This is a genomic window from Millisia brevis NBRC 105863, assembly GCF_001552615.1.
GTDB lineage: Bacteria > Actinomycetota > Actinomycetes > Mycobacteriales > Mycobacteriaceae > Millisia > Millisia brevis.
Window position 1 is genome coordinate 115343 of the sequence record NZ_BCRN01000004.1, and the last position, 57671, is coordinate 173013.

Below are 57671 nucleotides of genomic sequence, written 5' to 3' on the forward strand. Positions count from 1 at the left end.
TCGCCGGCATCGTCAAGGGCGCGTCCGACGGAGCCGGTCTGGGCAACAAGTTCCTGGCCAATATCCGGGAGGCCGATGCGATCTGCCAGGTGGTGCGCGTCTTCGCCGACGAGGACGTCGTACACGTCGACGGCCGGATCGATCCGACCTCGGATATCGAGGTGATCGAGACCGAGCTGATCATCGCCGACCTGCAGACCCTGGACAAGGCGCTGCCGCGTCTCGAGAAGGAAGCCCGCAACAACAAGGAGCGGGTACCGATCCTCGAGGCGGTGCGCGCCGCGCACGACATCCTCGACGCCGGCACGACGCTCTACGCCGCTCGCGATCGCATCGACATCTCGGTGCTGCGCGAGCTGACGCTGTTGACCACCAAGCCATTTCTGTACGTCTTCAACGCCGATGAGTCGATTCTCACCGATAACGATCGCGTATCGGAGTTGCGGGCCGCGGTCGCGCCGGCGGACGCGGTCTTCCTCGACGCGAAAATCGAGTCCGAGTTGCTGGAACTCGACGAGGAATCGGCGTCCGAATTGCTCGAATCGATCGGTCAGGCCGAGCCCGGCCTGCACGCTCTCGCGCGGGCCGGCTTCCACACCCTCGGCCTCCAGAGCTTCCTGACCGCGGGCCCGAAAGAGGCTCGGGCCTGGACGATTCGCCACGGCGACACCGCGCCGAAGGCGGCGGGCGTCATCCATTCCGATTTCGAGCGCGGCTTCATCAAGGCGGAGGTCGTCTCCTTTGCCGATTTGGTCGAAGCGGGGTCGATGACCAAGGCGCGCGCCGCCGGAAAAGTCCGGATGGAAGGCAAGGAGTACGTGATGGTCGACGGTGACGTTGTGGAGTTCCGGAGCGCTCCGGTATAGACAACGTCACGGTGAACAACCGATGTCGAAAGGCGACTGTCTGTCGATCTCGACATAATGGTGCCGCCGGCCACGAGCGGGTCCGTCGACTCGCGATCGGATCACGGTGGCCGTGGTGCGACCCCTCAGCGGGGTCGAGAGAGCGTCGAGCCCGGAGGCATCGGCGGCTGGTTCGAGTCGGGGAACAGGTTGTAGGTGCACGGACAGGACGAACCGACGCGGCCGGGCGTCGCAGGTCGCTCCGGATCGCCGGATTCCGGAACGGAGACGGTCGCGCGGGATGGTCGGTTGCGTGCCTTCCTGCCACCGGCATGGCGTTCGGAACGGGTGCGGACAGGAGGGTCGGTGAGCACGTCGTCGGGACGACTCCGCGCCTGGTCGACCGGTCATCACGCCGATGACGGGGCCGATCGGACCGCTGCGGTGACCCTCGACAAGCGGACCGCCGAAGCCTCCTCCGAGGCGGCCTCGACCGATGGTCCGTCCTCCCCGGACGCTCCCGACGCAACGCCGCGCACCGACTCGACCGGAACCAAGCGGCGGGACGATCTCGACGGACTGCGCGGTGTCGCGATCGCGATGGTGGTGATCGGCCACGTCTGGTTCGGCAAGGTCACCGGCGGCGTCGACGCCTTCCTGGTGCTGTCCGGTTTCTTCTTCACCGGCATGGTCGTCCGGCGGATCGGTCGTGGAGGCTCGCCCGTCACGATCATGACCAATACGATGCGCCGGCTGCTGCCCGCGCTGCTGACGGTGCTGGCGGCGATCGCGGTGACCGTCGCCCTGATCCGGCCGCCCACGCAGTGGTCCTCCACCTCGGACCAGATCCTCGCCTCCGCGCTGTACTTCCAGAACTGGTACCTGGCGGAGACCGACGCGAACTATCTGGCGGCCGACGTCTCGGTCAGCCCGATGCAGCACCTGTGGTCGATGTCGATCCAGGGCCAGTTCTTCCTCGCCGCCGCGATCCTGATCTCGGCGGCGATCTGGGTCACCCGACGGTTCGCCGGCGCGCACCGGATCCGGCCGGTCCTGACCGTCGTCTTCGTCGCCGTCATCGTCTGGTCCTTCGTCTACGCCGCGATCGGGGTCGAGGCCGGCGGTACCCGGGCCTACTACGACACCGGCGCGCGTGTCTGGGAGCTGCTGCTCGGCGGCCTGCTCGCGTTGTGGCTGCCCTCGATCAGGCTGCCGATGCTGTTGCGCCGTCTCCTCGCGGTGGTCGGCATCGGCTTCCTGCTGACCTGCGGCTACTTCCTCGACGGCGCCTCGCTCTTCCCCGGCCCGTGGGCACTGTGGCCGGTGCTGGCGACGTGCGCGATGATCCTGGCCGGCGCGGGCGGGGACTACCCGGGGATCTCACGGATGCTCGCGACCCGGCCGATGGTCGAACTCGGCGCGCTGGCCTACTCGCTCTACCTGTGGCACTGGCCGATCCTGATCTTCTGGATGGTGCACTTCGACCTGTCCCGCGTCGGGGTGCAGGTCGGACTGGGCATCATCGGGGCGTCCCTCGTGCTGGCCTATGCGACCAATCGGTGGATCGAGGAGCCGCTGCGGGCCGGGCGGGCGCCCGCACCGATCGGCGAGCCCGGCGCGATGCGCGCGCGGATCGGCCGCGGCGTGGCCGTCGGCCTGACCGTCGTCATGACGATCACCGCCGTCGGATCGGCGACCCTGTGGCAGCTGGTCATGGTGGCCAATCCCACCGAACCGGCCGGCACCCTCGACGCGCGGCAGTATCCGGGGGCGGCGGCTCTCCTGCGCGGAGTCGACGTCCCGGATGTCCCGATGCGACCGACCGTCTACGAGGCGCCGGCCGAGCTGCCGGCCAGCACGAAGGACGGCTGTATCGCCGATTGGGAGACGACCGAGGCGATCACCTGCAGCTACGGCGACCTGTCGTCCGATCGGGTGTTGGCGCTCGCCGGCAGCTCCCACGCCGAGCACTGGTTGACGGCCTTCGATGCGTTGGGCAAGACGCACAATTTCCGCGTCGACGTGTACCTCAAGATGGGCTGCCCGTTGACGGTGGCGACCTCCGAGACCGACGACGTGTTCACCGGCGAATGCCGGGCCTGGTCGGCGGAGGCGATCGAGATGATGGCCGCCGCCCAGCCGGACTGGGTGTTCACCACCGCCACCCGGCCGCGGATTCCGGAGGGCGGCGACGATGTTCCGCCGGACTATATGGACGTCTGGCATCGCCTCGGCGAGCTCGGTCTCAACGTGATCGCGATCCGGGACACCCCGTGGCTGCGCAGCGAGGACGGCATCTGGTACCGCGCCAACGACTGCCTCGCCCAGGGTGGCAGCGCCGAATCGTGCGGGATCCCGCGCGATCGAGCGCTGAGCCCGGTCAACCCGGCGATCGATGCGATCGCCCAGTTCCCGAACGTTCACGGGGTCGATCTGACCGACGGCGTCTGCGGCCCGCTCTACTGTCGGGCGGTCGAGGGCAATGTGCTGGTCTACCACGACGAGCACCACCTGTCGGCCAGCTACGTGCGCACCCTCGCGCCGGAGCTGTGGCGCCAGGTCGGGCCGATCACCGGCTGGGGATAGCCGGGCGAGCCGCAGGACGTCGGGCAGGACCGGGTGAAGCAAAGCTCCAGGTAAGGGAAAGATCGGGGTGCTCACCGATGCGCCGGCAGGCCCGCGAACGGCACAGTGGAGTCATGGCTACCGACAACACCGGCACCGACTACGCCGCCTTCGACCCCTCCACCTCGTCCACCTACTCCGCCCCCGGGATCGACCCCGCCGGCACCCCCGAGTCGCCGCGGCTGACCCGCGCGACCGACGGCCGCATGATCGCCGGCGTCTGCGCCGGACTCGCCCGCCGCTACGGGTGGGACGTCAACCTGGTGCGCGTGCTGTTCGTGCTGTCCTGCCTGCTGCCGGGACCGCAGTTCCTCGCCTACCTGGCGCTCTGGGTGATCATCCCCGCCGACCGCTGACCCGGTCGGATCAGGTGGTCGCCGCGTCCGAGTCCGCAGCCGCCGCGGTGGGCGGCTGCGTTCCGGATGCCGCCTCCGGCAGCTGTGTTCCGGATGCCGCCTCCGGCAGCTGTGTTCCGGATGCCGCCTCCGGCAGCTGTGTTCCGGATGCCGCCTCCGGCAGCTGTGTTCCGGATGCCGCCTCCGGCAGTTGTGCTCCGGATGCCGGCACCGTCCGCAGGTCCTGCAGCCAGACCCGGGCCGTCGAATCCGAGGGAGCGCGCCAGTCGCCGCGCGGCGACAGCGACCCACCGGAGGAGACCTTCGGGCCATTCGGCAGCGCGGAGCGCTTGAACTGGCTGAACCCGAAGAAGCGGGATAGGAAGACCTCCATCCACCGCACGATCGTCGGCAGGTCGTACGCCGGTCGACGATCGTCCGGTATGCCGACCGGCCACTGACCGGCGGTGGCATCCGCCCAGGCGTGCAGGGCGAGGAATGCGATCTTGCTCGGCCGGAAGCCGTGCCGCAGCACGTAGAAGAGCGTGAAATCCTGCAGGTTGTAGGGCCCGATCGTACCCTCGGTCGACTGCGGCGCCTTGCCCTCGATCGTCGGGACCAGCTCCGGGGTGATCTCGGTACCCAGGATCGACTCGAGGATCCGGTCGACCTCCGGCGTGAACTGACCGCTGCTGATCACCCAGCGAATCAGATGTTGAATCAGCGTCTTCGGGACGCCGGTATTCACCGCGTAGTGGGACATGTGATCGCCCACCCCGTAGGTACACCAGCCGAGCGCCAACTCCGACAGATCGCCGGTACCCAGGACGATTCCGTTGTGATGGCCGGCCAATCGGAACAGATAGTCCGTCCGCAGTCCCGCCTGCACGTTCTCGAAGGTCACGTCGTAGACCGGTTCACCGGCGGCATAGGGGTGGCCGATATCGGCGAGCATGCGCTCCGCGGCCGGTCGGATGTCGATCTCCTCGAAGGCAACCCCGAGCGCGTGCGCCAACGCTGTCGCATTCGACTTGGTGTGATCGGTCGTGGCGAAACCCGGCAGGGTGTAGGCGAGGATGTCCGAGCGGGGCCGGCCCAGCCGGTCCATCGCCCGCGCCGCGACGATCAGCGCGTGGGTGGAATCGAGACCGCCGGAGACCCCGATGACCAGCTTGGGATGTCCGATCGACCGCAGCCGCTGTTCGAGCCCGCTGACCTGGATGTTGTACGCCTCGTAGCAGTCCTGCTCCAGGCGCGCGGGGTCGTCCGGGACGAAGGGGAACCGGTCGACCGTGCGGCGCAGTCCGATATCGCCGCCCACCGGATGCAGTTGCAGATCGATCGTGCGGACGTCGGCGTCGGTGATACCGAGGGTGCGGCGGTTGTCGTCGAAGCTGCCCTGGCGCATCCGCTCCTGACGCAAGAGGTCGAGGTCGACGTCGGCGACCGCGCGCGTCGGCTCCTCGGGGAAGCGGTCGCCCTCGGCCAGCAGGGTGCCGCACTCGTAGATCAGCGTCTGCCCGTCCCAGGACAGGTCGGTGGTCGACTCGCCCCGCCCGGCCGCCGCATAGATATAGGCCGCCAGAGAGCGCATCGACGCCGACCGGCACAGCAGCGACCGGTCGGCGGCGCGCCCGACGGTGATCGGGCTGCCGGAGAGGTTCGCCAGGACGGTCGCCCCCGCCAGCGCGGCGGTCGCGCTCGGGGGGACCGGAACCCACATGTCCTCGCAGATCTCGACGTGCAGGACCAGGCCCGGTACGTCGGTCGCGCGGAAGAGCAGGTTCGGGCCCAACGGGACCGTACGGCCGGCGACGTCGATCGTGTCGGCGTCGAGCGCGGCGTCCGCGGCGGCGAAGTACCGCTTGTCGTAGAACTCCCGATAGTTCGGCAGGTACGACTTGGGGGCGACGCCCAGGATGCGGCCGCGATGCAGGACCACCGCGCAGTTGAGCAGGCGGTTGCCGCTGCGCAGGGGAGCGCCGATCACCACGATCGGCTGCAGATCCGCGGTGGCGGCGGCCAGGGTGTCGATCGCGACGTGGACCGCGTCGAGGACCGGATCCTGCAGGACCAGGTCGTCGATGGCGTATCCGGTCAGGGCGAGCTCCGGGAAGACCGCGATCGCGACGCCGTCGGTGTCGCATTCCCGGACCGCGGCGATCGCCGCGTCCGCGTTGGCGGCGGGATCGGCGATCGCGATCGGGAACGTGCAGGCCGCCACGCGGGCGAAGCCGTGCGCATAGGCGGAGAAGAAGTCGCTCACGTCACCTCCCGAGCCGACCATCGGCCCACGCGAGAACAATAGTTCCCGCGATACCGCGCGGGCCGGGGTACTCGGGTCGATCGTCCGGTCGCGTACGGGCGGTCGGCACGCCCGCAGCGGTTCCGGTCGACCACCGGGTGGCCGGTTCGATAACGGAACGTGACCGACACGACCCCGCGCGGGACGATGCTCCGAGTCCGTTCCGCGCGAGTCGCGTCCACCGTCGGGTTCGACCTGCCGGACGAAAACGCCGCAAAGAATGGCGATCTTTCGCCATAAAACGACCGTTTACCCGTTCTTGACGAACCATATGGTCTATCGTTCGATACGTATCGGCTCCCGAGGTGGTGTCGTCGTTGCGGATTTGTTATCTTTCCAAGGCGTCGACCGTCCGGTTTGGTCGATAGCGGTCATTTCGCCGGAAGGCGATGGTTTCGGTTGAGGGAGTCAGCTTCGTATGGGACGTCACAGCGCGCCGGTCGTCATGAGCACCAGTCGCAAGATCACCACGGCGGCCGCTGCTGCCGGAGCGGTCTTCGGTGCCGGTCAGCTCTTCGCGACGGCCACCGCCGCCGCGGACACGACCGGTGGCTTCGGTGCCGTTCCGCCCGAGCTCGAGGCGATGCTCCCCGCCGGCTTCGAACTGCCGCAGATCGCCCTGCCGGAGGTGCAGCTGCCGCAGGTGCAGTTGCCCGAGGGGCCCGCCGCGCCGGTGATCTCCTGGCCCGCCGCGCCGCAGGATGTGATCGGTGGCGCGATCGCGTCGACCTACCAGCCGGTCAAGGGCACGCTGACCTCCGGCTACGGCCCGCGCTGGGGTAGCCATCACGGTGGCGTCGACATCGCCGCGCCGATCGGCACCGAGATTCGCTCCGCCGCCTCCGGCACCGTGATCAACGCCGGCGCGGCGAACGGATACGGCCTCTGGGTGCAGATCCTGCACGACGACGGCACGGTGGCGACCTACGGCCACATCGACTCCTACACCGTCGTGAAGGGGCAGACCGTCGCCGCGGGCGACCGGATCGCCACCGTCGGCAACCGCGGTCAGTCGACCGGTCCGCATCTGCACTTCGAGGTCTGGGACCCGTCCGCCTCCAAGATCGACCCGATCTCCTGGCTGCAGGCCCGCGGCGTCAATCCCGACTGGGCCGTCTCCGCCTGAGTCGTTCCGGATCTCTTCCCGGCGAGCGCTTTTCGCCGTCCTCCCGCCGGCTCGTCAACGCCGGCGATGCATGTGGCTGAAGTTGCCAATGTGACGTATGGTGCGTTGGTTGCCGGCGGAGGAGGATGCATGGTGCGGGAACGACGAATGCTGTCGCGACGGGATTTCTCCCGACTGACCGTGATCGGTGCGTTGGCCGTGCCGTGGGTCGGGCTGAGCGCCGGCCGGGCGGCAGCCGCCGATCGTGGCACCCTGATCGACTACTCCGCCGGGATTCCCCGCCCCGCGGACATCCGCGCCGCCGGTCATCGCGGCGCGATTCGCTACGTCTCAGACCCCCGCCCGAACGCCGCCTGGATGATCGGCAAGCCGATGCGCGCGGTCGAGGCGCAGGCCCTGGTCGACGACGGCCTCGACGTCGTGTCCTGCTACCAGTTCGGCAAGGCCGAGACCGCCGATTGGCGCGGCGGCTACTCCGCCGGGATCGGCCACGCCGCCCGGGGGCTGCAACTTCACCAGGAGGCCGGCGGGCCGCCCGATCGGCCGATCTACGCGGCGATCGACGACGACCCCACCCGCGAAGACTTCGACATGCTGATCGACCCGTACCTGCGCGGCTGGGCCGACGTGATCGGGCCGCGGAACGTCGGGCTGTACGCGAACTCCGGGACGATCGACTGGGCGATCGAGGCCGGTATCGGTCAGTGGTTCTGGCAGCACAACTGGGGGACACCCGCGGGATACGTCCACCCGGCCGCCCACCTGCATCAGGTGCGCATCGACGACAACACCGTCGGCGGGGTGGGTGTCGACATCAACAACGTTCTGGCCGACGACTTCGGCCAGTGGTACCCGTAGGCCGGCGCAAGAGCCGAAACGGCCGCGTCCGTCCGGACGCGGCCGAAAGGGCGACGATCAGGCGACGGTGAAGGCGCCCAGGGTCGGCGGGAAGCTGCAGGTGATTCCGGCCTGCGTGCTGATCGAACCGCGGATGACCGCGACGACATTGCCGGACCCGGTATCCGCGATGGCGGACAGGGTGGTCGGACCGCCGGGGTTGATATTCGCGGAGTTGTCGAGAGTCGCGGTCCCACCGGCGAGCGTGGTCAGGTTGAACCAGCTGACCTGCAGGGGAGCCTGCTGGACCTCGGCGGGGCCCTCGGTGCCCAGCGCGGTGAACACGAAGCCCGCCTGACCGCTGCCGGGGCCGGGAGGCGGCAGCAGCGCCGGACCGGGTACCGCCAGCGCGGAGGCGACCGAGTTCTGGCCGGGGCCGATGCAGCCGTTGCCGACCACCGGGTAGAAGAACTGGCTGATCGCCGGGCCGTCCTGCGGAATGCCGGGCCCGCCGCCGGCGCTGCCGTCGAGGAAGGTGATCACGCGATCGACCGCGGATCGAACCGGCTCCGGCGTCAGCGGATCGCTCAGCAGCGGCCGCAGAGTGTTGTCGACGAACTGTGCCTGGGGCGTGCCCGGCGCAAGGATCGGCTGTGCGGAGGACACCGCGGGAGCGCTCACTCCGAAGACGAGCGCCATACCCGTGACGAGGGCCGCCAGGGACTTGCGCGGTACGAACGGCACAGTCAGCTCTCTTCTTTCTTCCGTACGACTCGGTGTCGGTGAGCCGGGCCCGGGGTGGAAGGACGGGCCCCGCGAGCGGTGCGCATCCACGCACCCGAGGATGCGCACGGACAGTTAACCATGTTCGTGGCGATCCGGCCCCCACCACACGCCCCGAATCCGGGCGGTACCCGACCTTCCATTACGCCCGAACTGCCCGCTCCCGTTCAACCGCCCCGCCGATGCCGTGCCGAGGGCGGCGGAGGCGGGGTCCGCCGGCCGCTACCCTCGACCGGGTGAGCGGATTCGGGCGGATCAGCGGACGGCTGGTCCGGTATGCGGGTCCGATATGTGCCCTCGCGCTGATCGCCCGGCTGGTCATGACCCTCCTGGGACCCAACGCCCGCAACTGGGTCGACCTGCACGTCTACGTCGACGGGGCCGCGCGGCTGCTGTCCGGCGACCTCTATCTCTATACGTACGCCGATCACACCCCGGACTTTCCGCTCCCGTTCACCTATCCGCCGTTCGCCGCGGTGGTCTTCCTGCCGTTGCACCTGCTGCCGTTCGGAGTGGTCGCGGTGGCGTGGCAGGTGGCGACGATCGCGGCGCTGTTCCTGGTCGTCCGGATCACGCTGGACGAATTGCGGGTGACCGACGACCGCGGCCTGTCGACCCGGTTGGCTCTGCTGTGGACCGCGGTCGGGATGTGGACCGAGCCGGTCCGCACCTCCCTCGACTACGGGCAGGTCAATGTCTTTCTGGTCCTCGGGGCGCTCGTCGCGATCCGCAGCGGCCGCTGGTGGGTGACCGGTGGCCTGATCGGGGTGATGGCCGGGATCAAGCTCGTCCCGGCGATCACCGGGATCTACCTGCTGGTGGTCCGTCGGCCGGGTGCGGCGATCGCCTCCGGTGTGGCCTTCCTCGGCACGATCGCGGTGTCCTGGCTGATCGCCCGCGACGAGACGACGCAGTACTTCACCTCGATCTTCGGTGACGCCGATCGGATCGGCCCGGTCGGTTCGGTGGTCAACCAGTCGCTGCGTGGCACCCTGAGTCGATTCGTCGGCAGCGACGTCGGGATGGGCCCGCTCTGGTTGGGCGCGGCCCTGGTGGTCGTGGTCCTGGCGGTCGCGGCCTTCGCCGTTCTCCTGCGATCCGGTATCCCCACCCCGGCGCACGGCGGGAGCGCGCCCGGTCGGGGGGACGCGATCGGCCTGCTGGTGGTCACCCAGCTGGTCGGGCTGCTCCTGTCGCCGATCTCCTGGTCACATCACTGGGTGTGGGTGATCGTGCTCGCACTCTGGCTGGTCCACGGTCCGCAGCGCCATCGTCCGGGCGCGCGGCTGCTGCTCGGCTACTGGGCGGTGGTCGCCGGTATCGGTGTGCCCTGGCTGTTGACCTATCTGCAGCCGTCGATCTGGCAGATCGAGCGACCGCTGTGGCAGGCGATCCTCGGCGCCTGCTTCGCGGTCGGGGCGCTCGCCACCCTGCTGTGGATCGCCCTCGCGGGCCGCCGGAACCGGTCCGCGACCGCCGCGCGGGAGGATGCCGGTCCCGCACCCGGTAAGCTCTCATCGGCCCGTCGGGCGCCGACGTCGAGTCGGCCGCCGGCCGCCACCTGACACGGGCTCACCTGGCCCGGCCGTCCCGCCCATCGGTTCGATGTTCGTCATCGTGCGAGGCGCGGTGGACCGGCAGTCGATCAACCGAACGAACCAGGAGACCGACCCGTGAGTACGCCGACGACCAGCGAGGTCGGGGCCACGTCCTTCCGTAACGTGGCGATCGTCGCGCACGTCGACCACGGCAAGACCACCCTTGTCGACGCGATGCTGCGCCAGTCCGGTGCCTTCGGCGAGCGCGAGGAACTGGTCGAGCGCGTCATGGACTCCGGCGACCTCGAGCGCGAGAAGGGCATCACCATTCTCGCCAAGAACACCGCCGTCCGCCGCCGCAATGCGGACGGCACCACCACCGTGATCAACGTGATCGACACCCCCGGCCACGCCGACTTCGGTGGCGAGGTCGAGCGCGGCCTGTCGATGGTCGACGGTGTCGTGCTGTTGGTCGACGCGTCCGAGGGCCCGCTGCCGCAGACCCGCTTCGTGCTGCGCAAGGCGCTCGCCGCGTCGCTGCCGGTGATCCTGGTGGTCAACAAGACCGACCGGCCCGACGCGCGCATCGCCGAGGTCGTCGAGGAGAGCCAGGACCTGCTGCTCGACCTGGCCTCCGATCTGCCCGACAGCGCCGCCGAGGCCGCCGAGGCCATGCTGGATCTGCCGGTGCTCTACGCCTCCGGTCGGGCCGGCAAGGTCTCGCTCGAACAGCCCGAGAACGGCCAGGAACCGCCCTCCGAGAACCTGGACGCCTTCTTCGACGTCCTGCTCGAGCACGTGCCCGCTCCCAGCGGGGACGTCAACAAGCCGCTGCAGGCCCACGTCACCAACCTCGACGCCTCCGCCTTCCTCGGCCGCCTGGCGCTCGTCCGCATCCACAACGGCGTGCTGACCAAGGGCGCCAACGTCGCCTGGATGCACGGTGACGGCACCAAGCAGGTCAAGATCACCGAACTGCTGCGGACCGTCGGCGTCGACCGCGTCCCGGCCACCGAGGCGGTCGCCGGCGATATCGTCGCCGTCGCGGGCATCCCGGACATCATGATCGGCGACACCCTCGCCGACCCCGACAACCCGGTGGCCCTGCCGCGGATCGTCGTCGACGAGCCCGCGATCTCGGTGACGATCGGCACCAACACCTCGCCGCTCGTCGGCCGGGTACAGGGGCACAAGCTGACCGCGCGCATGGTCAAGTCCCGCCTCGACCAGGAACTGATCGGCAACGTCTCGCTGCGGGTGCTCGACATCGGCCGCCCCGACGCCTGGGAGGTCCAGGGCCGCGGTGAACTCGCGCTGGCGATCCTGGTCGAGCAGATGCGCCGCGAGGGCTTCGAGCTGACCGTCGGCAAGCCGCAGGTGGTCACCCGACAGGTCGACGGCAAGGTCCACGAGCCCTTCGAGGAACTGACCGTCGACTCGCCGGACGAGTACCTCGGTGCGATCACCCAGCTGCTGGCCGCCCGCAAGGGCCGGATGGTGCAGATGGCCAACCACGCCGCCGGCTGGGTGCGGATGGAGTTCATCGTCCCGTCGCGCGGTCTGATCGGCTTCCGCACCGACTTCCTGACCGAGACCCGCGGTACCGGCATCGCCAACGCGGTCTTCCACGGCTACGCGCCGTGGGCCGGCGAGATCCGGGCCCGCCACACCGGATCGCTGGTCTCCGACCGCACCGGTACGGTCACCCCGTTCGCGATGATCCAGCTCGCCGACCGCGGCCAGTTCTTCGTCGAGCCGGGAACCGATACCTACGAGGGCATGGTCGTCGGCATCAACCCGCGGGCCGAGGACCTCGACATCAACGTCACCCGCGAGAAGAAGCTGACCAATATGCGGTCCTCGACCGCCGATGTCATGGAGACGCTGGCCAAGCCGTTGACCCTCGACCTCGAAGGCGCGATGGAGTTCTGCGCCGGCGACGAATGCGTCGAGGTCACCCCGGAGGCGATCCGGGTGCGCAAGGTGCACCTGTCGGCCACCGATCGAGCGCGCGAGCGTTCGCGCAGCAAGCAGCGGGACCAAGCCGTCAAGTGAGACGTGCGGGGGTGCGCATCCGATCGTTCGCCGGTGGAGGGGATCGGCCGCGCCGGACCGCCCGGCTGCTGCCCCTGGCCGCGCTCTGCGCGACCGTACTGCTCGCCGGGTGCACATCGAACCCGCCACCGCCGATCGAGGTCACCCCGACCGACGAGCCGACGACGACCACCACGGTCGATCAGCCCGCCCTGCGCGGCAATACCGTGGTGGTCGCGATCGACGAGGTCGACCAGGGGTTCAACCCGCATCTGCTGTCCGACTGGTCGCCGGTGGCCGGCGCCGTCGCCTCGCTGGTGCTGCCGAGCCCCTTCCGGCCGGTTCTCGACCCGCAGGGGGAGACGATCTGGGAGCCGGACCCGGCGATCGTCGTGTCCGCCGACGTGACCGCGCTCGAACCGTTCACCATCACCTACCAACTGCGCAACGAGGCGCAGTGGTCGGACAGCGCGCCGATCGCCGCCGAGGACTTCCACTATCTCTGGCGCCAGATGATCTCGACCCCCGGCACGGTCGACCCGGCCGGCTACGGATTGATCGACGACGTCGTCGCGTCCGGCGGCGGCAAGACGGTGACCGTCGTCATGCGGCAGCCCTATCCGGCGTGGCGCGAACTGTTCGCCAATCTCCTGCCGTCCCACCTGATCAAGGATTCGCCGGGCGGATTCGTCAGCGGTCTCGCCAACGGCATTCCGGTCTCGGGTGCCCGGTTCAGCGTCGACTCGGTCGACATGGGCCGCGACGAGGTCGTCCTCGAGCGCAATGACCGCTTCTGGGACGAGCCGGCCGTACCCGATCAGATCGTGTTGCGTCGGGCCGGTGACTCCGCCTCGCTGGCGGAGTCGATGCGCAGCGCCGACGCACAGGTCGCGCAGGTGGGGACCAATGCGGTGATCCGAGGGCAGCTCGCGGCGATCCCCGGCGTGATCACCGAGGTGCGGCCGCGCCCGCGCGTCCTCGGTGCCACCATGAACGTGCGGTCCTCGCACGTATCCGATCCCGCCGTGCGCCGCGCCCTGTGGGCGCTGCTGGATCGCGGGCTGCTCGAATCGATCGCCGCCGGCGGCACGCAGGTCGACTACCCGGCGCGAGCCCAGGTGCTGCCGCCGGGCAGTCCCGACTATGCGCCGACCGAGCCGCCGCCGATGCCGGTCGAGCAGGCCCGCGAGATCCTGACCGCGGCGGGTCTGCTCGCGCCCCCGCGACCGCCCGAGCCCAGCCCGGAGCCGGTCCCGGTGACCCCGACGACGCCCGCCGACAGCGCTGCCACCGACACCGCCAACACCGCCACCACCGACGGCGCCACCACCGGCGCCGCGCCCGCGCCCGGACCGGAGGTTCTGACGATCGCCGCGGCCACCAACGACGCCACCGCGACGGCCGTCGCGCGCACGATCGGCGATCAGTGGCGGGCCAACGGGCTGACCGTCGAGGTCGACCAGCTGGACCCGGCCGATATGTACGACGAACGGCTGCGGACCGGCGATCTCGACGTGCTGGTCGGACGCAGTGACGGCACCGACGCCCCCGCGACGATCCTCGCCTCCCGATTCGGCTGCCTGCCGTTGGATTCGGCACCCGAGGACGGCGAGGACAGCGGCCCACCGGAGGTCCTCGAGCCGATCTCGGGGTTGTGTGAGGCGGATGTGACCGCCGTGGTCGCCCGCGCGTTGTCGGCGACCACCGATGTGAACGAGGTGATCGCCGAGGTGGAACCGCGACTGTGGGATCTCGGGGTCTACTACCCGATCGCCCGGGACGCGGCCGTGGTCGCGACGGGCCCGGATGTCACCGGCATCGTGCCGGTCGGCCCGGTCCAGACCGGTGTCTTCGCGTCGGCGGACCGGTGGCTGCGGGTGACCCAGTGAGCGCCGGCCGGATGATCCTGGTGCACGCGCACCCGGACGACGAGTCGATCACCACCGGCGGCACGATCGCCCGCTACGCCGCCGCCGGCGAGGAGGTCACCATCGTGACCGCCACCCTCGGCGAGGAGGGCGAGGTGATCGGCGAACGCTGGGCCGGGCTGGTCGCCGACCGGGCCGATCAGCTGGGCGGCTACCGCATCCACGAACTCGATCTCGCCGTCGCGGCGCTCGGTGCCGATGCGGCGTCGGGCCCCCGCCACGAATTCCTGGGCGGCGCGGGTCGCTGGCGCGACTCGGGGATGGCCGGCTCGGCCGCCGCGGCGCATCCGCGGGCCTTCGCGGCCGCCCCGCTCGCCGACGTCGTCGACAGCCTGGTCGAGGTGATTCGTCGACTGCGTCCGCACGTGCTGGTCACCTACGACCCCTACGGCGGCTACGGCCATCCCGACCACCAGCGGGTGCACCGCGCATCCACCGACGCGGTCGTCGCGGCCGCGGACGCGCGCCACCGTCCGGATCTCGGTCGGACCTGGTCGGTCCCCAAGGTCTACTGGACGGTGACCGGAGCCGGGCAACTCGAACGGGGGATCGCCGCCCTCACCGACGGATCGATCCCGCTCTGCGACGGATGGCGACTCCCGGAGCCGGGCGAATTGCCCAGTGTCCCCGACCGATCGGTCACCACGGCGATCGACGTCGGCCCCTGGTGCGGCGCCAAGGCCGCTGCCATGGCCGCGCACGCCACCCAGATCACCGTCGCCCCGCACGGCCGGGGATATGTGCTGTCCAACCTGATCGCCCAGCCGCTGTTCGACACCGAGATGTTCCTTCGGGTCGACAGTGCGACCGGATTGCCCATCGATCCGCGTAGTGTGACTTCCGACACCGATGGTCGGCTCGAGACGGATCTCTTCGCGGGGATCGTCGCGGCCGCCGGGGGCATCGAGTGAAGGGGCACGACCGTGAACTGGGATCTGCAGAACCTGATCGTGGCATTCGTGGACACGCAGAAGCCGCTGTTCGACATCCAGCGGCAGATGTATCTGGACGGGCTGCACGGGTTCGCGGCGGGGGCGTCCAACCTGTTGACGATGCTGGGTTATCCTCCGGTCCCATGACGTCCCCCGGCTCCTCCGAACCGGCCGCCGAGGCCCCGCCCGTCGAGTACGAGCCGGACGAGCCGCTGACCCGCGGCGCCCTGCTGCTGCGCGCCGGCATCCTGGGCTTCGACGGATTCCTCGTCGCCCTGTTCGCGGTTTTCTTTCTGCCCCAATGGATCGGGTCGGTTCCGTTCCCGATCAGCGGGCTGGTCGCGGGGGCCGCGAATGCCGGTCTGGTCGTCCTCGGCCTGCGGTTGCTGGGCCGGCCCCATGCGACCGCGCCGGTGATCGGATTCGGCATCGGACTGCTGCTGTGCATGCTCGGCGGACCCGGCGGCGACGTCCTGGTGCCCAACGACTGGCGGATGCTGGTGCTGGTCTTCGGCGGCCTGCTGCCGCCGGTTGCGGTCCTGTTGTGGTCCCGGATGCGGGCCGCGTCGGTGACCCTGTCCACCGACGGGCGTCCGACGCCTCGTTGAGTTCGCTGCGGCAAAGGGTTGTCAGCCCCGCCGAGCGCTGCTGTGATGGTTGCCGCCGAGCTAGGTAACCCTTTGTTGGAGGAGCGGGGCGGCAGTCGCGATACTGGGGTGACCGCCGGGTAGCCTCACCGGGCCCGCGGATAACCGAAGGAGAGCGCAGAAGTGCCTTACATCATCGCCGAACCATGCGTCGATGTGATGGACCGAGCGTGTATCGAAGAATGTCCGGTCGACTGCATCTACGAGGGCGGTCGCATGCTGTACATCCAGCCGGACGAATGTGTCGACTGCGGTGCGTGCGAACCGGTCTGCCCGGTTGAGGCGATCTACTACGAGGACGACGTTCCCGACCAGTGGGTGGGCTACGTCGCGGCCAATGTCGACTTCTTCGACGACCTCGGCTCGCCGGGTGGCGCGGCGAAGGTCGGCAAGGTCGACTACGACCCGCCGTTCATCAAGCAGCTCCCCCCGATGGGCGAGGATTGAGCCCCCGGGTTCCACCCCACACCCTGCTGCCGAGTTTCCCCTGGGACAGTTTGGCCGCAGCTCGTGAGCGCGCGCGTTCGCATGCCGGTGGGGTGGTCGACCTGTCGGTCGGCACACCGGTCGACCCGGTCGATCCGGTCATCCGGGAAGCGCTGACCGCCGCGTCCGAGGTGCCCGGCTATCCGACGACGGTCGGCACCGCCGATCTGCGGACGGCGATCCTCGACTCGGTGGCCCGTCGCTACGCGATGACCGATATCGACCCCGACGGGGTCCTGCCGGTGATCGGGACCAAGGAGCTGATCGCCGGCCTGCCCGCGCAGCTCGGCCTGGTACCCGGCAGCATCGTGCAGATCCCGGAGCTGGCGTACCCGACCTACGAGGTCGGGGCGCTGCTCGCCGGCAGCCGGGTGCTGCGTTCGGACACGCTCACCGACGAGACCCCGACGATGCTGTACCTCAACTCGCCGGCCAACCCGAGCGGGCGGATCCTCGACGTGGCGACCCTGCGCGATCTCGTCGCGCGGGCCCGTGACGCCGGGGCGATCGTCGTCTCCGACGAGTGCTACCTCGGGCTGGTCTGGGACGGGGAGGCGCCGTCGATCCTCGACCCGCGCGTCAGCGCCGGCGACCACACCAATCTGCTTGCGGTGCATTCGCTGTCGAAGACGTCCAACCTGGCGTCCTACCGCGCGGGATTCGTCGTGGGCGACCCGGCTCTCGTGCGCGACCTGCTCGAGGTGCGCCGGCACAGCGGCCTGATGGTGCCGTATCCGATTCAGGCGGCCATGGTCGCCGCGCTGTCCGACGACACCCACGAGAAGCAGCAGCGGGCGCGGTACGCCCACCGCCGCGAGGTGCTGGCGGCGGCGGTCCGCGCCGCCGGGCTGCGCATCGACCACTCCGACGGCGGCCTCTACCTGTGGGCGACCCGCGGCGAGAACGGTCGGGTGACCGTCGACCGGCTCGCCGATCTCGGCATCCTGGTCGCGCCCGGCGACTTCTACGGGCCGGCGGGTGTCGACCATGTGCGGATCGCGTTGACCGCGACCGACGAGCGCATCGCCGCCGCGGCGCAGCGGCTCACCGCGGCCTGACCGTAGGGTCCGGATCGACCGGACGCCGCCGCCGGCGCACCCCGGTGATCGGCGGCCGGTTCGTCAGCCCCAGAAGCCGAGCAGGGAACCGCTGATCCGGATGATGAACGCTCCGACGACGACGATGAACACGATGCGTACGAAGCCGCTGCCGAGCCGGACGGCGGTGCGCGCGCCGAGATAGCTGCCGGTCAGGTTGGCGACGGCGAGGACCGCGCCGACCGACCACATCACATGCCCGCCCGGGGCGAAGATCAGCAGGGCGCCGAGGTTGGTGGCCGCATTGGCGATCTTGGCCTGCGCGGACGCCTCCAGGAAGGCGTAGCCGAGCAGCCCGACCAGCGCGAACACCAGGAACGAGCCGGTCCCGGGCCCGAGGGCGCCGTCGTAGAAGCCGATCACCAGCCCGATCGCCATGCCGACCGCGATATGCCGCATCCCGCGGAAACGCAGCCGGGTCGCGTCCCCCAGGCTCGGCTTGAACAGGGTGTACGCGCCGACGACGATCAGCATCACCAGGATGATCGGGTTGAACGCCGACTTCGGGATCACCAGCCCGACCAGCGCCCCACCCGCGGAACCGGCCAGCGCGGCGGCCGCCATCGGAGCCGCGGTCCGCAGATCCGGCTTCACCCGCCGGTAGTAGGTGATCGAACTGGTGATAGTGCCGGCGATGCTGCCGAGCTTGTTGGTGGCCAACAGCTGCGCCGGGGTCGCGGCGGGAAATCCGATCAGCAGCGCCGGCAGCTGGATCAGGCCGCCACCGCCGACCACCGCGTCGACCCAGCCCGCCAGGAATCCGGCGGCGATGACCCAGGCGAGGGTCTGGGGGTCGAACACGTCCATCGGTTGTCCTGATTCTCGGTCGGGGCCCACCGGGAGCGCGGTCCGGGTCGGAGCGCGGCCGCGGGTGGGCGGCCCGACCGAAGGGCCGGTGGGCCAATGGGCACCCTAGCCCTCTTCCGTGCGCCCGCTTCGCCCGATCGCACCGGGCGACCGGGCGGACGGGATGAACCGGGCACGGTGTAGTACCTTGCCGCCAGGGGGTACTGGTCGGTCGCGTTAAAGCGCTGTACGGGAGGCCCACGGGTGACACCACATCTGGTTTCGGTGATCGTGCCGATGTACAACGCCGCCGACACCATCGGCGAGCAGATCGAGGCGCTGGTCGCCCAGGACTATCCGGGGGCCTGGGAGCTGATCCTCGCCGACAACGGTTCGACCGACGGCACGCTCGAGACGATCGCCCGCGATCACCCGGGTCTCGACGCGCAGATCGTGATCGAGGATGCCCGCCGCGGAGCCGCCCACGTTCGCAATGCCGCCGTTCGGCACAGTCGGGGCGACTTCCTGGCCTTCGTCGACGCGGACGATCGCGTCCATCCCGGCTGGCTGACGGAACTGGTCGCGGCCTCCGCCGGGGTCGATCTCGTCGCCGGCGATATCGAAACCGAGTCGCTCAACACCCCGGAGGCCCGCGCCGCCCGGCCGCTGGGTTCGCTGGCCTTCGTCTTCGACGAGCCGGACTTCCTGCCGTCGGCGTCGGGCTGCAATCTCGGCGTCCGGCGGGCCACCTTCGAGGCGATCGACGGGTTCGATCCCACCTTCGTCGTCGGCCAGGACGTCGACTTCTCCTGGCGCGCCCAGTTGGCGGGGTTCACCATTCGGTTCGCCCCGCGATCGGTGGTCGCCTATCGGCTGCGATCGGATCGGGACGGGATCTTCCGGCAGATGCGCGGATACGGTCGCGGGGAGACGAAGGCGTACTACCGCTACCGCAGGTTCGGCGCGCCGCGCATGCCGGCGCGGGCGAAGGTCGCCCTGGCATCCTTCCTGGTCCTGCGCAATCCGTTGGTACCGGCCGCGATCCGCGGTGTCAGCGTCGAACGGTGGTTCGCCGCACTCGGATACGTGGTCGGCCGCGTCGAGGAGGTGCCCCGTGCGCGGTTCAACGCGTCGGTGACCGATCGTGTACCCGGACGTGCAGGTCCATCAGCAGACGATCGCGCGGATCGGTTGTCGAGTGTCCGGTGAGTTCCTCGATCCGTCGCAGCCGATAGCGCAGCGTATTGGGGTGGATATGCAATTCGGCAGCCGCGGACCGGATATCGCCCGGATGGGCGAGGTAGGCGCGTAGCGCTTCGAGCAGCCGCAGACCCGCGGCGTCCCCGGCGAAGACATCCGCCATCCGCGGATCGCGCAATTCCGGACGCTCGGCGAGCAGGTCGACGATCTCGGTGACCAGCACCGCGGTGCGGGCGGCGGCAAAGGTGGACACCCGGGCGACGTCCGGGCCGCCGACGTCGAGCACACGGTCGAGTTCCCGGCGAGCCGGGGCCGCCTGCTCGTAGCCGGCGACCGCGGTGGCGATCGCCGCCCGCGACCGTGCCGCCGCCTCGCCGCGCTGGTGGTCGAGCACCCCGTTCGCCCAGGTCTCGAGCAGTCGGGGCGCGAGCGCCGCCGGGACGAGCACGTAGGCGCGGCCGCCGTAGCCGGTCGTGGTCGCCCGCGGATGCAATGCGCCGGCGCGCAGGGCGAGGGTGTCGATCGTCGGAGCCGGGGTGAAGGCGGCGACCGCGCACGTCCCGGCGGCGGGCAGGTCGAGCGCGGTGGTGAGTTCGGCGACGTCCGGGTCGTCGACGGTCAGGCCGAGCAGGGCCCGCACCTGATCGTCGTAGACGCCGGGGGAGCGCAGCCGCCGATCGATCAACCGGCCGGCGACCGCCGCCGCCCCGACCAGCACGTCGGCGGTATCCGGATCGATCGGACCGCGGCCCTCCTGTACCCAGATCGATCCGAGGAAGCCCGGCCGATGGATCCCGATCGCCCAGCGCGCCGCGATACCGAGGTCCGGACGCGCCTCGACCCGCACCACCGTCGGGCCGGCCCGCAAGCGGTCGAACACCCCCCAGGCCCGCAGTTGGGCCAGATACGCCGCGGGGCCCTCGCGCCCGAGGATCGACAGCCGTCGCAGTTCGTCGGCCTCGTCCGCCCCGGAGGCCGAGTAGGCCAGCACGTGCGAGCGCTCGTCCTCGATCGAGACCAGCCCTCCCGTCGCGGCGGCGGTCGTGCGGGCCAGCGAGAACAGGTCGCGATCGGTCGCATCGGCCCCGGCGCCGCCGTCCGCGGCGCTCGGCGCCTCCAGCAGTCGGCCGATCAGTCGATAGACCCGTTCCCATCGGGCCGATCGGTCGATGCGCACCACGGTGATACCGCGCCGGATCGCGGTCTGCACCACGTCCTCGTCCACCGAGACGTCCTTGACGAACAGGGCGGCCGGGCCATTGGGTGACCGGTCCGCCCGGCGCCGCGCCCCCGAGGTCAGCCAATCGGCGACCACCCCGTGCGGGACGCCGACCAGGACGTACAGGTCGGCGTCGCGGGCGCCGACCGACAGCCCCATCGTCAGATCGTCGGCGTCGACCAGGGCGGTGGTCGACACCCGGACGTCGAGATTCCCCGCGTCGGTCACCTCGGCGACCAGTGGACCGCCGAGCGCGGCCACCAGATCGCGCAGTGATACCGCCATACCGGCATACTAGTCCGATCGGCCAAATAGATCGGCATAGATTCTTCCGATCGGACAAGGTGTCGTGATCCTCGTCGCGGTTTCATGATCGTATGGATGCCGTCACCGTCACTCCCAGCCCCGTCAACGAGCCGGTCCTGAACTATGCGCCGGGCAGCGATGAGCGGGCCCGCACACTGGCCGAGGTCGCTCGCCTCGGCGCCGCCCCGTTGGACATCCCGCACGTGATCGGCGGGCAGCACGTCCACGGCGCGACCGGCGAGAAGTTCGAAGTCGTCGCCCCGCACCGGCACTCGCACGTGCTGGCGACCGCGATCGAGGCCGACCACGCCGACGCGACCGCCGCCGTCGAGGCCGCGATCGCCGCCGCCCCCGCCTGGCGGGCGACCAGCTTCGACGAGCGTGCCGCGATCCTGCTGCGCGCCGCCGACCTGCTGTCCGGCCCGTGGCGCGCCATCCTGGTCGCCGCCACGATGCTCGGCCAGTCCAAGACCCTCTACCAGGCCGAGATCGACGCCGCCGCCGAGCTTGCCGACTTCTGGCGCTTCAACGTCGCCTTCGCCCGCGAGATCCTCACCGAGCAGCCGATCTCCTCGCCCGGCGTATGGAACCGCATGGACCACCGCCCGCTCGACGGATTCGTCTACGCCGTCACCCCCTTCAACTTCACCGCGATCGCCGGCAACCTGCCGACCGCCCCCGCCCTGATGGGCAATACGGTCGTCTGGAAGCCGTCCCCGACCCAGACCCTGACCGCCTACCTGACGATGCAGCTGCTCGAGGAGGCCGGACTGCCGGCCGGCGTGATCAACATGGTCACCGGCTCCGGCACGGCCGTCTCCGATGTCGTGCTCGCCGACCCGCGCCTGGCCGGGCTGCACTTCACCGGATCGACCGCGACCTTCAAGCACTTCTGGCAGCAGATCGGCACCACTATCGACCGCTACCAGAGCTATCCGCGGCTGGTCGGCGAGACCGGCGGCAAGGACTTCGTGCTCGCCCATCCGTCGGCCGACCCGGAGATCCTCTCGGCCGCGCTGATCCGCGGCGCCTTCGAGTACCAGGGCCAGAAGTGCTCGGCCGCCTCGCGCGCCTATCTGCCGGAGTCGCTGTGGGCGACGATTCGCGACGATTTCCTGAAGACGGTCTCCGAACTGTCCTACGGCGACGTGGCCGATCCGACCAACTTCGGTGGCGCGGTGATCGATCGGCGCTCCTACGACAAGAACGTCGCGGCGATCGAGCGCGCGAAGGCCGCCGAGGGCGTCGCCGTGCACGGCGGCGCCTACGACGACTCCGAGGGATTCTTCGTGCACCCGACGGTGCTCGAGGTGCCCGCGGGTGACGAGGCGCTGCGCACCGAGTACTTCGGCCCGATCCTGGCGATCACCACCTTCCCCGACGAGGACTTCGACCGGATGTTCGCCGTGATCGACGGCGAAAGCCCCTATGCGCTCACCGGTTCGATCATCTCGCGCGAACGCGCGGCGATCGACCGTGCGATGACGGGTCTGCGTTCGGCGGCCGGCAACTTCTACATCAACGACAAGCCCACCGGCGCCGTCGTCGGCCAGCAGCCCTTCGGCGGCGGTCGCGCGTCGGGCACCAACGACAAGGCCGGCTCGCCGATGAACCTGCTGCGCTGGGTCTCCCCGCGCACGATCAAGGAAACCTTCGTGCCGGCGCGCACCCACACCTACCCCCACATGGAGGCCTGAGATGACCACCGTCACCGAATCGTTGGCCCGGCCCCTGCGCCCGGCGCTGCTGGCCGCCGCCCGCTCGCCGCGCCTCGAGCAGCTGGTCTCCCGCGCGAAGCCGACCGCCGCCCTGGCCCGCCGCTTCGTCGGGGGTAACGACCGCGTCGCGGTGCTGCCGGTCCTGCGCGAGATCCTCGCCTCCGGCCGCTACGTCACCGTCGACTACCTCGGCGAGGACACCACCGACCCGGCCGCCGCCCGTGCCACGGTCGACGAGTACCTGCTGATGATCGCCGACCTCGCGACGCTCGCGTCCGCGGACACCACCCCCGGCTCGGCTCGGCCGGTCGAGGTATCGGTCAAGCTGACCGCCCTGGGCCTGACGGTCGATCCGGACCTGGCCCGCCGGGGGCTGCGGGAGATCTGCGAGGCGGCGGCGCTCGCCGACGTCTGGGTGACCGTCGACGCGGAGGACGCGACCACTGCGGAGATCACCCGCACGATCGTCTCGGAGTTCTACCCCGAGTTCCCGACGCTGGGCCTCGTCGTCCAGGCCTACCTGCGCGATTCGGGTGCGGTCTGCCGCGAGCGCAGCGGCCGGCGAATCCGGCTGTGCAAGGGTGCCTACCGGGAGGCGGCCGATGTCGCCTACCAGGACGTCGAGGCGGTGAACGCGTCGTACCTGGGCAGCCTGCGGGAGTTGATGGCCGGGACCGGCTACCCGATGGTCGCCTCGCACGACCCGCTGATCATCGAGGCGGCCGACGGCTACGACCGCCCGGCCGATCGCTGGGAGCACCAGATGCTCTTCGGGATCCGCGACGACGAGCAGCGTCGGCTGATCGATTCCGGTTCGGCCGTGCGGGTCTACGTGCCCTACGGCACCGAGTGGTACGGCTACTTCATGCGTCGGCTCGCCGAGCGCCCCGCCAACCTGATGTTCTTCCTGCGGGCCCTCACCGAGCGTCGCTCCCGCTGACCCGCCGGGTGCACAACTGAACGACCCTCACACCTGCACGACCCCCAACGCCCCGGCGGACCCTCCGCCGGGGCGTTGAGGTGTCCGGGGGCGGGCGACGGCGACGCGGCGGTCGGGTGTCGGCGACGCGGCGGAGGGCGACCGGGTATCACCTCGGGCCGGGCTACGGTATCGAAAGAGGTACGCCGCCGGCATCCGATTGATTATTGAGTGATATCCAAGCTGTAGTGTGCTACGGCCGAATGCTCTTCTCGACCGTCCGGTGGAGGGTCGGCGCTCGCGGTGCCAATCATGCTGATGAACAGCCCTTTCGGTACTTCCGTGGGGGTTGGAGTCGGTGCGGGGATCGGTCGCCGACTCCCGCGGTGAGACCCGAGTAGGCCGTCGCGGACGCCCGGAACGGGCCGGTTTCGCGTCGCCGCGCACGGATGTCCGGGCGTTCGGGCGGGGTCGGCGTACCACTTTTGTCCGACGCGTCCGTCTTGCACGGTCCTCCGGCCGCGGATACCTTCATTTCCGTACCGAATGTCGGTTTTCCGGGCTCGGAAGCAGGCGCATGTTCCGCGATATCGCGGAAGCCTCGGGGTCGATATTCGGGGGAGATGATCCGGCAAGATCATCGACACACCAACGGGATTGCAGACCGCATGCGGGGGCTCCATCGTCGGGGTTTCCACCTCGCATGTGCTTACGGTCGGGGGTCGAGCGGCATCCGAGGGCCGCGGCGATACCCCGTCAAGGGGGATGTCATGAATAGCGCCACACTGGATACCGTTCGGGAAGCGGTCGCCGATGCCCTGGGCCTCGACCTCGAGGAGGTCGAGGCGGATTCGACTCTGCTCGACGAGCTGGGAGCGGAATCGATTGACCTGCTGGATATTCTGTACCGCATCGCCCAGTCGACCGGCACGAAGATCACCGTGAAGGACCTCGCTGCCTACATTCAGGGCGACGTTCCGGAGGGCGAATTCGGCGACGAGTCGACCGAGACGATCCTGCCGCGCGGCGTCGCGCAGCTCACCGCGGTGATGCCGCAGCTCACCGACGCCGACCTCGAGCGCATACGCCCCGCAAATGTGATGGCGTTCTTCACCGTTCGCAATCTCGGCGATCTGGTCTCCGCATACGCAGCCGCGGCCTGAGCGGCCGCCGCGCGTCCGAGGTCCATCGGCTTCCGGCCCTTCGGGAGGGTGAGATGCGGTTTCATTTGATCGATCGACTATTCGATATTCGGGTGGGGGAGTCCGCCCGCGGGCGGAAACTGATCACCAACGACCCGAGCGCTGTCGACCTGTCGGTCGTCGGCGGTCGCTATCCGGCCCCGCTGCTGCTCGAATCGCTCTGCCAGCTCGGCACGTGGTTCATCATGGCCTCGACCGAATGCCGCATGCGAGCGGCGCTCCTGCAGGTCGGCTCCGTGGAGTTTCACGGGCACGCGGTACCGGGCGATGTCGTCGAACTCGAGGCCGTCGTCCGGTCGATGACCGACGAGATGGCCGTTCTGTCCGGCACCGCCACGGTGGATTCCGCCGTGATCATGCGGGCCGACGACATCATGTGTGCGCTGCTGCCCGCCGATCGCCTCGATGATCCGGTGGCCTCCGCCCGCATCCTGACCACGTTGACCGCGTCATGAGCGCGGCGAGCGCGAGGGGCCGCCGTGTGGTGGTCACCGGCGTCGGCGCGGTCACCCCGGTGGGGGCCACGGCCGCCGCGACCACCCGGGCGCTGCTCGACGGCACCAGCGGGGTGGGTCCGATCGACCTGTTCGACGCCAAGCACTTTCCGGTGCGTATCGCCGGACAGGTGCGCGGCGAGGTCGGCCGCTCGGAATCATCGGGACTTCCGCTCTCGCGGGCGGGTGGTTTCGGCCTGTCCGCCGCCCGCGAAGCCGCCGAGCAGGCCCATCTCGAGGGCGCCGGTCCGCCGGCCCGGCGAGGTGTCTGTGTCGGTGCCACCGCCGGGCGGCCGTCCCTGGACGAGTTGGCCGAGATTTTCCACCGCCGGGCCACCGACGGACCGGTGCTGCGGCCCGCGCACGACGATGTGCTCACCCGTGATCAGAACACGGCCGCGGTCGCGATCGCGCGGGACCTCGGCTGCGCCGGGCCGGTGCTCGGACTGTCGACCGCATGCACCGCGTCGGGGCACGCGATCGGTGAGGCTTACCACGCGATCGTCGACGACGACGCCGACGTGATGCTCGCCGGTGGGTACGACAGCCTGATCACCTGGCTCGACGTCCTCGGCTTCTCCCTGCTGGGGGCACTGACCACCGAGCATCAGGACGAACCGGAACGCGCCTCGCGGCCCTTCGCCGCCGATCGCTCCGGCTTCGTGCTCGGCGAGGGCGCGGTGATGTTCGTCCTCGAGGAGCGCGATCACGCGATCGATCGGGGCGCACCGATCCTCGCCGAGATCGTCGGCTACGCCTCGACGATGAATGCCTACCGGATGACCGACCCACCCGAGGACGGCGGCGGGGTGACCCTGGCGATGGGCCGGGCGGTCGAACGCGCCGGCGTCAACGGTGTCGAGCGTTCCGCGATCGGCTACATCGCCGCGCACGGCACCTCGACCCCCGGCAACGACATCTGCGAAACCCGGGCGATCAAGGACGTTTTCGGCGACGACGCCGCCGGCCTGGCGATCAGTTCGGTCAAATCGATGACCGGGCACCTCACGGCGGCCGCGGCCGCCCTGGGCATGCTCGGCGCGCTCGCCGTGCTGACCGAGGGGATGGCGCCACCGACGATCAATCTCGACCGACCGGGGCCGGACCTCGACCTGAACTACGTGCCGAACGTCGCACAACCGGTGATCACCGACGCGGTGATGGTCAACGCGTTCGCCTTCGGCGGCACCAATGCCTGCCTGGTGCTTCGGCGGCACGACGGTCCGACCGGCCGGCGAGGGGAGGCGGCATGACGACCACCGACGATCTCGATCGTCCGCCGGTGACGCTCGGCGGACCGACCGGCGACGTCCACGGCGATACCGGCGCCCTCTTTGTCGTCGACCGGATCGTCGATCTGGTGCCGGGCGAACGGGCCGCCGGCGTGCGCCTGGTGCCGATGTCGCTGGACGTCTTCGACAGCCACTTCCCGCGCTTCCCGGTGTTGCCCGGGGTGCTGATCCTCGGCAGTGTCGCCGCGCTGGCGGCCCGCGTGCTCGCGGCCGCCGAGTCGGGGCGGTGGACCCTCGTCGGCGTGGGGCGGGCGCGGTACCGGCACTACGTGCGACCGGGGGACATCGTCGAGATGCAGGTGACGGTGCGATCGCTGCGCGACGGGCGAGCGACCTGCAGCGGGACGGTCGCGGTCGACGGATCGTCGGTCGCCACCTTCGGTTCGCTGACCCTTACGAACGAGGAATCGGCGAACGAGGAATCGGTGGACGGGGGCGCGTCGTGACCGCCCCGGCGATCACCGGGCTCGGCATCGTCAGCGCGCTCGGCGCCACCGCCGAACAGACCCTGGCCGCGTTGATCGACGGCAAGAGCGGGATCGGACCGATCACCGCCCACAACACCGCATCGCTGCGTACCCGCATCGGCGCGCCCGCGGTGGAATTCTCCGCTCGCGAGCACGTCGCCCATCGGCGCCTGCTGCGCAATATGACCTACTCCGACCTGCTCGCGGTGGTCGGCATCAGCAGCGCCACAATCGATTCCGGTCTGACGGCCGCGGATGGATTCGACGGCGACCGGGTCGGGCTGTACATCGGCGGCAACAAGGAGATCTCCGATCCGGCGAAGGTGATCGACGCGGTGCTGCTCGCCCGTCGACCCGACGGCAGCACCGACATGGCGGTGATGGGCGGCGCCGGCGCCGAGGCGTTCTATCCGCTGTTCTACGTCGAGGGTCTGCAGGCGGCGTCGCTCTTCCACGGCTCGGTCGGGCGCGGATTCCGCGGGGAGAACACCTACCTCGCCGGCGGGCCCGAGGCCGGGATCGGTGCGATCGGACGCGCGGCCCGCGCGGTGCGTCGCGGCGACGCGGACGCCGCGGTGGCCGGCGGCTTCGACGACCCCACCTCGTGGTGGGCGATGTCGAAGATCGATGCGACCGAGGTGATGTCGGGGTCCAACGACCTCGGACGGGAGGCGTACCGGCCCTTCGATTCCCACCGCGACGGCTGGGTGCCCGGCGACGGGTGCGCCTTCGTCGCGATCGAGGACCAGGGCCGCGCCCGGGCCCGGGGCGCGCGGGTACACGGCTATCTGACCGGGTACGGGACCGGCTTCACCCTCGATCCCACCGCGCGTGAATCGGCGGTGCAGGGGCTCGCCGCCGCCCTGCGGGGCGCGGCGGGCGACCGGATCGGCGAGGTCGACGCGATCGTCGTCGACGCACGGGCGGACGACGGTGACGTCGTCATCGCCGAGGCCATTCGGGAGGTTTTCGGTGATCGGGCCGCATCGATCATCGGCACCACCCCCGGGCCGGCGGTGGGGCACCTCGGCGCCGCCGCCGGAGCGTTTGCGGTGACCATCGCCGCGAAGGCCGTCGCCGATTCGGTCGTTCCCCCGATCCTGAATCTCGACCGGCCGGACGAACGCTGCGCCGGAATCGACTGGGCCGTCGGTACCGCCCGATCCACCCCGATCCGTACCGCTCTCGCACTCGGACGCGGCGACCTCGGACATCACGTCGCCGTCGCCGTATCGGCGACGGCGGACCGGTCGACCTGACCACTCGACCCGACGACCCACCTCCGACGACCCACCCCGACGATCCCCGCCGACACCGCAACGCCGGCCCGGGTCGACCCCTTCACCACCCTGCGATCACGGCACGAGCCGGCCGGCGGCCGGCACCTCGGGAGGAACAGTGCGTACCAACGGAACCGAAGACCAGCGCGCAGACGGCGCCCGGGCCCGCACCGACCGCAGCAGCGGCTACGCAGCGGCCGGCTGCGAGCGGGTCTCGGTGGTCAGCGTCGGCGCGATCACCTCGCAGGGTCCGACCGCAAAGGACCTGTGGGACGGCGTCGTTCACGGTCGGGTCGCGATCCGCGAGGTCGAACATCTCGACATGTCCGGCTTCCGTACCGCGATCGCCGGTGAGGTGCAGGCGGTACCGCGCCTGTCCGACACGATCGGATACCCCGCCGCCGCATCGGACCGCGCCTACGATTTTGTGCTCTCCGCCGCGGAGGAGGCGATGGGTGCGGTCACCGCCTCCGGGGTGGTCGACGTCCGCGAATCGATCGATCCCACCCGCTGGGGCGTGGTGATCGGGACCTGCAACGCCGGGCTGCTCAGCGCCCGCTCCTGGTACGTCGGACGGCGGGAGGGGCGCGCGGTCGACCCGCGGGTGCTCACCTACGTGACCCCGCAGGCGATCGCCGAGGCCGTCGCCGGGGTCTACGGCCTGCAGGGGCCGGTGCTGTCGCTCAACACCGCCTGCGCCGCCGGCGCCAATGCGCTCGGGCACGCCGCCGACCTCATCCGCTGGGGGCAGGCCGACGCGATCCTCGCCGGCGGCACCGACGCGCTCTCCGATGTGCTCGTCGCCGGCTTCAACGCCCTCGAATCGCTCTCCCCGCGACCGGCCGCGCCCTACTCCCGCAACCGGGAGGGCCTGAGCCTCGGCGAGGGCAGCGGCATGGTGGTGCTGATGCGGTCCGACCTGGCGGCCCGCTTCGCGCTGCCGCATATCGCCGAGATCGCCGCGCTGGGCCTGTCCGCCGACGGCTACCACCCGACCGCGCCGCGGCCGGACGGCTCCGGTGCCTCCCGGGCGATCGGCGCCGCCGTCGATGCCGCCGCGATCGGCACCGCCGAGGTCGGCTACGTCAACGGCCACGGCACCGGGACCCCCAAGAACGACGCCGCCGAAACCCTGGCGATGCGAAGGGCATTCGGCGCCGACGCCGACGACATCGCGGTCAGCAGCACCAAATCGATGATCGGACATCTGCTCGGGGCCGCCGGGGCGGTCGAGGCGATCGTCACCGCCCGGGCGCTGGCCGAACAGGTGGTCCCGCCGACCGCCAACTACGGCGAGGTCGACCCGGTCTGCGATCTCGACTACGTCCCCAACGACAGCCGGCCGATGTCGGCGTCGGTAGCGGTGTCGAACAACTTCGCCTTCGGCGGCGCCAACGCCACCCTCGTGCTGACCGACGGCACGACGACCGCACCCGCCGTCGAGACCGCCGAGCAGGTGGTCATCACCGGGATCGGCGCACTGAGCTCCGCCGGGGAAGGCATCGACGCCGCCCTGGACGCGGTGCTCCACCGTCGCTCGACCACCGTCGCGGTCGGCGACGATCGCATCGGTCGGGTGCCCTTCGATCCCGCCCGGATTCCCGCGAAGGTGCGGCGGCGGATGGACCGGCCCGCGATGCTGTCGCTGGTGACCGCCCGGGCGGCGCTCGACGACGCCGGGATCGACGTACCGGCCGACGGCGGGACGACGATCGACGCCGAACGGATCGGCACGGTCCTCGGCACCGGGATCGGCCCGATGGAGGCGATGGAGGCCTTCGCCGCGCCGCTCTTCGACCGCGGCCCGACCGCCGCGAGCCCGGCGGTCTTCCCGAATACCGTCTACAACGCCGCCACCGGGCAGGTATGCATGAACCTCGGCACCGTCGGCCCGACGACGACGGTGACCACCGGGCACACCGCCGGCGGCGCCGCGATCGTCTACGCCGCGGACCTGCTCGGCCGGGGGCGCGCGGACGCGATGCTCGCGATCGGGGTGGACACCCTCACCGACACCGTGATCGACGCCTACCGGGACCTCGGCCTGACCGGGGCGCGCGGCTACGCCCTCTCGGAGGCGGCGGTATCGCTGGTCCTCGAGCGGTCCGCCGACGCCCGGCGCCGGGGTGCGCCGATCCTCGCCCGGCTGCTCGGCCATGCGATCGCCTCCGACGGGCTGGGTGTCGCCCGCACCGATGTCACCGGAGCCGGTGTCGCCCGCGCGATCCGCTCGGCCCTGGACGCGGCCGGTGTCGCGGCCGACGAGGTCGTCGCGGTGTACTCGGCCGCCTCGGGGGTCGCGGCCGCCGATCGGGGCGAGGCGGCCGCGCTCGCCGATGTCTTCGGCGCCACCCCGCCGCCGATCGTCGATCCGCAGGCCCTGCTCGGGGTGCCGATGGGGGTCGGGCCGGCGGTCTCGGTTGCCGTGGCCGCGGCGTCCTGGCGGCGTTGGGATGCCCTCGGGCCGACGGTGATCCTCGGCGACTCCGGCGGCGGCACCCACCTCGCCCTGGTGATCGCCCCGGCGACCGGCGAGACGGCGGTGTCGGCGTGACCTCCGTGACCGTGGTCGGCGCCGGAGTGGGCGGCCTGACCGCGGCGATCGCCCTCGACCGCGCCGGTGTCGACGTCACCGTGATCGACCCGGCACCACACGCGGATGCGCTGGCGCTCGGGTCCGGAATTCACTTGTGGAGCAACGCCGTACAGGCGCTCGGACGGATCGGACTCGCCGACGACATCGCCGCCCTCGGCAACCCGATCGAGACGCACCGCTACCTGCGCGCCGACCAATCGGCGATGGGCATCTTCGATGTCGGCTCGGCCTCCGCCGCCCACGGCGCCCCTACGGTCGGCCTGTCCCGTCCGGTCCTGCACCGCCGGCTGATCGATGCGCTGGGCGTCGATCGCATCCGTTTCGGCGCCGCCGTCACCGCCGTGGAGCAGGACGATGCCTCCGCCACCGTCACCCTCTCCGACGGGGCGCGGATCTCCGGCGACGCGGTGGTCGGCGCCGACGGGGTCTCCTCGACCGTGCGCGCGGCGGTCACCGGATCGCCCGCGCCGCTGCGGTACTCGGGGCTGACCTCGTGGCGAGGGCTCTGCGGCTACGACCACCCCGCCCTGGACAAGCAGGCGATGCAGATCTACTGGGGTCGCGGCCTGCGCATGGTGATGTACCAGGTCAGTGGCGGCCTGCTCTACTGGCTCGCGCTGGTCAAGGCCCCGCCGCGCGGCACCGACCCGGTCGGTGGGGCCCGCGCGGCCGCCCGCGTCCACTTCGACGGGTGGCCGGAGTTCATGCAGGGTGCGATCGACGCGACCGAGGAGCCGATCGTGCACCGCGCGGACATCCTGCGGATGAGTCCGACCAACCGGTGGGGGAGCGGACGGATCACCCTGGTCGGTGATGCGATCCACGCGATGACCCCGGACGTCGCCCAGGGCGCCTGCCAGGCGATCGAAGACGGTGTGGCGCTGGGGATCGCGGTCGGCGGTGACCGGGATCTGCCCGCGGCGCTGCGCCGCTACGAAAAGGTGCGCCGCTCCCGCGCGGCCGGGCTGATGCGGATGTCGACGATGATCAACCGCCTCGGCGCGCTCGACGGTGCGGCCGGTGTGGGCCTGCGCGACCATCTCTTCCTGCCGGTCGTCTACCGGATGCAGGCGGCCACCAAGGCCAAGGGCTTCCTGACCCCGGCGCTGGGCTCGTGAGCGCGCCCGCCGCGCCGACCACGGCCTGGGTCTTCCCGGGGCAGGGGTCGCAGCGCATCGGAATGGGATACGACCTGGCGCAACAGTTCCCGGACACCGCCGGGGCGGTCTACGCCGAGGCGGACGAGATCCTCGGCTACCGCCTCTCCGACCTGTGCCGCAGCGGTCCCGAGGAGGTCCTCGCCCGCACGGAGTTCACCCAGCCGGCGATCTTCACCACCTCGATCGCGATCCTCGAGGTGCTTCGCCCCCGGCTGCCGCGGCCGGTGCTGGTCGCCGGGCACAGCCTCGGCGAATATGCCGCTCTGGTCGCGGCCGGGGTGCTCGACTGGCGGGTCGCGCTGTGCCTGGTCGCCGAACGCGCCCGGTTGATGGCGGAGGTCAACGAGCGCACCCCCGGCGGGATGGCGGCCGCGATCGGGCTCCCCGAGCATGTCGTGGCACGGCTCTGCGCCGAGGCGGCGGCCGCCGCCGGTGGAACCGTCGAGATCGCCAACCTCAACGACTCCGGCCAGACCGTCGTCTCGGGAACCGACGGCGCCGTCGACGCCTTCGTGGCCGCCGGCGGCGCCCTGATCTGCGGCGGGACGGCGGATTTCGGCGAGGACGCCAAGGTCAAGCGGCTGCGGGTGGGCGCTCCCTTCCACAGCTCGCTGATGGCCGAGATGGCGCGGCAGTTCACACCGATCCTCGACGACGCCCGGTTCGCCGAGCCCACCGTCCCGGTGGTGGTCAACGTCGAGGGTGTCGCCGTCACCGGGGCGGCCGAATTGCGGGCCGCACTGGCGCGGCAGCTGACCGGCGCGGTGCGGTGGGTGGCCACCATGGACACGATCGCCGCCGCCGGGGTGACCACCGTGGTCGAGATGGGCCCCGGGCGGGTGCTCACCGGCTTCTTCAAGCGCGACCATCCGCGGATCGACGGACGCTCCGCGGCCGACCTGCGGCGCGTCAACGGGCTGCTGCGCCTGCTCGCCGTCGACGGGGACGGTCCGGCGTCCCCGGATACCGCCGCGACACCCGTTGACCGGCTGCCGGTTTCGCCGTGACGCATCCACCGAAGGAAGAACCGATGACAGTCGACCCGTTCACCGTGCACATCGCCGGCACCGGCAGCTACCAACCCGGCGACCCGATCGACAACGCCACCATGGAGTCGCTGGTCGGCCCGCTGCCCGACGACATCCTCGAGGGGCTCACGATCGTGCGCCGCTTCTGGATGATCGACCCGCTCACCGGCAGGCACCTGGACTCGAATTCCGGCATGGCCACCAAGGCCGCGCGGGTCGCCCTGGCCGATGCCGAACTCGAGCCGCGGGACGTCGACCTGATCATCGTCGCCACCGGCACACCGGATTTCACGCTGCCCGCGGTGGTCAACCTGGTGCAGGAGGGCCTGGGCATCGAGGAATGCGCGACGATGGAGTTGCGCTCCGGCGGCGCCGGCGTGCCTCAGGCGATGGAGATCGCCCGGGCGGCGATGGCGGCGGGCCGCTACCGCACCGCGATCATCATCGGCTCCGAAGCGATCTCCCCGGCGATGGCTCCGGTCTTCCTGGAGAGGGACCCGGCGAAGATTCGGATGCGGGATCGTATGCCGCTGTTCATGTTCGGCGACGGTGCCGGCGCTATCGTGCTGCGCGCCGATCACCGCCCGGGCGGTCTACACCCCGGCGCGACCGCGGCCGTCGGCGGCCTGCGCAAGCCGGGTATCCACGCGATCGGCGGCGGCACCCACGCGCCGATGCTCGAGCAGCAGCGCGGCAAGAAGCTGGTCGACCTGAAGGTCGATGTGGTCGGCGCCGGGGAATTCACGCCGGTGATGATCGCCAAATCGCTGACCGGCACCCTCGACGCCTCCGGCCTGGACGCCCGCGATATCGACTGGTGCCTGATCCCCGAGGGCAATGCCGGGTGGATGCTCGACTCGATGCGCGAGCGCGGGGTGCTGACGCCGGAATGGGAGGAACTCGACGGCCGCATCGTCGACAACCTCGCGATGACCGGCGCCTGCGGGTGCGCGGCGGTACCGCTGTTCCTCGACCACGGCCGCCGCAACGGCGACTTCAAACCGGGGCAGCGCGGCGTCATCATCGGGGTCGAGGCCACCAAGTGGATCTACGCCGGCATCGCCTGCGACTGGACCGCCGGAGTTCCCGCATGACCGCCTCGACCGCTCCCACTGCCTCGACCGGCCCCACCGGCGCTCCGGCTACCTCAACCGCTCCGGCCGTCTCTTCGTCGTCGAGGTCCGAACACGACGTCGTGGTGATCGGCGCCGGCCTCGCCGGGCTGTCCACAGCGGCCCTGCTCGCCGCCGCGGGCTTCGATGTGGCTCTGCTGGAACGCAACTCGTTCGTCGGCGGCTACGCGCAGTCGTTCGAGCGCGACGGCCTGCGCTTCGACCCGGCGGTGCACTTCACCCTCGACGCCGGACCGGGCGGCTATATCCCGCGCCTGCTCGACCACCTCACCGTCGCCGATCGGGTCGACTTCGTCGCCACCCCCGAGATGTACCGGGCGTACTACCCGGACCGGGTGCTCGACGCACCGGCCGGGCGCGAGGAGTACCTGGCTTCTCTGTGTGCGGCCTTCCCGGCGTCGGCGGCCGGGCTGAGAGAACTGTTCGCCACCCGCGCGGCCGCCTTCGAACAGCTCTCGGCGCTGCCGCAGAAGGTGGGGACCGGTGGGCTCGAGGCCGCGCTTGCCGCGGCGCCGCTGGTCTTCGAGTATCGGATGTCGACGCTCGGCGATGTCGTGAATTCCTTTGTCGACGATCCGGTCTGCGTCGCTGCGTTCGGCAGCTTCTGGCCCTATATCGGGCTGCCGCCCAGCGAGGTGTCGTTCCTGCTGGCCAACCAGATGCTCGAAACCATGCACCGCGGTACCTATTACGCGCGCGGGACCTTCGGCACGCTCGCCGATGCCCTGGGCGAAGCGGTGACCCGGCACGGGGGAGTGATCCACCACGACACCCCGGTCGAGTCGGTGGTCGCGGACGACTCCGGCGTGCTGGTCGGCACCGCCGGCGGGGCGGGCCTGCGCGCGCGGGCTGTCGTCGGCGCGATCGACGCCCGCACGATGCTCGGCGACCTGATCGGCTGGGACCGGTTGCCCCCGGCGCTGCGCAAGCGGGTCGACCGGATGTCGTTGGCGCCGTCGGCGATCGTCACCTTCGGCACGCTCAACGCCGACCCCACCGCGCTCGGCCTCGCCTCGGAGACCCTGGTTTTCGACACGACCGACCACGACGCCACCCGGGCGGCCATCCGCTCGGGTACCCCCGGCGGCACCTGGATCAGCGTGCCGACCCTGGTCGACCCGCCCGCTGCCGGCGAACCGCACCGCGCGACGATCACCAGCCTGGTCCCCGCCGTCGCCGACGGCACCTGGTCGGACCGCAAGGAGGCGGTGTCGGCCGAGATCCTCGCGAGCGTCGAACGGCACCTGCCCGGATTCGAGGCGGCGTTCACACCGGTCGAGATCGCCACTCCCGACACCCTGTATCGGTACAGCGGCAATACCGGCGGGGCGACCTACGGCTGGGCGAACTCGCCGCAGCAGACCGCGAGCAAGCGGCTCCCACATCGACCCGGCCTGCCCGGCGTCTACCTGGCCGGGCACTGGGTAGAGGAGGGGTTCTCGTCGCTGCGGACCCTGACCTCCGGTCGAGCGACCGCCGCGCTGGTCGCCGCCGACCTGGGCAAACCGGAGGCGATTCCCGACTTCGGTGGCCCCTCCTTCCTGCGGTCCGACCGGTAGCAGCGCCGCTACCCCGCGCGCGGGTGCCACGAGGCGCCCTCCCGCGCGTGCCCGGAACGCGCCCCACCACTCCCGAGCGAAGGCGATGGACACGATGAGCATACTCGACGGGCGCGTGGCCCTGGTGACCGGCGGCGCACGCGGTATCGGCAGGGCGATCAGCCTGCGGCTGGCCCGCGACGGGGCCGCCGTCGCGATCAACTACCGATCCAGCGAGACCGCCGCCAAGGAGGTGGTCGGCGAGATCGAGGCGTTCGGCGGCACCGCGATCGCCGTCGCCGCCGACGTCGCCGAGGTCGACGGCGCCGCCGAAGCGGTCGAGCAGACGGTCGGCCGCCTCGGCGCGATCGACATCGCCGTCAACAATGCGGGCATCTCGATCGACAAGCTGCTCTACGACATGACCGCCGACGACTGGATCTCGGTCATGCACACCAACTTCGGCTCGGTCTTCAACATCACCAAGGCGGCGATGCCGCACATGATGGAGAACCGGCGCGGGTCCATCGTGAACATCTCCTCGGTGATGGGGGAGCGCGGCTGGGTGGGGCAGAGCAACTACTCGGCGTCCAAGGGCGCGATCAACGCCTTCACCCGCGCGTCCGCGATCGAACTCGCCCGCTTCGGCGTGCGCGTCAACGCCGTCCTGCCCGGCTTCGTGGCGACCGAGTTGGTGGCCGACCTGGTCGAGCGTAGCGGCAAGTCGTTGCGGCGCCAGTTGCCGATGCGCCGCTTCACCCCGGCCGACGACGTCGCCGCCGCCGTGTCCTACCTCGCGGGCGACGACGCCGCCCACACCACCGGCACCTGCATGACCGTCGACTCCGGCGCCGCCGCCCAGCTCGGCCTCGGCCGGGCGGAGTGGTGAGAAGGTCCGGAATCAGCCTGCTCACCCGTTGATGCCGTGGCTCCGACCGCTATTGACGATCGGCCGTGGGCCACACGACCGGTGTCCTGAGGGCTTCCCGTGGCCGGGACGTGTGTAGATGAGCGATTCGCCAGTAACCGTCCGAGCCGCGCCTGGTTTGTAACCACAAGGCAGGCAGCAGGACCGGCTCCACCGGCCGAACGGTATATCCGGAGGATGCGAACAGCTGCACGAACGAGATTTCCTGGCGAGTGCGATGTGGAAGGACTCCGGCGGATGGTCGCCAATCATTCAGGATATGCGCCCAGTGCGCGCGGTCCTTCCATTTCTCGGGATTGACGGACAGGCTGTCCACGCGTGGGTCGTCGGTCTGCTCAATGATCAGCGCTAGCCACAGGACGGCTGCTCCGAGTGGAGTTCTCGGGTCGGTTGGTGGCGGCTCGCTTTCGTCGATGACCATCGACGGTAGGTCTGGGACAAATTGTTGATATGCCCGCGTCGCGAACTCCGGCGCCTGGTTGCTGCGGTCGAGCGCAAGGAAAAGCTCGGCTCGACTCGTCGGCGGCCGGCGGTTGTGTTCGACAATGGTGTCGACGGCGATCAGCACCGCATCCGGGTCGACATCCAAACATTCGCAGAGAAACTCGTCCGGATGACGAGCCTCGACACCGAAAGGCTCCAACGCGGCCACCGGGAAGTGGCGGAGGTTGGCGGTCACGATGATGGAGGATCCGCCTCGGATGGCTGCCGCGAGCACGTGGCGATCCTTCCGGTCGGTGTGAAGGTCGTCCATCACACCTTGGTAGTCATCAATCGACGCGTGCGGGAGCGCGGCGCGCATCAATTCGACGCGTGCCGCGGCCCGTTCCGCTGGAATCGCCAGCGCGCCCACGAGAGTTCGGCGCAGTTCGTCCAGGACTTCGGGTGACCAGAGTGGGTGGTAGCAGCCTTCGGCCGCGACACGAAGCAATAGGTCGTTGAGGAGCTGAGGCACCAGCACACAGGCGTCGAGAAGTACTCGCGGAACCGATGTCCGGTTCATCGCGTGGGAATGAAGCCTTCGAATACCGGGTCTGCCTCCTGGTTGGCAAGCTCAGCGAGAGCGGTGTCTCTGTGGCGCTCGAGCTCCTCCTGGTAGCGCAGGACGTCGGCGAGCGCGACGCGTCGGTGGCGGCCCGGCTGGGTGTACGGGATCGCCCCGTCCTCGAGCAGTCGCACCGCGGTGGGCCGACTTACACCAAGAAGATCGGCAACCTCGCGAGTCGTCAGCTGGGTGCGCTGGGCGGCGACAACCACAGCGTCGCCCTGCGCCAGGGCGGAAACAGCCTGCACCAGCACCCGACGAACATCCGTGGGTAGCCGAACGTTCCGGTCTCCGCCGGAGATCGTGAGCTCGTGAGCGCTGAGAAGCGTCTCCAGAAGCTCCTCCACCTCCGAGGAGTCCTGCGAAGGAGTCGTCACCACGGATTCGGCCGCTGTACTCATACGGCCAGAGTAAACGAAAAAAACGAAAGCGACCAGATGTCGGGCTGGTCGTTGGGACGGGCCGCGACCTTCGCCGACCGACTATCGTCGCGGTGTGGGAGTTATCGATCGGGCCCAGGAGGACCTCGCGCGCGGTGAACCGCTCGAGGCCGTTCGTCGGCTGTCCGCCCACCTGCAGCGGGAGCCGACCTCGCAGGCGGCACTCGACCTGCTCGCCTATACCTACGCGGCGCTGGGCAGCCCTGTTCAGGCCGGTGCGGCCTGGTTTCTGACCTCCCGCCCCGACGATGATCCGGTCGCTGTCGAGGCGTTTTCCGCGCTGCAGCAGCACTTCGATACGCCCGAGCAGATGGCGCGGGCGTTGCCGATGTACGCGCCGAGCATCGGGTACCCGGTCCAGGCTCGCCGCCGACTCGCGGTCCTCGAGGCTCGGCTGCGGGCGTCCGGCAGCGAGTGGCAGCCGTTCGCCGAGGTGCACTACCCCGATCAGGACGGGGTGGCCGTCGAGGATTTCGAGGACTGGGACGATCCGCCGCGCACCCGGTCGGGGCACCGGGTGATCGCCGCGATCCTGGTGATTGCGATGCTGTCCTCGGCCGCGTTCGCCGTGATCCTGGCCCTCATGTAGCTGCGGCCGTCCTGCGGGTACGGCCGGAGCTCGCCCAGACGCAACAAACTCGGACAGACGCAACAAAGGAGTGTGCCGTGGGACTGCTCGCCCGGGTGACCGACTATCCGGCCGCCGTCACCATCGGTGATCAGATCGCCTCGCACGACGACATCTTCGGCGCCGCCACCTCGGTCGCCGAGCGGGTCGCCGGGATCGAACGGGTCGCCGTGCTCGCCACCCCGGAGCTGCGGACGGTCATCGCGATCGTCGGCGCGCTGATCGCCGGGGTGACGGTGGTGCCGATCCCGCCGGACTCGGGGCCCGCCGAGCTCGACCACCTCCTCGACGACTCCGGCGCCCGCGCCTGGCTCGGCGCCGCGGCGGACGGTTCCGACCTGCCGGTCATCCCGGTGCGCATGCACGCGCGGTCCTGGCATTCGTACGCCGAACCGCCGGTCGACCACATCGCGATGATCCTCTACACCTCCGGGACCACCGGAAAGCCCAAGGGCGTCATGCTCTCCCGCCACGCGATCGCGGCCGGCCTCGACGCGCTGTTCGACGCCTGGCAGTGGACCTCGCGCGATGTGCTCGTCCACGGGCTGCCGCTCTTCCATGTGCACGGGCTGATCCTCGGCATCCTCGGACCGCTGCGCCTCGGCGGCCGGGTGGTGCACACCGTCAAGCCGACTCCGGAGAACTACGCCGCGGCGCGGGGCAGCATCTACTTCGGAGTGCCGACGGTGTGGACGCGCATCGCCGACGCGCCGGAGGCCGCCACGGCGTTGCGCCCGGCCCGGCTGCTGATCTCCGGCAGCGCCCCGCTGCCCGCGCCGCTGTTCGAGCGGCTCACCGAACTGACCGGGCACCAGCCGGTCGAGCGCTACGGGATGAGCGAAACACTGATCACCGTCGCCACCCGCGCGGACGGCCCGCGCATCCCCGGCGCGGTGGGCACGCCGGTTGTAGGGGTGGACACCCGCCTGCGCGACGAGGCCGGCGCCGAGGTCCCGCACGACGGCGAATCGGTCGGCTCCCTGCAGGTCCGCGGCGCGCAACTCTACGACGGCTACCTCAACAACCCCGACGCCACCGCCGCCTCCACCACCGAGGACGGCTGGTTCATCACCGGCGATGTCGCGACCATCGACGCCGATGGGGTGCACCGCATCGTCGGGCGCCAGTCGACCGATCTGATCAAGTCCGGCGGATACCGCATCGGCGCGGGAGAGATCGAAACCGTTCTGCTCGGCCACCCCGCCGTCACGGAGGTCGCCGTCGTCGGCCTTCCCGACGACGACCTCGGGCAGCGCATCGTCGCCTATGTGGTCGGGCAGGCGCCGGAGAAGGAACTGATCGACCACGTCGCCGAGCAACTGTCGACGCACAAGCGCCCCCGCGAGATCCGCTTCGTCGAGTCGCTGCCGCGCAACGCGATGGGCAAGGTGCAGAAGAAGCTGCTCGGCTGAATCTCGCGGAGAGGAACGTCGGAAGCGTTGAGCAACTTCATCTTTGTCGACGTCGAGGCGCGCGGCGCCGGCTCCATCCGCGGAACCATGACGGAGTTCGGCGCGGTGCACGAGAAGAGCCTGCGGACATTTCACGGCGTTCTGTAGGAAGGTGCGCCGGACCCCGACAAACCTGCGGTGCCGATCGTCGGCAGACGGGTGGCGACCGACAGCGAGGTGGTCGCCGCGTTCACGGCGTGGCTCGAGTCGGTCGGCGGCGGGCAGCGCCCGATCTTCGTCTCGGACAATCCAGCCTACGACTGGCAGTGGATTTCCGCGGTGTTCGACACCGCGATGCAGCCCAATCCCTTCGGCCACAGCGGCAGAAGGCTCGGCGACTTCTACGCGGGGCTGATGCCGGCAATTGGGGGGACACCCGGGGTGGAAGCGGCGGTGGGTCACGCCGCATACCCACCACCCGGTCGATGACGCGATGGGCAACGTCGAGGCGTTTCGAAAGCTGAAAGAGATCGCCGAGGAGAAGCGGAACGCGCAGCGATAGCGTGCGGTCCGCTTCCCCCGCCCGGGAGGGTGCGCCTCAGGCGTTTGCGTGCAGGGCGGCGTTCAGTTCGATGCCGGTGCCCGTGCGGCTGACCACCTCGACGGCGCCGGTGACCGAGTTGCGGCGGAACAGCAGGTTCGACTGGCCGCTGAGGGTGGCCGCCTTGGCGGTCGAACCGTCGGGCAGCGTCACCTTGGTGCCGCCGGTGACGTAGAGGCCCGCTTCTACAACGCAGTCGTCGCCGAGGCTGATGCCCACGCCGGAGTTGGCGCCGAGCAGGCTGCTCGAGCCGATCGAAATGATCTCCTTGCCGCCGCCCGACAGGGTGCCCATGATCGAGGCGCCGCCGCCGATATCGGAGCCCGGGCCGACGACGACGCCGGCGGAGATGCGGCCCTCGACCATCGACGAGCCCAGGGTGCCGGCGTTGAAGTTGACGAAGCCCTCGTGCATGACCGTGGTGCCCTCGGCGAGGTGGGCGCCCAGGCGGACGCGGTCGGCGTCGGCGATCCGCACACCGGTCGGCACGACGTAGTCGACCATGCGCGGGAACTTGTCGACCCCGTAGACGGTCACCGGTCCGGACGGGCGCAGCCGGGCGCGGGTGGCTTCGAAGCCGTCGACCGCGCAGGGGCCGTAGTTGGTCCACACCACGTTCGACAGTTTCCCGAACAGTCCGTCGAGGTTAGCCCCGTGCGGCGCGATCAGCCGATGCGAGAGCAGGTGGAGGCGCAGGTAGGCGTCGTAGGCGTCCACCGGAGCATCGTCGAGGGAATCGATTGTGGTCGCCACGGCCACCACCTCGACGTCGCGACGATCGTCCGTGCCGAGGGCCGAGACCAGGCCGCTGGGCAGCGCATCCGCCCCGATCTGCACAGTGCCGGTGGTGCCGGTACTGCCGGACTCGCGCAACTCCGGCTCCGGGAACCAGGTATCAAGGACAGTCCCGGTCGAAGTGATCGTTGCCAGCCCGACGCCGTATGCCGCTCCCAGTGTGCTCACGCCCGTAGAGCCTACCGACCCGCCCGCGCCCACCGGCCCCTCGCCCACCGCCCGGCCTGCCCCAACCGCCCGGTCTCCCAAGCCCGAGCGACTCGCCTACCCGCCGGTCCCGGTGCCGCCGGAGTGACAGTTTCTGCTGTTTCGCCGCAGAAACTGTCACTTTCGTGGACTGGCCGCCTCGCCGGCCACCCCCTGGGCGTCCGACCGGCCACCCCGGCCCTTCGCCCCGCTTCGCACCCGCACCCGCACCCGGCGCCCCGGCTGACCTGCTCGCCCCGGCGCCTCGCCCGGGCCCGGCCGCCCCCGGTGTCCGAGTGACGATTTCTGCGGTTGCGCCGTAGAACCTGTCACTTTCGTGGAGTCGGTCGGTGAGGCTGCTCGGATTATTGTGTGATTGTTTGTAGCGTCGGGCTGGGGTTCGACCGATGGGCGCGTACGGCCGGGCCGCAGAAATGAAGAACCCCCGCGACCAAGCTGTCGCGGGGGGAACTCCATGTATGAACGAGGGACCTTGTCCTCGTATGTACACACGATGGTACAGGGAGTCGGTCCGTTGCCCAAGCACTCGACGATTCTGACGATCGTTGATCATCTGCACGCGTCCCGGCTTTCCACCTACGCGTCCTGCTGTCGGAACGACCCGTACGCCGTCCTCGAGTTGTACCGCTGGAATCTGGAGTTGTCGGCGGCTTTTCAATCGGTGCTTGCGATCACCGAGGTCATCCTGCGCAATGCGATCGACAGGCAACTGCGCATCTGGAATGCGGTGCAGCCGGTGCGAGGTGGGTCGGGTCTGCACAGCGCAGATTGGTTGGTCGACCCGGCGACGCCCCTCAACAGCCTGACGCGAGGAGCCCGTCGCCGAGCCGCCGACAATGCCAGGGAAGCGGAAGCCGCGCGCGCGAACGCGCACCCCCGGAAGGGTGCGCGGATCACCCACGATGATCTGGTCGCCCAGTTGACCTTCGGGGTATGGGCAAAGCTGCTGCCGACGCCGGATGTCGGGGACAGGAACTACACCGCCAGACGGATCCTGTGGGAACAAGCTGTTCGGCATGCTTTTCCGCACGCGCGCAATGATCCGGACGGGTGGATTGTGGCCGATCGTGCGAGGCGGCTGCACACGTTGCGCAACCGTGTCTCACACATGGAGCCGCTTCTCGACGTGCAGGCCATCCCGCGGCAGAGCGATGCGCTGCGACTGCTCGGCGCCATCGACCCGGCGGCCAGGGATTGGTGCGCAGGAATCAGCCGCATCCGCGCTGTCAACAGTCGTCGCCCCACGGTCTCCTGACCCGCCCACCCCGGCGCTCCGGCCCCGGACCCCGCCGTCCAAGTGACAGTTTCTGCGGTTGCGCCGTAGAAACTGTCACTTTCGTGAGGGGGTGGGTTGGGTCGTAGGGTTGGCGGGGTGACTTCCGCCGCGCTCTCGCTGGACCTGCACGCCGACCCCATCGCGCTGACCGCCGCGCTGATCGACATCCCGAGCGTCTCGCACGACGAGGCGCTGTTGGCGGACGTGGTGGAGCGGGCGCTGCGGGAGCAGACGGCGGGGTTCGAGATCGTCCGGACCGGCAATAGCGTGCTCGCGCGCACCAACCGGGGGAAGCCGAGCCGGGTGATGCTCGCGGGCCATCTCGACACCGTGCCGATCGCGGACAACGTGCCCTCGCGGTTCGAGGCCGGTACCGCGGAGGGCGACGTGATCCACGGCTGCGGCGCGGTCGACATGAAATCCGGCGACGCGGTGTTCCTGCACCTCGCGGCGACCCTCGCCGACCCGGCGCACGATCTGACCCTCGTCTTCTACGACTGCGAGGAGGTCGAATCCCGGTTCAACGGGCTCGGCCGCATCGAAACCGAGCTGCCCGACTGGCTGCACGCCGACGTCGCGATCCTGGGGGAGCCGACGGCGGGGATGATCGAGGCCGGCTGCCAGGGCACGCTGCGCGCCCGCTTCACCACCTCCGGAGTCCGCGCCCACTCGGCGCGATCATGGTTGGGCGACAACGCGATCCACCACCTCGCCCCGGTGCTCGACCGGCTGGCCGCCTACCAGCCGCGGCAGTCCGTGATGATCGACGGCTGCGAGTACCGCGAGGGCCTGCAGGCGGTGGGCATCGCCGGCGGCGTCGCGGGCAATGTCGTGCCGGACGAGGCGCGCGTCGACGTCAATTTCCGCTTCGCCCCCGACCGCTCGGTCGAGCAGGCGATCGCCCACGTCCGGGAGATCTTCGACGGGGTTCCGGCACATATGGAGATCACCGACTCCGCAGCGGGCGCCCTGCCCGGTCTCGCCCAGCCGGCCGCGGCCGCGCTGGTCGCCGAGGCCGGCGGTCGCTTCCGCGCCAAGTACGGGTGGACCGACGTCTCGCGGTTCGCGGCGCTGGGCATCCCCGCGGTCAACCTCGGCCCGGGCGACCCGAACCTCGCGCACAAGCGGGACGAGCGGGTGCCGACGGCGCAGATCACCGAGGTCACCGAAACCCTGCGCGGCTTCCTCGCCCGGTCGTTGACCTGACACCATCGGTGGTTAGCCTGACCGGCATGGTGGATAGAGGTAGCGAATACCGCCGGCGCGGCCCGATCTTCGAGCGGGACACCAGCGGGACCACGACGCGATCGACGACCGACCAGCGTCTGCTCGACCGCCGCGGCCCCGGGGATTGGGTGCACAGCGACCCCTGGCGGGTCATGCGGATCCAGAGCGAATTTGTCGAGGGCTTCGGCGCGCTCGCCGAGGTTCCGCCCGCGGTCGCGATCTTCGGGTCGGCCCGCACCCCCGAGGACGACCCGTACTACGAGGCCGCTCGGGAGATCGCCGCGAAGTTCGCGGCCGCCGGATTGGCCGTCATCACCGGCGGCGGGCCGGGCATCATGGAGGCCGCCAATCGCGGAGCCATGGATGCCGACGGCTATTCGATCGGGCTCGGCATCGAATTGCCGTTCGAGCAGAGCATGAACGCGTGGATCGACCTGGGCATCAATTTCCGCTACTTCTTCATTCGCAAGACGATGTTCGTGAAGTATTCGCAGGCTTTCGTCTGCATGCCCGGTGGCTACGGCACCCTGGACGAACTGTTCGAGGCGCTGACCCTCGTCCAGACCAAGAAGATCACCCGGTTCCCGATCGTGTTGTACGGCAAGGATTTTTGGCAGCCGCTGCTGGACTGGATCTCCGGAACCCTGCTGGCCACCGGGAAGGTGTCGGCCAAGGATCTCGACCTGCTGCACCTGACCGACGATGTCGACGAGGTGGTGAGCATCGTCCTGGCCTCCCGGAACTCCTCCGATACGTAGGATGACCCGGACGTTCCGACGAGGGGAGATTTCATGACGAGTTCACCGCTTCGTTCCACGGTGTCCCTCTTCGAGATAATCCGGCATTTGCCCGGTTTTCTTTCCTCGCCCGGCCGATTTGTGCGCGTTCCCAATCTGCTGCGGCAGCCGACCTCGCGCGCGTCGATCGGGCTGCTCTTCGAGCAGACCGCGGCGCGCCGGCCGGACGCGCTCTTCCTGTCCTTCGAGGACGAGCGCTTCACTTATCGGCAGGCGAACGAACGGGTCAACCGGTACGCGCACGCCCTGGCGAACCGGGGCGTGCGCAGCGGCGATGTCGTCGGCATCCTCGGCATGAACGAGCCGGACACCCTCTTCGTCGCGTTGGCCGCCGTCAAGCTCGGGGCGGTCGCCGGCATGCTCAACCATCACCAGCGCGGCGCCGTGCTCGACCACAGCATCGCGCTGCTCGACGCGCGGGTGCTGGTCGCGGGCAACGGCACCGACGAGGCGCTCGAATCGCTCGACGAGGCCCTGCCGGAAGGGGTCATCCTGCATCTCGATCGGTTGCAGGAGTTGGCGGAGCACGCCGCGACCGACAACCCCGCCTCCACCCGTCGGGTGCGCGCCGGGCAGACCGCGTTCTACATCTTCACCTCCGGCACCACCGGGTTGCCCAAGGCGAGCTCGATGAGCCATTTGCGGTGGCTCAAGGGCATGGTCGGCTTCGGCATCTTCGGCCTGCGGATGACCGCGGACGACACCCTGTACTGCTGTCTGCCGCTCTATCACAACAACGCGTTGACGGTGGCGCTGTCGTCGGTGATCGGTTCGGGTGGCTCGCTCGCCCTGTCCCGGGGGTTCTCGGCGAGCCACTTCTGGGACGAGGTCCGCGCCCACCGCGCGACGATCTTCATCTACATCGGCGAGCTGTGCCGCTACCTGCTCAACCGGCCGGCCGCCCCGAACGATCGGGACCACAGCGTGCGGGTCGCGATCGGCAACGGCATGCGCCCGGAGATGTGGGCCGACTTCACCGGCCGCTTCCGGGTCGACCGGGTGGTCGAGTTCTACGGCGCGAGCGAATGCAATATCGCCTTCATCAACATGTTCGACGTCGACCGCTCCGCCGGGTTCTGCCCGTACCGGTTCGCCGTGGTCGCCTACGACGAGGACACCGGCAGGCCGATCCGCGGGGAGGACGGGCATATGCGCCGCGTCCGCACCGGTGAGGTGGGCCTGCTGCTGGCCAAGATCAACCGGTTCGCCCCCTACGACGGCTATACCGACGACGCCGCCAGCGAGAAGAAGGTCTACGTCGACGTCTTCGGCTCGGACGATCGCTGGTTCGACTCCGGTGACCTGGTGCGGCGGCTCGGCATGCGGCACGTCGCCTTCGTCGACCGGCTGGGCGATACCTACCGGTGGAAGGGCGAGAACGTCGCGACCACCGAGGTCGAGGGTGCGATCACCGAGGACCCGCGGGTCTCCGAAGCGGTGGTCGTCGGCGTCCCGGTGCCCGATACCGACGGCAAGGCCGGCATGGCGGTGATCACGCTGCGCGAGGGGGAGCGGTTCGACGGCACCGCCCTGGCGGACGGCGTCTACCAACGCCTGCCCGGCTACGCGCTGCCGTTGTTCCTGCGGGTGGTCGACAGCCTCGACCACACCAGTACCTTCAAGAACAAGAAGGTCGAACTGCGGTCCCAGGGATATCGGACCGATGCGCCGGGTGAGCTCTACGTGCTCGACGGGCGGGAGAAGGGCTACGTGGCGTTCCATCCCGACTATCCGGCGGGCGTGGCCGCAGGCCGGTTCCCGAGCGCGTGACCGACCCCGGGCCCGTCTCGCCGAACCCGACCCTGTGCGGGCGATCGGTGCGCACCGACCGCGCGCTGATCATGGCGATCGTCAATCGCACACCCGATTCCTTCTACGACCGCGGCGCCACCTTCTCCGATCACGCGGCCCTCGCCCGGGTCGACGCCGCCGTCGCCGAGGGGGCGGACCTGATCGATGTCGGCGGGGTCAAGGCCGGGCCGGGCGCCGGGGTGGACGTCCCGGAGGAGCTGCGCCGGGTGGTGCCGTTCATCGCGGAGATCCGCGAGCGGCATCCGGGGGTACTGATCAGTGTCGACACGTGGCGCACCGAGGTCGCCGAGCAGGCCTGCGCGGCGGGCGCCGATCTGATCAACGACACGTGGGCGGGGGCGGACCCGGGACTGGTCGATGTGGCCGCCCGGCGGGGTGTCGGATTGGTCTGTTCGCACACCGGTCCGAACGCTCCGCGGACCCGTCCACATCGCGTGCGGTACGCCGATGTGGTCGAGGAAGTTGTCGCGGAACTGACCGCAGCAGCAGACCGAGCGGTCGCACGGGGTGTGAGAAGCGATGGAATCGTAATCGATCCGACGCACGATTTTGGCAAGAACACGCATCACGGCCTTGCCTTGTTGCGGCGCGTGGACCTTCTTGTAAACACCGGATGGCCTGTCCTGATGGCACTGAGCAACAAGGATTTCATCGGGGAGACTCTGGATGTAGGCATCAACGACCGGATGGAGGGCACCATGGCCGCTACCGCATTGGCCGCAGGTCGGGGGGCACGGATATTCCGTGTGCACGACGTGAGCGCCACTCGACGTGTTCTGGAAATGGTTGCTGCGATCGAGGGCACGGCGCGCCCGGCGCGCACCGTGCGGGGGCTCGCATGACCGCGGCCGATCCGATCGGTTGGGGATCGGTGACCGGGTCCGCGATTCGGCCGCCGGCCGACATGGTGGGAGGCGTGTACACCAAGGAGCGCCCCGACTGGACCATCGAGGAACTGATCGAGGCCAAGCAGGGACGCACCATCTCGGTGGCCCTGCCCGCCCTCGACGAGGAGAAGTCGGTGGCCGGGGTGCTCGACACCATCCGGCCGTTGGTCGGAAGCCTCGTCGACGAGCTGATCGTGCTGGATTCCGGTTCGACCGATGCGACCGCCGAGGTCGCGACCGCGGCCGGGGCAACGGTTGTCTCCCGCGAGGAGGCGATCCCCGGGCTGCCGCCGGTACCCGGCAAGGGTGAGGCGCTGTGGCGGGCCGTCGCCGCGACCAGTGGCGATCTGATCGTCTTCATCGATTCGGACCTGATCGACCCCAGCCCGATGTTCGTCCCGAATCTGCTCGGCCCGCTGTTGACGATCGACGGCATCCATCTGGTCAAGGGGTACTACCGTCGGCCGATGGCCGCCGGTGAGGCTCACACCGGTGGTCGGGTGACCGAGCTGGCCGCGCGGCCGTTGCTGGCCGCGCTGCGTCCGGAGCTCACCTCGGTGATCCAGCCGCTGGGTGGCGAGTACGCCGGCACCCGGGAACTGCTGACCTCGGTGCCCTTCGCGCCGGGGTACGGCGTGGAGATCGGACTGCTGATCGACACCTACGAGCAGTTCGGGATCGATGCGATCGGTCAGGTGAATCTGGGGGTGCGCAAGCACCGCAACCGCCCGCTCAACGAGTTGGGCGCGATGAGCCGCCAGGTCGTCGGCACCCTGCTGTCGCGATGTGGCATCGACGATTCCGGAGCCGGTCTGGTGCAATTCCTGCCGGACGGTGACGGCTTCTCCCCGAAGGTGACCGAGGTCAGCCTCCTCGATCGCCCCGCGCTCGGCCGGGGACCGCACCCGGTCGACTGATTTCGTCCGCCTCCCGGTCGAGCGATCGGGCCGGACGGACCCTCTCCACACGTGCCCATGCCCCCGATGGCACCATCGGGGCATGGGCACGCTGTTCCTCTACGTCGTCGGCATCTCCGTGGTCGGCGGATTGCTGTTCATCGTGGCGTCCGCATTGTTCGGCCGTTCCGAGGAGCTCGAGCCGTTGCCTCAGGGCGTATCGCCCACCGTGTTGCCGGCGGTCGACGTCCGCGGTGACGACGTGCGGGCGCTGCGCTTTCGCCTGCGGGTGCGCGGCTACGACCAGCGCGACGTCGACTGGACCCTGGCTCGCCTGGCCGACCGTATCGACGAACTGAACGCCCGCATCGACGCGATCGAGTCCGACGACTCGCAGCCGCCCGTCGCGGCGTCCGCCCGTCCGACGGGGGAGGTGCGCTCGGTCGGTGCGGTCGAACGGGTGACCCGGCCCGGGGCCGCCGGCGCGCCGACCGCCGTGCGTATGAGCCCCTCCTCCGATGCCGCGGATTCCGCCGATGCGGACCCGGTCGCCACCGGAAAGCCGCAGCCCGGCGACGGGGAACCGCACAGCTGACGACTCGCCCATCGGGGTGGCCGATTCCGTGCCGTGATCGGGATAGGGAAGAATAGCTCTGTACGTAGACGATGCGCAGCAGGTCGGCGCAGATCTGGAGGAGTACGCGATGGCGGCCATGAAGCCTCGGACCGGCGACGGCCCTCTCGAAGCAACAAAGGAGGGGCGGGGGATCGTCATGCGTGTGCCGCTCGAGGGTGGGGGTCGATTGGTGGTCGAGCTGACACCGGACGAAGCGGCTGCTCTCGGTGACGAACTCAAGGGAGTCACCGGCTGACTCGCGTACGGGTTGTGAACGCCCGCACCGTATTTCGACGGTGACGGGGCGTGAAATCCGCGCCGACTCCGCGATCGGATCGGTTCTTTCCCTGCTGACCTGCCCGCATTGTTCGGCGGGCCTGGCGGTCGACGGCGCGGAGATCTGCTGCCCGAACGGGCATCGATTCGATCCGGCGCGTCAGGGGTATCTCAATCTGTCCCGTCGCGCCCTGAACGGCGATTCGGCCGATATGGTTTCGGCCCGGGTCGACTTTCTCGAGACCGATAGTTACGACCCCTTGCGGTCGGCGCTGGTCGACGCGTCGATCTCGTCCGCGTCGTCTCCGGCGGCGATCGTCGATATCGGTGTGGGTACCGGTTACTACCTGTCGGCGCTGCTGGACGCCGCCCCCACCGCCGTCGGCGTGGGGATCGATGCGTCGAAGGCGGCGGCCCGGCGCGCGGCCCGCGCGCATCCCCGAGCCGGGGTGGTCGTCGCCGACGCGTGGCAGCGATTGCCGGTGGCCGACGCCGCCGCATCCCTGGTGACCTCGGTGTTCTCCCCGCGCAATCCCGCGGAGTTTCGCCGGATCATCGCCGACGACGGTCTGCTGGTCGTGGTGATCCCGACCGACCGCCACCTCGCCGAACTGGTCGAGCGGCTCGCGCTGCTGCAGGTCGACCGGGAGAAGACGCGCCGGCTCGCCGACGGCATGGCCGGGTACTTCGATCCGATCGACACGATCCCGGTCGACTACACCGTCGCGCTCGATCACGCCGCGGTGCGCGCTCTGGTTCGCATGGGTCCGTCGGCGCGACACATCACCCCCGACCGGCTGGGCGAGGCGGTCGCCGCCCTGCCCGAGCCGTTCGAGGTGACGGTCTCCACATCGGTCACCCGCTGGCGGCCCCACCCGTAGGGCTCCGGCTCGTGGGGCTCCGGTCCGTGAGGCTGGGGCCGGACCGGTCCCGGCCGGTGCGGCCCCAGCCCGGATCGCGTCAGCTGCGCGCGGCCCGGTAGACCGCGACGGTCTGCTCGGCGATCGACTCCCAGGAGAAGTCCGAACGTGCCCGCTCGCGGCCGGCGATCCCCATCGCCGTGGCCCGCTCCGAGTCGGAGGCGACCGCGTTGACCGCGTCGGCCAGCGCCGCCTCGTAGGCGCGGGTGTCCTTCTCGTCGTAGTGCACCAGCAGCCCGGTGACCCCGTCGACGACCACCTCGGGGATACCGCCCACATCGGAGGCGACCACGGCGGTCTCGCAGGCCATCGCCTCGAGGTTGACGATGCCGAGGGGCTCGTAGATCGACGGACAGACGAAGACGTCGGCGGCGGTCAGAATCCGGCGAATCTGCGGCGTCGGCAGCATCTCCTGGATCCAGTGCACCCCCGGCCGCGCCGCGCTCAATTGCGCGACCGCGGCCGCGGTCTCCTCGGCGATCTCCGGGGTATCCGGAGCGCCGGCGCACAGGATGAGCTGGATGTCCGGATCGAAGCGATGCGCCGCGGCCACCAGATGCTTGACGCCCTTCTGGCGGGTGATGCGTCCGACGAAGGCGACGATCGGCCGGTCGAGGTCCACACCGAGTTCGGCGAGCACCGAACGCTCGTCGGTACCGGAATCCGGGAACCACACGTCGGTGTCGATGCCGTTGCGGACCACGTGAACTCGGCCCGGATCGATGCGGGGGTAGGCATCGAGGACGTCGAGCCGCATCCCGTCGCTGACCGCGATCACCGCGTCGGCGTATTCGACGGCATTGCGCTCCGACCAACTCGACAGCCGGTAGCCGCCGCCGAGCTGCTCGGCCTTCCACGGCCGGCGCGGTTCGAGCGAATGCGCGGTCAGCACATGCGGTATGTCGAACAGCTGTCCGGCGATATGTCCGGCGAGTCCGGTGTACCAGGTATGGCTGTGCGCGACGTCGACATCGGCCGCGCCCGCCGCCATGCGCAATTCCGTCGAGAACGTCACCAATGCCGAGTTTGCCCCGGCGAGAGCAGGATCGGGATCGAAGACGGCCGCGTCGGTGCGCGGCGCGCCCATGCACAGCACGTCGACGTCCACCAGGGAGCGCAGGCGTTTGACCAACTCCGTGACATGGACCCCGGCGCCGCCGTAGATCTCCGGTGGATACTCCTTCGTCATCACAGCGACCCGCATGTGTCGAAACATATCGCCTTCCGGCGGCGAGGGCCGGCGGGGGCCACCGATCGGCGTGGTGAGCAGGGGCGCATATCGGTCGCGGCGGTACAGAAGCGGTGACGATTCCGCCCCGACACTTCGAATTCGGTTGGTATGCGTGGCATCGCGGGACCGGTACCGATAGGTTATTCGGTGTGAGTAGCCAGCCGCACGTACTCGGGATCGTCCTTGCGGGAGGCGAGGGTAAGCGCCTCTACCCCCTGACCGCCGACCGTGCGAAGCCCGCTGTTCCGTTCGGCGGCGCCTACCGGCTGATCGACTTCGTGTTGAGCAACCTGGTCAACGCCGGCATGTTGCGGATCTGCGTTCTGACCCAGTACAAGTCGCATTCCCTCGACCGACATATCTCCCAGAACTGGCGCCTGTCGGGTCTGGCCGGTGAGTACATCACCCCGGTGCCGGCGCAGCAGCGCCTCGGGCCGCGGTGGTACACCGGCAGCGCCGACGCGATCCACCAGTCGCTGAACCTCGTCTACGACGAGGAGCCCGAGTACATCGTGGTCTTCGGTGCCGACCACGTGTACCGCATGGACCCGGGTCAGATGGTGCGCGCGCACATCGAGTCGGGGGCGGGCGCGACCGTCGCCGGCATCCGGGTGCCACGCGCCGAGGCGACCGCCTTCGGCTGCATCGATTCCGACTCGGCCGGCCGGATCACGCGCTTCCTCGAGAAGCCCGCCGATCCGCCGGGGACCCCGGACGACCCGACGATGACCTTCGCGTCGATGGGCAACTACGTCTTCACCACGAAGGCCCTGATCGACATGATCAAGGCGGACGCCCGCGACAGCGACTCCGACCACGACATGGGCGGCAACATCATCCCGGCCTTCGTCGAGCGCGGTGACGCGGCGGTCTACGACTTCGCGGCCAACGATGTGCCGGGCGCCACCGAACGCGACCGCGGGTACTGGCGCGACGTCGGCACGATCGACGCCTACTACGACGCGCACATGGATCTGGTGTCGGTGCACCCGATCTTCAACCTCTACAACCGGCGGTGGCCGATCCGTGCGGCCGACGACGGCAACCAGCCGCCCGCGAAGTTCGTCCAGGGTGGATTGGCGCAGGAGTCGATCGTCGGCGCCGGCTCGATCATCTCCGGGGCGCTGGTGCGCAACTCGGTGGTCGCGTCCAATGTGATCGTCGAGGACGGGGCGACCGTCGAGGGATCGGTGCTGCTGCCCGGAGCGCGGGTCGCCCGCGGTGCGGTCGTGCGGCGCGCGATCCTGGACAAGAACGTCGTCGTCGAGCCCGGCATGACGCTGGGCATCGACCGCGAGCGGGACGCCGAACGGTTCTCGGTGTCGAGCGGCGGCGTCACCGTCGTCGGTAAGAACCTGCGGGTCTGAGCGGCCGCCGGCCTCAGGCCGGCGGTTCGACCGGCGTCCGCGAGCGGTGCCCGCACAGCAGGCCCGCGCCGATCGGCAGCAGCAGCGGGGTCAGTTCCTCGTCCTCGGCGATCGTGCGGGTAGCCGCGCGCAGCGCGACCGTCTCGGCGTCGCGCGCATTCGGGTCGGCCACCCGTGCCGAACGCAGGGCGCCGTGGACGACGATCATCCCGCCGGGTCGCAGCACCCGGATGCCTTCGACGACATATTGCGGAGCATCCAGGATCGGCGCGTCGATGAACACCAGGTCGTAGGCGGCGTCGGTCAACCGGGGGAGCACGTCGAGTCCGCGCCCGTTGATCAACCGGGTCCGCGAGCCCGCGATACCGGCCGACCGGAAGGCCTCGCGCGCGGCGCGCTGATGCTCCGGCTCGATGTCGATGGTGGTCAGCACACCCTCGGGGCTCATCCCGTCGTACAGCCACAGCCCGCTGATCCCCGCGCCGGTGCCGATCTCGACGACCGTCCGGGCGTCGATCAGGCGGGCGAAGACGCTCAGCGCGGCTCCGACCGAGGCCGGAATCGGGGCAGCGCCGAGATCCTCGGCGCGGTCGCGGGCCGCCGCGGTCAGTTCGTCCTCGATAACGGCGTTCTCCACGTAGCCCAGCAGGGTGGTCGGGTCGGTCGCGAAATCCGAGGTCATGACGGGAAGGTTAGTCGCCGGCCGCGGGCCTACGGGGGGAGGCAAGCCCCGCGCCGGGCGTGTCGGTACCTGTGACGAAGTCGTGGAGCCGCATTCTCAGCACCTCCTCAGGAAGCTCATATGAACGACACACCGCGACCGTGAAAAGTGGGCCGCACATCGGGAGGGACCGACATCGCGGTCGCGCTTTCCCTCCGGCGGCGGAAGAAATCCGCAGGCTGCTCGGTTGTATGGATCGAGTTGCTCCCATCGACGTAAAGGATCCGAGACTCGTATGACCTCCGATCAGCGTTACACCGAATCGGGCGCTGCCGCGGATCCGTCGATCGACGAGCAGAACGTCGAACCATCGGGAACCGCGGCCTTCGACGCCACCGGCGACCGCCGTGCCATGCCGTCCTGGGACGAATTGGTCCGCGAACACGGCGACCGCGTCTACCGCCTGGCCTACCGCCTCTCCGGCAACCGCCACGACGCCGAGGACCTGACGCAGGAGACCTTCATCCGCGTCTTCCGTTCGCTGTCGAACTACCAGCCGGGCACCTTCGAGGGCTGGCTGCACCGCATCACCACCAACCTCTTCCTCGACATGGTGCGTCGTCGGGGGCGGATCCGGATGGAGACGCTGCCCGAGGACTACGACCGGCTGCCGTCGGACACCCCGAACCCGGAGCAGATCTACCACGACTCGCGTCTGGACGCCGACCTGCAGAATGCGCTCGACGCGCTTCCCCCGGAGTTCCGCGCCGCCGTCGTGCTCTGCGACATCGAGGGTCTGTCGTACGAGGAGATCGGCGCCACGCTCGGCATCAAGCTCGGCACCGTGCGCAGCCGCATTCACCGCGGCCGCCAGGCTCTGCGCGAGCGTCTCGCCCGCGACGGATCCCCGCTGGCCGCGCGCTGACCCACCCCCGGTGACCTGGCGGTTTATCTGCCGGCGGCCGGCTACGTCAATCGCGTAGTACGGTGGATGAGGGCGGTTGAAAACACCGAATATCCGGCAAATGGGTCGGGCTGATTCGGTGGTGACGGCAACCGCTTCGACGATCGGTCTATCGGCAGGAGGCGAGCGGATGACCCAGGTGCCCGGACGTACCAAGTTCGGTTCCACAGAGCATCTCGCAGCCGAGGCGATCGTGGCCTATGTCGACAACGAGCTTCCCCTGCAGCCCTATCTGCGGGCGGCGGCTCATCTGGCGGCGTGTCCCGAATGTGTCGCCGAGGTGGAGGCCCAGCGCCAGGCGCGCGGTGTGCTGCAGCAGTCGACGACGCCGTCGATGCCCGCCTATCTCTACGGCACCCTGAGCCGGATCCCCGAGACGACTCCGCAGGCGTCGCTCGATCCGGATACCCAGTCCGCGGCGCACCGGCTGAGTGGACTCGCCGGTTTCGTGGGCTTCCGCCTGCGCCGCAGGTAGGACGGTGCCGGTTCGACCCGGTACCGCCGGTGAGCCGTGCGGTCGACCCCGTCAGGGGTGGGTGCGGAGGGCGCCGGGCCCGACGCGATGCCAGAATGGGACGCGGTGAGCAATACGACGACGCCGGCGTCACCCGGCTCCACTGAATCCGACGTACCCGGGGACGCCCTCGACGGTTCGTCCGATGCATCGATCTACTCCGGCGGACGGTCGGAGGGCACGATCGTGCCGCCCGACGACGTTCCCCGTCTCGCGCCGCGGCCGATCCATCGTCCCGAAGTCGATGCCGACACCTCCCGCGTCTTCGGACGCCCCGCCGGGGTGCAGGGCTCTTTCGACGATGTCGACACCGACCGTCGAGCCGACAGCCCGCAGATCGGTCCGGCCGACCCGATCCTTGCGCAGGCCTTCGGCCGACCCGACGGGGTCGAGGACTCGCTGCAACGGCCCGCCGAGGCCGGCGTCGAGCGCCCTGCCCCGTCTGCTCCGGTCGACCCGTGGCGCGATCCGGCGGCGGCGGTATCGCTCGGCTCACCCGCGATCGAGGTACCCGCCGAGGGGCCGCTGCCGCCCGCGCGCGCCCTGGGGGTGCGCGACGTGCTCTTCAGTGGGGCGGTCGCCCCGCGCGCGCTCGCGATCCTGATGGCGCTCGCGCTGCTGCTCGGTGCCCTCGCGGGCATGATCGGCGGCATCTTCGGCAGCTTCGGCCAGTCCCTGACCAGCCAGCGGGTCACCCTGACGCAGGGCGGCACCGAACTGCCCGAGGGCCAGGTCGGACGGGTCGCGGCGGCGGTGCTGCCGTCGGTGGTGTCGATCCAGGTCAGCCTGGGCGAGAACGTCGGCACCGGCTCCGGGGTGATCGTCGACGGCGACGGCTACATCGTCACCAACAATCACGTGATCTCGATGGCCGCCGACAACGACCAGGCCGACCTGGTGGTCACCTTCTTCGACGGCACCAAACATCCGGCCCGCATCGTCGGGCGCGACGTGAAGACCGATCTGGCCGTCCTGCGCACCGACGTCGACAATCTGACCGTCGCCGAGCTCGGGCGCTCCGGGGATGTCCGCGTCGGTGACGACGTGGTCGCGGTGGGCTCGCCGCTCGGACTCGACGCCACCGTCACCCGCGGCATCGTCAGCGCCCTCAACCGGCCGGTTCGGCTCGAAGGGGAGGGCACCGACACCGAGGCGGTCATCGACGCGGTGCAGACCGACGCGGCGATCAACCCCGGCAACTCCGGCGGTCCGCTGGTCGACGCCACCGGTCGGGTGATCGGCATCAACACCGCGATCCGGTCGGCGAGCGGCGGTTCGGTCGGACTGGGGTTCGCGATTCCGATCGATCAGGTCACCGCGGTGACCCGGGCGTTGATTCGCGACGGTCAGTTCAACCACCCGACGATCGGGGCCGACACCCGATCGGTGGTCAACGACGCGATGACCGGCGCGGAGGTCGCGAACGTCCGTGCGGGCGGGCCGGCCCAGGAGGCCGGCATCGTCGAGGGCGACGTGATCGTGCGGGTCGGTGACCGTGAGGTCGCCGACGCCGACGAGTTCGTCGTCGCCGTCCAGAACGAGACGATCGGGGAACCGGTCACGGTCACCCTGGTGCGCGCGGGCCGGCAGGTCGAGGTCACCGTCACCCCCGTCTCGGACTGACGGGGCCGGCGCAGCGGCCGCCGGACATGCCCGCCGATCGCCGATCGCATACCCCGCCGATCGCCGATCGCATACCCCGCCGATCGCCGATCGCACACCGCGGATCGGAATCGCACACTTCGGACGAGGCCGCCCCAGCGCGGGCCGAACCCCCGGGGGCGTCGTACCCTGGGGTCGTGCTTCCCAACGTCGGCTGGGCCGAGATGCTCGTCCTGCTGGTCGCGGCGCTGGTCATCCTCGGACCGGAGCGGCTGCCGGGCGCGATCTCGTGGTCGTTCAAGGCCCTGCGCCAGGCGCGTGACTACGTCACCGGGGCGACCACCCAATTGCGCGACGAACTCGGCCCCGAATTCGAGGACCTGCGGGAGCCGCTGTCCGAGCTCAACAAGCTGCGCAAGATGAACCCGCGCTCGGTGATCACCAAGCACGTACTCGACGGCGACGACTTCCTGTTCACCGGCGAATCGAAGTCCACGAACGGGGCTCGATCGAACGGTGCGGGCACCTCGTCCGCCGGCGCGGCGGCCGGGTCCACCCCGTCCTCGGACGGCGTTGTACTCGGCAAGAACGAAACCCCGCCGGTCGACCCGGACGCCACCTGATCCACCACCGGCTGAATCATCCGGGCGCCACCCGAATCACCCCGCCGCCACCCGAATCACCCCGCCGCCACCCGAGGGGCCCGACGCTGCCCGCGGATACGGGCGCGCCGG

At 70.0% G+C, this 57671-nt stretch carries 52 protein-coding genes and 1 pseudogene (1 of these 53 cut by a window edge); 44 read left to right on the forward strand and 9 right to left on the reverse strand.

Going from position 1 to position 57671, the window contains the following annotated elements; translation table 11 throughout:
• The 3 genes from ychF to MB1_RS26500 form a co-directional block, all read left to right on the forward strand.
• Positions 1–866, forward strand: partial view of a redox-regulated ATPase YchF gene (ychF, locus tag MB1_RS07140; RefSeq protein ID WP_066905207.1) — the 3' portion only. Its footprint begins 217 nt before the window's first position; only the last 866 of its 1083 coding nucleotides appear in the window; the start codon falls outside the window, past its left edge; the stop codon is at positions 864–866.
• A 345-nt stretch (positions 867–1211) separates the two neighbouring features.
• The gene (locus tag MB1_RS07145) at positions 1212–3431 is read left to right on the forward strand and encodes an acyltransferase family protein (protein ID WP_245650080.1); all 2220 of its coding nucleotides are present in this window, start codon (positions 1212–1214) and stop codon (positions 3429–3431) included.
• A gap of 113 nt (positions 3432–3544) precedes the next feature.
• A complete protein-coding gene (locus MB1_RS26500; RefSeq protein ID WP_066905208.1) occupies positions 3545–3826 on the forward strand; it encodes a PspC domain-containing protein in 282 nt (93 codons plus the stop codon).
• Positions 3827–3836: 10 nt separating this feature from the next.
• Here the strand turns inward: MB1_RS26500 and MB1_RS07155 are convergent, their stop codons facing one another.
• Positions 3837–6071 carry an NAD(+) synthase gene (locus MB1_RS07155; protein WP_245650081.1) on the reverse strand — a complete coding sequence of 745 codons (2235 nt, stop codon included), beginning with the start codon at positions 6069–6071 and terminating at the stop codon, positions 3837–3839.
• A 457-nt stretch (positions 6072–6528) separates the two neighbouring features.
• Here MB1_RS07155 and MB1_RS07160 point away from each other — a divergent pair, with 457 nt between their 5' ends.
• Both MB1_RS07160 and MB1_RS07165 read left to right on the forward strand, forming a co-directional pair.
• Positions 6529–7236 (forward strand): M23 family metallopeptidase, encoded by a 708-nt coding sequence (locus MB1_RS07160; RefSeq protein ID WP_066905209.1) that lies wholly within the window; start codon positions 6529–6531, stop codon positions 7234–7236.
• 129 nt (positions 7237–7365) lie between these two features.
• Positions 7366–8094: a DUF1906 domain-containing protein gene (locus MB1_RS07165; RefSeq protein WP_066905210.1), complete on the forward strand. Its 729-nt coding sequence runs from the start codon at positions 7366–7368 to the stop codon at positions 8092–8094.
• A 57-nt stretch (positions 8095–8151) separates the two neighbouring features.
• On the opposite strand, the gene MB1_RS07170 is transcribed toward MB1_RS07165, so the two are convergent.
• Positions 8152–8817, reverse strand: coding sequence for an Rv1157c family protein (locus MB1_RS07170; RefSeq protein ID WP_245650082.1), 666 nt, complete (start codon positions 8815–8817; stop codon positions 8152–8154).
• 221 nt (positions 8818–9038) lie between these two features.
• Between MB1_RS07170 and MB1_RS07175 the strand changes: the two genes are divergently transcribed.
• From MB1_RS07175 to dapC, 8 genes are all read left to right on the forward strand, one after another.
• Positions 9039–10421 carry a mannosyltransferase gene (locus tag MB1_RS07175; protein ID WP_084351116.1) on the forward strand — a complete coding sequence of 461 codons (1383 nt, stop codon included), beginning with the start codon at positions 9039–9041 and terminating at the stop codon, positions 10419–10421.
• A gap of 108 nt (positions 10422–10529) precedes the next feature.
• Complete coding sequence (gene typA, locus MB1_RS07180; protein WP_066905211.1) at positions 10530–12449, forward strand: translational GTPase TypA; 1920 nt, start codon at positions 10530–10532, stop codon at positions 12447–12449.
• Between the two features lie 11 nt (positions 12450–12460).
• Positions 12461–14317 carry an ABC transporter family substrate-binding protein gene (locus tag MB1_RS07185; protein ID WP_066905214.1) on the forward strand — a complete coding sequence of 619 codons (1857 nt, stop codon included), beginning with the start codon at positions 12461–12463 and terminating at the stop codon, positions 14315–14317.
• Entirely contained in the window at positions 14314–15267 is a 954-nt protein-coding gene (gene mshB, locus MB1_RS07190; protein WP_066905216.1) for an N-acetyl-1-D-myo-inositol-2-amino-2-deoxy-alpha-D-glucopyranoside deacetylase, read from the forward strand. Before MB1_RS07185 ends, mshB begins: the two co-directional genes overlap by 4 nt.
• Positions 15268–15279: 12 nt before the next feature.
• Positions 15280–15435, forward strand: a complete 156-nt coding sequence (locus MB1_RS25980) for a hypothetical protein (RefSeq protein ID WP_169801612.1) — start codon at positions 15280–15282, stop codon at positions 15433–15435.
• Positions 15432–15896, forward strand: coding sequence for a hypothetical protein (locus MB1_RS07195; protein WP_066905218.1), 465 nt, complete (start codon positions 15432–15434; stop codon positions 15894–15896). Before MB1_RS25980 ends, MB1_RS07195 begins: the two co-directional genes overlap by 4 nt.
• 162 nt (positions 15897–16058) lie before the next feature.
• Positions 16059–16382: a ferredoxin gene (fdxA, locus tag MB1_RS26295; RefSeq protein ID WP_066905220.1), complete on the forward strand. Its 324-nt coding sequence runs from the start codon at positions 16059–16061 to the stop codon at positions 16380–16382.
• Complete coding sequence (gene dapC, locus MB1_RS07205; RefSeq protein WP_281189882.1) at positions 16379–17479, forward strand: succinyldiaminopimelate transaminase; 1101 nt, start codon at positions 16379–16381, stop codon at positions 17477–17479. Before fdxA ends, dapC begins: the two co-directional genes overlap by 4 nt.
• 63 nt (positions 17480–17542) lie before the next feature.
• Here dapC and MB1_RS07210 read toward each other — a convergent pair whose 3' ends face one another.
• A complete protein-coding gene (locus MB1_RS07210) occupies positions 17543–18325 on the reverse strand; it encodes a TSUP family transporter (protein WP_066905221.1) in 783 nt (260 codons plus the stop codon).
• 237 nt (positions 18326–18562) lie between these two features.
• Here MB1_RS07210 and MB1_RS07215 point away from each other — a divergent pair.
• Positions 18563–19513, forward strand: a pseudogene (locus tag MB1_RS07215) (glycosyltransferase family 2 protein); the annotation flags it as partial.
• On the opposite strand, the gene MB1_RS07220 reads toward MB1_RS07215, so the two are convergent.
• A complete protein-coding gene (locus MB1_RS07220) occupies positions 19428–21008 on the reverse strand; it encodes a PucR family transcriptional regulator (protein ID WP_066905225.1) in 1581 nt (526 codons plus the stop codon). The pseudogene MB1_RS07215 and the gene MB1_RS07220 overlap by 86 nt on opposite strands.
• Positions 21009–21100: 92 nt before the next feature.
• On the opposite strand from MB1_RS07220, the gene pruA reads away from it, so the two are divergent.
• From pruA to MB1_RS07285, 13 genes are all read left to right on the forward strand, one after another.
• Positions 21101–22726, forward strand: coding sequence for an L-glutamate gamma-semialdehyde dehydrogenase (gene pruA, locus MB1_RS07225; RefSeq protein WP_066905227.1), 1626 nt, complete (start codon positions 21101–21103; stop codon positions 22724–22726).
• A gap of 1 nt (position 22727) precedes the next feature.
• Entirely contained in the window at positions 22728–23687 is a 960-nt protein-coding gene (locus MB1_RS07230) for a proline dehydrogenase family protein (RefSeq protein ID WP_066905229.1), read from the forward strand.
• Between the two features lie 749 nt (positions 23688–24436).
• Positions 24437–24829: an acyl carrier protein gene (locus tag MB1_RS07235; RefSeq protein ID WP_066905231.1), complete on the forward strand. Its 393-nt coding sequence runs from the start codon at positions 24437–24439 to the stop codon at positions 24827–24829.
• Between the two features lie 53 nt (positions 24830–24882).
• Positions 24883–25323, forward strand: coding sequence for a 3-hydroxyacyl-ACP dehydratase FabZ family protein (locus MB1_RS07240; protein WP_066905233.1), 441 nt, complete (start codon positions 24883–24885; stop codon positions 25321–25323).
• The gene (locus MB1_RS07245) at positions 25320–26615 is read left to right on the forward strand and encodes a beta-ketoacyl-[acyl-carrier-protein] synthase family protein (protein ID WP_066905235.1); all 1296 of its coding nucleotides are present in this window, start codon (positions 25320–25322) and stop codon (positions 26613–26615) included. Before MB1_RS07240 ends, MB1_RS07245 begins: the two co-directional genes overlap by 4 nt.
• Positions 26612–27100 (forward strand): ApeI family dehydratase, encoded by a 489-nt coding sequence (locus MB1_RS07250; RefSeq protein WP_066905237.1) that lies wholly within the window; start codon positions 26612–26614, stop codon positions 27098–27100. The genes MB1_RS07245 and MB1_RS07250 overlap by 4 nt, the downstream gene beginning before the upstream one ends.
• The gene (locus tag MB1_RS07255) at positions 27097–28380 is read left to right on the forward strand and encodes a beta-ketoacyl-[acyl-carrier-protein] synthase family protein (RefSeq protein WP_066905245.1); all 1284 of its coding nucleotides are present in this window, start codon (positions 27097–27099) and stop codon (positions 28378–28380) included. The genes MB1_RS07250 and MB1_RS07255 overlap by 4 nt, the downstream gene beginning before the upstream one ends.
• 139 nt (positions 28381–28519) lie before the next feature.
• Positions 28520–30955, forward strand: coding sequence for a beta-ketoacyl-[acyl-carrier-protein] synthase family protein (locus MB1_RS07260; protein ID WP_066905247.1), 2436 nt, complete (start codon positions 28520–28522; stop codon positions 30953–30955).
• On the forward strand, positions 30952–32115 hold the full coding sequence (locus MB1_RS25985; protein WP_066905249.1) for an FAD-dependent monooxygenase: 1164 nt from the start codon (positions 30952–30954) through the stop codon (positions 32113–32115). The genes MB1_RS07260 and MB1_RS25985 overlap by 4 nt, the downstream gene beginning before the upstream one ends.
• Positions 32112–33164, forward strand: a complete 1053-nt coding sequence (fabD, locus tag MB1_RS07270) for an ACP S-malonyltransferase (protein WP_157083942.1) — start codon at positions 32112–32114, stop codon at positions 33162–33164. The genes MB1_RS25985 and fabD overlap by 4 nt, the downstream gene beginning before the upstream one ends.
• 23 nt (positions 33165–33187) lie before the next feature.
• On the forward strand, positions 33188–34279 hold the full coding sequence (locus MB1_RS07275; RefSeq protein ID WP_066905253.1) for a 3-oxoacyl-ACP synthase III family protein: 1092 nt from the start codon (positions 33188–33190) through the stop codon (positions 34277–34279).
• Complete coding sequence (locus MB1_RS07280) at positions 34276–35877, forward strand: phytoene desaturase family protein (RefSeq protein ID WP_084351124.1); 1602 nt, start codon at positions 34276–34278, stop codon at positions 35875–35877. Before MB1_RS07275 ends, MB1_RS07280 begins: the two co-directional genes overlap by 4 nt.
• Before the next feature lie 94 nt (positions 35878–35971).
• The gene (locus tag MB1_RS07285; RefSeq protein ID WP_066905621.1) at positions 35972–36745 is read left to right on the forward strand and encodes an SDR family NAD(P)-dependent oxidoreductase; all 774 of its coding nucleotides are present in this window, start codon (positions 35972–35974) and stop codon (positions 36743–36745) included.
• Between the two features lie 49 nt (positions 36746–36794).
• Here the strand turns inward: MB1_RS07285 and MB1_RS24920 are convergent, their stop codons facing one another.
• Together MB1_RS24920 and MB1_RS07295 are read right to left on the reverse strand one after the other, a co-directional pair.
• Complete coding sequence (locus tag MB1_RS24920; RefSeq protein WP_084351126.1) at positions 36795–37787, reverse strand: PIN domain-containing protein; 993 nt, start codon at positions 37785–37787, stop codon at positions 36795–36797.
• Positions 37784–38230: a helix-turn-helix domain-containing protein gene (locus tag MB1_RS07295; RefSeq protein WP_084351128.1), complete on the reverse strand. Its 447-nt coding sequence runs from the start codon at positions 38228–38230 to the stop codon at positions 37784–37786. The genes MB1_RS24920 and MB1_RS07295 overlap by 4 nt, the downstream gene beginning before the upstream one ends.
• Positions 38231–38324: 94 nt before the next feature.
• On the opposite strand from MB1_RS07295, the gene MB1_RS07300 reads away from it, so the two are divergent.
• The 3 genes from MB1_RS07300 (at position 38325) to MB1_RS07310 (ending at position 40777) form a co-directional block, all read left to right on the forward strand.
• Positions 38325–38858 (forward strand): DUF6584 family protein, encoded by a 534-nt coding sequence (locus MB1_RS07300; protein ID WP_066905259.1) that lies wholly within the window; start codon positions 38325–38327, stop codon positions 38856–38858.
• Positions 38859–38935: 77 nt separating this feature from the next.
• Positions 38936–40309, forward strand: coding sequence for an acyl-CoA synthetase (locus MB1_RS07305; RefSeq protein ID WP_066905261.1), 1374 nt, complete (start codon positions 38936–38938; stop codon positions 40307–40309).
• A gap of 177 nt (positions 40310–40486) precedes the next feature.
• Positions 40487–40777, forward strand: a complete 291-nt coding sequence (locus MB1_RS07310) for a hypothetical protein (RefSeq protein WP_066905263.1) — start codon at positions 40487–40489, stop codon at positions 40775–40777.
• Between the two features lie 109 nt (positions 40778–40886).
• Here MB1_RS07310 and dapD read toward each other — a convergent pair whose 3' ends face one another.
• Positions 40887–41852, reverse strand: a complete 966-nt coding sequence (dapD, locus tag MB1_RS07315; RefSeq protein ID WP_066905265.1) for a 2,3,4,5-tetrahydropyridine-2,6-dicarboxylate N-succinyltransferase — start codon at positions 41850–41852, stop codon at positions 40887–40889.
• 658 nt (positions 41853–42510) lie between these two features.
• On the opposite strand from dapD, the gene MB1_RS07320 reads away from it, so the two are divergent.
• From MB1_RS07320 to MB1_RS07355, 9 genes are all read left to right on the forward strand, one after another.
• Entirely contained in the window at positions 42511–43146 is a 636-nt protein-coding gene (locus MB1_RS07320) for a hypothetical protein (protein WP_245650084.1), read from the forward strand.
• A gap of 117 nt (positions 43147–43263) precedes the next feature.
• Complete coding sequence (dapE, locus tag MB1_RS07325) at positions 43264–44373, forward strand: succinyl-diaminopimelate desuccinylase (RefSeq protein ID WP_066905268.1); 1110 nt, start codon at positions 43264–43266, stop codon at positions 44371–44373.
• A gap of 26 nt (positions 44374–44399) precedes the next feature.
• On the forward strand, positions 44400–45152 hold the full coding sequence (locus MB1_RS07330) for an LOG family protein (protein WP_066905270.1): 753 nt from the start codon (positions 44400–44402) through the stop codon (positions 45150–45152).
• 33 nt (positions 45153–45185) lie between these two features.
• A complete protein-coding gene (locus MB1_RS07335; protein WP_066905272.1) occupies positions 45186–46961 on the forward strand; it encodes a long-chain-acyl-CoA synthetase in 1776 nt (591 codons plus the stop codon).
• A gap of 71 nt (positions 46962–47032) precedes the next feature.
• Entirely contained in the window at positions 47033–47845 is an 813-nt protein-coding gene (folP, locus tag MB1_RS07340; RefSeq protein WP_084351203.1) for a dihydropteroate synthase, read from the forward strand.
• Between the two features lie 62 nt (positions 47846–47907).
• Positions 47908–48807 carry a glucosyl-3-phosphoglycerate synthase gene (locus MB1_RS07345; RefSeq protein WP_066905626.1) on the forward strand — a complete coding sequence of 300 codons (900 nt, stop codon included), beginning with the start codon at positions 47908–47910 and terminating at the stop codon, positions 48805–48807.
• Between the two features lie 82 nt (positions 48808–48889).
• Positions 48890–49381, forward strand: a complete 492-nt coding sequence (locus tag MB1_RS24925; protein WP_084351130.1) for a DivIVA domain-containing protein — start codon at positions 48890–48892, stop codon at positions 49379–49381.
• Positions 49382–49490: 109 nt separating this feature from the next.
• Complete coding sequence (locus MB1_RS24930) at positions 49491–49658, forward strand: DUF3117 domain-containing protein (protein WP_008714277.1); 168 nt, start codon at positions 49491–49493, stop codon at positions 49656–49658.
• A gap of 40 nt (positions 49659–49698) precedes the next feature.
• Positions 49699–50559: a putative RNA methyltransferase gene (locus MB1_RS07355; RefSeq protein ID WP_245650085.1), complete on the forward strand. Its 861-nt coding sequence runs from the start codon at positions 49699–49701 to the stop codon at positions 50557–50559.
• A 79-nt stretch (positions 50560–50638) separates the two neighbouring features.
• Here the strand turns inward: MB1_RS07355 and glgA are convergent, their stop codons facing one another.
• Entirely contained in the window at positions 50639–51802 is a 1164-nt protein-coding gene (gene glgA / locus MB1_RS07360; RefSeq protein WP_066905630.1) for a glycogen synthase, read from the reverse strand.
• A 176-nt stretch (positions 51803–51978) separates the two neighbouring features.
• Between glgA and glgC the strand changes: the two genes are divergently transcribed.
• Complete coding sequence (gene glgC, locus MB1_RS07365) at positions 51979–53196, forward strand: glucose-1-phosphate adenylyltransferase (protein ID WP_066905632.1); 1218 nt, start codon at positions 51979–51981, stop codon at positions 53194–53196.
• Between the two features lie 13 nt (positions 53197–53209).
• Here the strand turns inward: glgC and MB1_RS07370 are convergent, their stop codons facing one another.
• Positions 53210–53878, reverse strand: coding sequence for an O-methyltransferase (locus MB1_RS07370; RefSeq protein WP_066905276.1), 669 nt, complete (start codon positions 53876–53878; stop codon positions 53210–53212).
• Positions 53879–54152: 274 nt separating this feature from the next.
• Here MB1_RS07370 and sigE point away from each other — a divergent pair, with 274 nt between their 5' ends.
• The 4 genes from sigE to tatB all read left to right on the forward strand — a co-directional run bounded on the left by sigE (position 54153) and on the right by tatB (position 57560).
• The gene (sigE, locus tag MB1_RS07375; protein WP_066905278.1) at positions 54153–54782 is read left to right on the forward strand and encodes an RNA polymerase sigma factor SigE; all 630 of its coding nucleotides are present in this window, start codon (positions 54153–54155) and stop codon (positions 54780–54782) included.
• 169 nt (positions 54783–54951) lie between these two features.
• Positions 54952–55296 (forward strand): anti-sigma factor family protein, encoded by a 345-nt coding sequence (locus MB1_RS07380; protein ID WP_066905280.1) that lies wholly within the window; start codon positions 54952–54954, stop codon positions 55294–55296.
• 87 nt (positions 55297–55383) lie between these two features.
• Positions 55384–56958 (forward strand): S1C family serine protease, encoded by a 1575-nt coding sequence (locus tag MB1_RS07385; protein ID WP_084351205.1) that lies wholly within the window; start codon positions 55384–55386, stop codon positions 56956–56958.
• 176 nt (positions 56959–57134) lie between these two features.
• Positions 57135–57560 (forward strand): Sec-independent protein translocase protein TatB, encoded by a 426-nt coding sequence (tatB, locus tag MB1_RS07390; protein ID WP_157083943.1) that lies wholly within the window; start codon positions 57135–57137, stop codon positions 57558–57560.
• Positions 57561–57671 lie beyond the last annotated feature (111 nt).

Excerpts from the sequence above, each read along its gene's own strand:
- MB1_RS26500 (WP_066905208.1), top strand. The coding sequence starts at position 3,545 with ATGGCTACCGACAACACCGGCACCGACTACGCCGCCTTCGACCCCTCC.
- MB1_RS07160 (WP_066905209.1), top strand. The coding sequence starts at position 6,529 with ATGGGACGTCACAGCGCGCCGGTCGTCATGAGCACCAGTCGCAAGATC.
- MB1_RS07165 (WP_066905210.1), top strand. The coding sequence starts at position 7,366 with ATGGTGCGGGAACGACGAATGCTGTCGCGACGGGATTTCTCCCGACTG.
- MB1_RS07175 (WP_084351116.1), top strand. The coding sequence starts at position 9,039 with ATGCCGTGCCGAGGGCGGCGGAGGCGGGGTCCGCCGGCCGCTACCCTC.
- MB1_RS07195 (WP_066905218.1), top strand. The coding sequence starts at position 15,432 with ATGACGTCCCCCGGCTCCTCCGAACCGGCCGCCGAGGCCCCGCCCGTC.
- MB1_RS07210 (WP_066905221.1), bottom strand. The coding sequence starts at position 18,325 with ATGGACGTGTTCGACCCCCAGACCCTCGCCTGGGTCATCGCCGCCGGA.
- MB1_RS07220 (WP_066905225.1), bottom strand. The coding sequence starts at position 21,008 with ATGGCGGTATCACTGCGCGATCTGGTGGCCGCGCTCGGCGGTCCACTG.
- pruA (WP_066905227.1), top strand. The coding sequence starts at position 21,101 with ATGGATGCCGTCACCGTCACTCCCAGCCCCGTCAACGAGCCGGTCCTG.
- MB1_RS07230 (WP_066905229.1), top strand. The coding sequence starts at position 22,728 with ATGACCACCGTCACCGAATCGTTGGCCCGGCCCCTGCGCCCGGCGCTG.
- MB1_RS07235 (WP_066905231.1), top strand. The coding sequence starts at position 24,437 with ATGAATAGCGCCACACTGGATACCGTTCGGGAAGCGGTCGCCGATGCC.
- MB1_RS07240 (WP_066905233.1), top strand. The coding sequence starts at position 24,883 with ATGCGGTTTCATTTGATCGATCGACTATTCGATATTCGGGTGGGGGAG.
- MB1_RS07245 (WP_066905235.1), top strand. The coding sequence starts at position 25,320 with ATGAGCGCGGCGAGCGCGAGGGGCCGCCGTGTGGTGGTCACCGGCGTC.
- MB1_RS07250 (WP_066905237.1), top strand. The coding sequence starts at position 26,612 with ATGACGACCACCGACGATCTCGATCGTCCGCCGGTGACGCTCGGCGGA.
- MB1_RS07275 (WP_066905253.1), top strand. The coding sequence starts at position 33,188 with ATGACAGTCGACCCGTTCACCGTGCACATCGCCGGCACCGGCAGCTAC.
- MB1_RS07280 (WP_084351124.1), top strand. The coding sequence starts at position 34,276 with ATGACCGCCTCGACCGCTCCCACTGCCTCGACCGGCCCCACCGGCGCT.
- MB1_RS07285 (WP_066905621.1), top strand. The coding sequence starts at position 35,972 with ATGAGCATACTCGACGGGCGCGTGGCCCTGGTGACCGGCGGCGCACGC.
- MB1_RS24920 (WP_084351126.1), bottom strand. The coding sequence starts at position 37,787 with ATGAACCGGACATCGGTTCCGCGAGTACTTCTCGACGCCTGTGTGCTG.
- MB1_RS07295 (WP_084351128.1), bottom strand. The coding sequence starts at position 38,230 with ATGAGTACAGCGGCCGAATCCGTGGTGACGACTCCTTCGCAGGACTCC.
- MB1_RS07330 (WP_066905270.1), top strand. The coding sequence starts at position 44,400 with ATGGTGGATAGAGGTAGCGAATACCGCCGGCGCGGCCCGATCTTCGAG.
- MB1_RS07335 (WP_066905272.1), top strand. The coding sequence starts at position 45,186 with ATGACGAGTTCACCGCTTCGTTCCACGGTGTCCCTCTTCGAGATAATC.
- folP (WP_084351203.1), top strand. The coding sequence starts at position 47,033 with ATGGCGATCGTCAATCGCACACCCGATTCCTTCTACGACCGCGGCGCC.
- MB1_RS07345 (WP_066905626.1), top strand. The coding sequence starts at position 47,908 with ATGGTGGGAGGCGTGTACACCAAGGAGCGCCCCGACTGGACCATCGAG.
- MB1_RS24925 (WP_084351130.1), top strand. The coding sequence starts at position 48,890 with ATGGGCACGCTGTTCCTCTACGTCGTCGGCATCTCCGTGGTCGGCGGA.
- MB1_RS24930 (WP_008714277.1), top strand. The coding sequence starts at position 49,491 with ATGGCGGCCATGAAGCCTCGGACCGGCGACGGCCCTCTCGAAGCAACA.
- glgA (WP_066905630.1), bottom strand. The coding sequence starts at position 51,802 with ATGCGGGTCGCTGTGATGACGAAGGAGTATCCACCGGAGATCTACGGC.
- MB1_RS07370 (WP_066905276.1), bottom strand. The coding sequence starts at position 53,878 with ATGACCTCGGATTTCGCGACCGACCCGACCACCCTGCTGGGCTACGTG.
- sigE (WP_066905278.1), top strand. The coding sequence starts at position 54,153 with ATGACCTCCGATCAGCGTTACACCGAATCGGGCGCTGCCGCGGATCCG.
- MB1_RS07380 (WP_066905280.1), top strand. The coding sequence starts at position 54,952 with ATGACCCAGGTGCCCGGACGTACCAAGTTCGGTTCCACAGAGCATCTC.
- MB1_RS07385 (WP_084351205.1), top strand. The coding sequence starts at position 55,384 with ATGCCAGAATGGGACGCGGTGAGCAATACGACGACGCCGGCGTCACCC.